The sequence below is a fragment of the Clostridium sp. BIOML-A1 genome (genome assembly GCF_009874105.1).
Classification (GTDB): domain Bacteria; phylum Bacillota; class Clostridia; order Lachnospirales; family Lachnospiraceae; genus Coprococcus.
The window spans coordinates 1-53,326 of record NZ_WWTL01000017.1 but is presented as its reverse complement, the minus strand read 5'-3'; the positions used below and the strand labels follow the sequence as shown (position 1 = coordinate 53,326).

Below are 53,326 nucleotides of genomic sequence, written 5' to 3'. Positions count from 1 at the left end.
TCAAAAGGTTCTGTTGCAACCAGAGGATACAGTAAAAATGGTTATTATTTTTCAAAATCATTATGGTTTACTACATCAAAGGGAAAAGCAACAGAAATCTACAACATGTATAAGGATAAAAATGCATCCAATTATGGAAACATTGAGTATTTTACGTTGCAAGGTGATTACATTGTGTATAAAAAACATGACATATATAGCAATGCCAAGCTGGTTCTTGTAAAAACGAACGGAAAGGGTGAGAGAGTTATATATTCAGCACCTTCAGTAAGCGGCTGGTAAATCAGAGATTATCCTGAAAATGCATAAGAAAGGCTACTCCTTAGAACAGATCATGGATGTAACCGAAATGAGTAAAACTGAAATCAAGGCAATCATAGGATAAGAACATAAGCAGAACAGATAACATGTATATTTTAGTATTAAAGAATAGTTTTATAGTGAAGGCATAAGTAAGCAGGACCGGTATTATATGACGTGGTATAATACCGGTCCTTTTTGCCAGAAAATCATTGACAAAGAACCTTTTCAGGTCCTATAATTTTGCCTAGCATTTTAGTAGGTTATTTAGGAGAGATAGACATGTTAACACAGTTTTCCCGGACAGAATTGTTGCTTGGTAAAGAAGCAATGGACAAATTGGCAAATTCAAAAGTAGCGGTATTCGGCGTTGGAGGCGTTGGCGGTTATGTGTGCGAGGCTCTGGCACGAAGCGGTGTCGGTTCATTTGATCTGATCGACGATGACAAGGTATGCCTGACAAATCTGAACCGCCAGATCATTGCCACCAGAAAGTCTGTGGGGAAATATAAAACAGATGTTATGAAAGAACGGATTCTGGACATAAATCCGGATGCTAAGGTCGAGATGCACAAATGCTTTTTCCTGCCGGAAAATGCAGATGAATTTCCATTTGACTCCTATGATTATGTTGTAGATGCAGTAGATACGGTTACAGCTAAGATTGAGCTGGTGCTCCAGTCACAGAAAAAAGGAGTGCCGATCATCAGCAGTATGGGCGCAGGAAACAAGCTGGATGGCAGTATGTTTCAGGTAGCAGATATTTATAAGACAAAGGTATGTCCGCTTGCAAAGGTTATGCGCCGGGAACTTAAGAAGCGTGGCGTGAAAAAGTTAAAGGTTGTATATTCGGAAGAACAGCCGGTAAGACCACTTGAGGATATGTCGATCAGTTGCAGAACACAGTGTATCTGCCCTCCGGGAGCACAGCACAAATGTACAGAGCGGAGAGATATTCCGGGCAGTGTGGCGTTTGTACCATCTGTAGCAGGACTGATCATTGCAGGTGAAGTGGTAAAAGATTTGTGCAAAGAAGAAAGGCAGCGTGCATATGAGCATTACAATAGCGGAATTAAAGAATCGAGATAAAGACAGTTACCGGTTGATCGATATCCGGGATGCCATTGAGATCTCTCATGGGGCAGTGCCGGATGCGATTGCGGTTCCTGCGGAAGAAATAGAGACAAGCAGCGAGGTGGATAAGGACAAGCTGCTTGTTATTTTCTGTGCGAGAGGCGTAGTCAGCATTGATGTAGCGGAGCATTTGAAAGAAAAAGGATATCAGGCGGAGAGTCTGGAAGGCGGTTATGCTGCATGGCTGTTGGATGTTATGAGCAAGCCGGAGGAGCAGAACAAGGCGAAGGATGTTGAGCTGAGCCTGCGTAAGAAATTCAAGAAAAGCATTTGGTCAAAGTTCACCAAGGCGATCAACACATATGAGCTGGTGAAGCCGGGAGATAAGATCGCAGTATGTATTTCCGGTGGTAAGGATTCCATGCTGATGGCGAAATGTTTTCAGGAATTGAAGCTGCATAACAAATTTGAATTTGAAGTTAAGTTTCTGGTTATGGATCCCGGTTACAGTGAGGCGAACCGGAAGGTTATAGAAGAAAATGCAAAAAGTCTGAATATCCCGATCACGATATTTGAATCGGATATATTTGAATCGGTGTTTACGGTAGAGAAGTCACCATGTTATCTGTGTGCACGAATGAGACGCGGACATTTGTATCATTTTGCACAGGAGCTTGGCTGTAATAAGATTGCACTTGGTCATCACTATGATGATGTAATTGAAACCATATTGATGGGTATGCTGTATGGTGCACAGGTGCAGACGATGATGCCGAAGCTTCACAGCACGAATTTTGAAGGGATGGAACTGATCCGACCGTTATATCTGGTGCGTGAGGATGATATCAAGGCATGGAGGGACTATAATGGTCTGCATTTTATCCAGTGTGCATGCAAATTCACGGACACCTGTACGACTTGTAATAACGAGAACCGTTCGAAGCGTGTTGAGATCAAGGAGCTGATTCAGACTTTGAAGCAGGTAAATCCTTATGTGGAAGGAAATATTTTCAAGAGTGTGGAAAATGTAAATCTGGACACGGTTGTTGCATGGAAGCAGCACGGAGAGAAGCATCATTTTCTGGATGCATATGACAGGAAAAATATCTGTACAGAAAATGATTCAAAGGAATAATGTAACTATTTGACAATAAACAAGATAGGAAGAGGGAATACAAATGAAAAGCAGACAAATCAGAAGTTCACTCCTGTTAGTTCTTACGGCATTTATTTGGGGAACCGCCTTTGTGGCACAGAGTAAAGGCGGACAGGCACTTGGACCATTTTCTTTTAATTGTATACGAAGTCTGGTTGGAAGTGTAGTGTTGCTTCCGGTGATCAGGTTACTTGATAAAATTAATCCAAGTAATAAGAAGCCAAAGACAGCGGCAGAACGGAGACTGTTATGGATCGGTGGTTTGTGCTGCGGAATGGCATTGTTCTTTGCAAGCTCGGCACAGCAGCTTGGTCTGTATTATGGCACTCCGGCAGGTAAGGCCGGTTTTCTAACGGCTTGCTATATTCTGCTGGTTCCGATCCTTGGTTTGTTTTTAAAGAAAAAATATGGTTGGAATATCTGGCTTGGAATGGTGATCACGATTGTAGGACTTTATCTTTTATGTATGACAGCGGGGGCGCTATCATTTCAGAACAGTGATCTCTTTGTATTGCTCTGTGCATTTTTGTTTGCTATACATATTCTGGTGATCGATCATTTTTCACCATTGGTTGATGGTGTACGGATGTCCTGTATCCAGTTCCTGGTTGCCGGGGTACTCAGTGCATTCCCGATGTTCTTTTCAGAGATGGGACATTCGGCAGCAGGAATAGTAGCATGGCTTTCACAGTTACAGTCATGGGATGCATGGGTTGCAATTCTGTATGCCGGTGTGATGTCGAGCGGTGTTGCTTATACCTTGCAGATTATTGCACAGAATGGACTGAATCCGACGCTGGCATCTATGATCATGAGTCTGGAATCTGTATTTTCAGTACTTGCCGGCTGGGTGATCCTCGGTGAGGTGTTGACCGCCCGCCAGCTCCTTGGCTGCCTGTTGATCTTTATTGCGATTATCTTCGCACAGATCCCAGTAGGGGCGAAGAAAGAAGCATAAAACAATTTTAGTAACATTAAAAATATGCGCGCCGGCTTATCACTATATTTTATGGAGCAGACCTATTTGAACGTCGGTCCTTAACGAGTCACCAATAGGTGACGAGTTTAGTACCGCTACGTGAAAATAGAACGAGAGTGTTCTGCGCAATAAAGATATAGTGATAAGCCAGCGCGCATATTTTTTAGATAAAATCAATATATTATTTCTTCTTCTTTTCTTTCAGAATCTTCTTAATGGAATATTTCTCTAACGAATCCTCAAATATCTCACGGAGTGGTCGGGCATTTTTCATAGCAAGGAAGAAATGTGATTTTTCCTTACGGAGCTCAGCTTCCTCTAACAGATGCTGTTTGAGTTCGTCAATCTTAACGACGATTTCATATTCGGCAGCCAGCTTACGTATCTTAACGATAAGGTTGAAGGAGTAAACGATATCAATCAGGAACACGCCGTAGAAGAATCCGATAAAGAATGAAAATGCGAGGTTTCTGGATAACCAGTCAAGTGCTGATAAAACATGTGGATGGATCAGCAGGTAGTAGGTCGCGCCGAGAACTGCCCAGAAGAATGAAAACAGTGGACAGATGATTCCCTGAATATTGCCCCATCGGTCTGTGTAGTCCCATAGTTTTACATTCATTCCCTTAATGAAGATCAATCCGGTGATGTATTCGATCACGGTCATAGCGATCGCCATAAATACAAATAAAACAATCTTCTCAATGATTGGATGTTCATCCAGAAATGACAGGTTAATAGATGCTAACATATACAAGACGCATAGTCCTGATCCATATAGCGGAAGGTAAGGACCGACCAGAAAGCCGGGATTTACCCATTTCTTTGTTGTTCGACCATTTGGAGAACAGAATCTGCGGAAGAACAATTCAATCACCCATCCGATCAGACTTCCGATAAAAAATAAAAACAATAATACAAGAGCTTTATTCATAATATTTCAACCTTTCTGATTTATATTTTTCCATAGAATTATGGCTTTTTTTTCATTGATACAAATTGTGACATATCGCGGTCATAAAGTCAATAAATTAAATGTGCTCAGGCTTTTTGTGCTGAAATAGATGGTAATCTTTCTCAATATGCGGTATACTTACTGTGCATTCTTTAACAAAAAGTGAAAACATAACAGACAAAGGAGAAAATTGTCATGAATATAAAAGAGATGCAGGATGAAATAATGAGAATAAAGAAGGAAAAGGATATTTGTATTCTTGCACATGCCTACCAGAGCCATGATATCTGGGAAGTAGCTGACTATGTAGGAGATTCCTTTGGCCTTGCACAGAGAGCAGCGGAAGCACCTCAAAAGATTATGATCATGTGTGGTGTGCGTTTTATGGCAGAGACTGTAAAACTGTTATCACCGGAAAAGACAGTATACCTGCCGGAGCCGGATGCCGGATGCCCGATGGCAGACCAGATCGACTATGATCTGTTAGCTGCCCTTCGTGAGAGGAATCCGGATTATACAGTTGTAGCATATGTGAATACTACAACAGAAGTAAAGACGTTGAGTGATGTCTGTGTTACATCTTCTTCGGCAGTAAAGATCGTGAAGAATATGCCGGAAAAGGATATCTTATTTATTCCTGACTGTAATCTCGGTTCATGGGTAAAAAAGCAGGTACCGGAAAAGAATATTAAGCTGGTGTCGGGCGGCTGTCCGACACATGTCAGAGTAACCGTAAAAGATGTAGAGAAAGCAAAAGCAGCTCATCCAAATGCATTACTTCTGGTACATCCGGAATGTTTAAAGGAAGTAACGGAGCTTGCAGACTATGCCGGAAGTACAACCGGAATTATGGATTATGCAGCAAAGAGTGATGCAAAAGAATTCATTATCGGTACGGAGAACAGTATCGTGTCACACCTTCAGCTTGCACACCCGGAGAAGCGTTTTTATGCATTGTCTAAGGATTGTGTATGTCACAACATGAAGATGACGACACTTGGTGATGTCTATAACTGCGTGGTAAATGGTGAGGGCGAGAGCATTACCCTTACAGAGGAGACAATGCAGAAAGCCAGAAAGAGCATCGATGCGATGCTGCGCCTTGGCTAGGGCTGACGAATAATATATAACTGAAAGCACGACCGTATCGTATGTAAAACACACGGAGCTACCCTTGTTTCGATTGGTTTTTATATGCACGGGATTTCGGACACGATAAAATCGTTGTGCCCTCCATCCCGGCATAAAAACATCGAAACTCGGTCGCTTCCGTTATGGTTTTATCATACGATACGGTCGTGCTTTATTATATATTATTCTGGTGGTTGGAGGAGCTAAAGATAAATAGCAGGAAAAAATGCGAAACGCAGGCGTTTTCGCAACATTTTCCTGCTATTTTGTTTATTATACAATATGGTGATCTGCCCGAGAGACCAGTTTACATAATCTGATATCTGGTATTTGCATATGTGACATATTAATATGGTCAGTTTGGATATAAAAAAAAGTTTAAAATTGAATATTTTAATATGGTCAGATAATTTTATAATAAATCCTAGCAGGTTTGTAGTGAATCTGTTCGTGATTTTGAGTAGTGATATTCAAGGATGAATATGTTACAGATAAATACACACATCAAATGAAAAAAGGAGTTACGATTATGGCAAACAGACAGTATGAATTAAACAAAGAATTGGCACAGATGTTAAAGGGTGGCGTTATCATGGATGTAACAACACCGGAGCAGGCAAAGATTGCAGAGGCAGCAGGTGCTTGTGCAGTTATGGCACTGGAGCGTATTCCTGCTGACATCAGAGCAGCAGGTGGTGTATCAAGAATGAGTGATCCTAAGATGATCAAAGGTATTCAGGATGCAGTATCTATCCCTGTTATGGCAAAGTGCCGTATCGGACATTTTGTAGAAGCTCAGCTTCTTGAAGCAATCGAGATCGATTACATTGATGAGAGTGAAGTTCTTTCACCTGCTGATGATGTATATCACATCGACAAGACAAAGTTCAAAGTACCATTTGTATGTGGTGCTAAGGATCTCGGCGAGGCACTTCGTAGAATCAATGAAGGTGCATCCATGATCCGTACAAAGGGTGAACCCGGTACAGGTGATGTTGTTCAGGCGGTAAGACATATGAGAATGATGAACAGCGAGATCGCACGTATTTCTTCTATGCGTGAAGATGAATTATATGATGCAGCAAAGGTTCTTCAGGTTCCATATGACCTTGTATTATATGTACATGAGCACAAGCGCCTTCCGGTTGTAAACTTCGCAGCAGGCGGTGTTGCTACACCGGCAGACGCAGCTCTTATGATGCAGCTTGGTGCTGAAGGCGTATTCGTTGGATCCGGTATCTTCAAGTCAGGAAATCCGGAGAAGCGTGCAAATGCCATCGTTAAGGCTGTTACAAACTTCACAGATGCAAAACTGATCGCTGAATTATCAGAGGATCTTGGTGAAGCTATGGTTGGTATCAATGAGAGCGAGATCGAACTCCTTATGGCTGAGCGTGGTAAGTAAAATATCAGACAGACAAATAGATGCGGATATCGTAATGATGGATGATCGACATAAGCGAAAGGATGAACAGACACGATGAAGATAGCAGTATTAGCGGTTCAGGGCGCATTTATCGAACACGAGAAAATGTTAGAGAGCCTTGGAGCAGAAACAATAGAACTCAGACAGAAAAGTGATCTGGAACAGGATTTTGACGGTATCGTTTTGCCGGGTGGCGAAAGCACTGTTCAGGGTAAGCTGTTAAAAGAGCTTGATATGTATGATGCATTAAAAGAAAAGATCGAACAGGGCATGCCGGTTCTTGCAACCTGTGCGGGACTGATCCTTCTTGCAGAGGAACTGTCCAATGATGATAAACGTCATTTTGCGACCCTTCCGGTCTGCGTAAAGAGAAATGCATATGGCAGACAGCTTGGAAGCTTTCATTATGATGGCGAGATCAAAGGTCTTGGAGTATATCCGATGGAATTTATCCGTGCACCATATATCGAGAGTGTAAAGCCGGGTGTTGAGGTATTAGCCGAGGTAGATGGTCACATTGTAGCGGTAAAATATCAGAACCAGATCGCACTGGCATTCCATCCGGAGCTTTCCGATGATACCCGCATTCATCAGATGTTCTTAGACATGATCAAATAAGGACAATAAAAGTAAACAATAAGATAACGGTATTTATTATTGAGCAGGTTGACTGTACGATAATAAATACCGTTTTTTATTGTTCATATATAAGAACTATGTGATATCCCGCCCTGTGCCTGTCCTTATAGAAATGCCGTGCTGCGTTTTCTACTCACTGCACATGTTGAATGCGTAAATACTCCTGTGCTAACTCGCCTTCGGCTCAAACAAGCACCCGTATTTACTAACATGTGCAGTTCATAACGAAATCCTCGCAATGGCATTTCTATAAGGACAGGCACAGGGCGGGATGCCATAGAGTTTTTGTCTATCTATAGAGTGTAAAAAACTTGCATAATGCTTTCTTCCCACATATAATATTTTATAACTATGGTATCGCAAGGTGGGTTGTGATGCCGGCAGGAATAATGTGAAGGGCGGTTTGCTATGCTGACATATGCACTGGAAAATCGAGGAACAGATACGTTATATGAATATCTGTACAAGCAGATCAAAACAGATATTTTGTCTAAGAAGCTTGTAGCAGGGGAACGTTTGCCATCGAAGCGTCTGCTTGCAAAAAATCTGAATGTCAGCACGATCACCGTGGAAAATGCATACAGTCAGTTGGTTGCCGAAGGATATATATATTCGATTCCGAAAAGCGGTTATTATGTTACGGACATTTCGGCAGATCTGATGAAGCCGTTGCCGGAGCGACCGGCGAAGCAATTTGAAAAGCCGAAAGAAAAGAAAACATATTTTGCGGATTTTGCCAGTAACTCAACGGTAGAGGATGCGTTTCCATTCAGCATCTGGTCAAAGCTTTTAAAAGAAGTGATGGCGGAAAACAGCAAAGAGCTGATGTCCAGATCACCGTCCAAGGGTGTCTATGAGCTGCGAAGCGCGGTAGCAGGCTATCTGTATCAGTTCCGTGGTATGGATGTGAAGCCGGAGCAGGTTATCATAGGAGCCGGAACAGAATATCTCTATGGTCTTATCATTCAGCTGCTTGGCTATGACAAATGTTATGCGGTCGAAGATCCGGGGTATCAGAAGATATCGAGGATCTATCAGGCACAGAATGTATGCTGTAAATTTGTGGCAATGGATGAAAATGGGATCAATATGGAGGCTCTGGAAGAATCTGGTGCAGATGTACTTCATATTTCACCGGCGCATCATTTTCCGACCGGACTGGTAACACCTGTCAGCAGGAGATATGAATTGTTATCTTGGGCATCCAGAAAGGACAACCGCTATATCATCGAAGATGAATATGACAGTGAATTTCGACTGGTTGGCAAGCCGGTACCTACACTTGAAAGTATCGATGTGGGCGAAAAGGTCATCTATATCAACACATTTTCCAAGAGCCTTTCCTCTACGATCCGTATCAGTTATATGGTTCTTCCGGAGAGTTTGATGCGGCGATATGATGAGATGCTCAGCTTTTATGCATGTACGGTGTCAAATATCGAGCAATATACACTTGCAAGATTTATCACCGATGGTTGTCTGGAAAAACACATTAACCGCATGCGTAATTATTACAGAGAACAGCGGGATCTGGTGCTTGCATGCATTAAAAAATATATGAATCCGGACAAGATTCGTATTCGCGAAGAGAATTCAGGGCTGCATTTCCTGTTGGAGATTGATACGAATTACAGTGATGAGCGGTTGCGGAATAATGCCGAAGCGAGAGATATTCATATTTCATTTCTCAGCCAGTATTATAGAAATACCGAAAATGCCAGATATCATACACTGGTCATTAATTATTCCGGTATCATGCCGGAGCATATAGAAGAAGCAGTCAGAAGATTGATTGAAAGTATCGAATAAAGAGTGTGCGGATGTTAATATAAGAAACCATATAAGGAGGAATCATATGAAGATATCGTTTGATACAATCGCAGAATCAGCGATCGAGAATTTTAAAGGGGGAGAAGGAACATTCCATGTGCATATGTTTCAGGATATGAATAACAAGATCATGAAGGGCAGACTTGTGCCTGGTTCATCAATCGGAACACATATGCATGAGACAAACAGTGAAATCATTTACGTACTTTCTGGTGTTGGAACGATGGAGTATGAGGACACCAAAGAGAAGCTGTATCCGGGCGACTGCCATTATTGTCCGCAGGGAGCGACCCACAGCCTGTCAAATGAAGGCAGCGAAGACCTCATATTCTTCGCCGTAGTACCTGAACACGAGCACTAGAGTCGTACGCTTCGCATAATCACTAATGCCTGTATATATATCTTTATTCCGCAGAACACTTTCGTTCTATCCTACTCTGTGTAACTTCGAACTAACCTCGGCAAAGCCTTGCTAAGGTCTCAGTTATCACGTAGCGGTACTAAACTCCTCACCTTACGGTGATTCGTTAAGGACCGACGTTCCGGGTAGGTCTGCTGCATAAAATATATATACAGGCATTTATGATTATACGAAACTGTGTGTGGCTATCCAGTATCAATTTTCAGATGGGGCATACTATTATGAAGCAAGCCTGTCCGAATGTCAGTACTTAGGTAGCGTATTTTGCTACCTTATGTACTGATACATGAGGATAGAACGAGAGTGTCTTGCGGAATAATAGGTATGCCCCATCTGAAAATGTCACTGTACAGCCACCACCTCACACACTGTGAGGACGTTGCCGTTGATGTGGAAGCGCACGTCGAAGCCTGCGAAGGCGACGCCATATCTGCGGTCGGGATCGTGCTGGTAGCCGGGACGCGGATCTTCTGCAAGAATGCCGATCAAGGCAGGACGCTTGGCTTCCGGGATCATTGCCAGAAGCTCCGGCGGAAAGATGACATCCAGTTTTTCCGTATGAAGGTGTTCGGTAAAACCGCCGGTGGCATCCGGGTGGCAGTCCGTATATGGAATATAAGGTTTGATATCATATACAGGAGTACCATTTAAAAGATCGACACCGGAGATATGCAGGATCGGACCATAGTCATCGGTATATTCAATTCCTGTCAATTTTACAGAAGACAGACCTATATTATTTGGGCGGAACGGCGATCTGGTCGCGAATACGCCCATTCTTTTATTGCCGCCAAGTTTTGGCGGCTTTACTGTTGCACTCCAGTTCTCCCGTTTGGCTTTATGGAATTCCCACAGGATCCAGATGTGGGAGAAATCCTCCAGCCCCCGGAAGGCTTCCGGTTGCCTGTATTCCGGCAGAAAAACGACCGTTCCGGTCAGTTCATCCACCAGACCGCTCTGTCTGGGAATTCCGAATTTTTCCTGAAAATCTGTATATACATGTCCGATGATATTCATATCGTTCTTTTCTTTATCCTTTCGTAAAACGAAATTGTATCTGCTGTTCATAGTAACATGAATATTTTTTATTTTCCATAGAAACTCATAAAGTGCTTTTCTTCATAATTTTACATTTCTTCCGTTTACACAAAGTTTTTACTTTTCCTTTACTTTGGGATGGTGATGTATTTTACATAGATGCCGTATGATAATCCTGCGATCCGGAAAAGGGCGCGCGATCCGGTTTCGCAATTTACATAATTTTGAATGGATCAGAAAGATGAACGATTCTGAGTCCAGAGAGTCAATTGGAGGAAAATTAAAATGAAAAAAGGAAATAAGATTTTAGCGGTAACATTAAGTGCAGCACTTGTGGCAGGATGCCTTGCAGGATGTGGAAGTAAAGGTGGTTCAGATTCCAAGAGTGGAAGTTTTGATACATCACAGGAGATCTCAGTTGTATCCAGAGAGGAAGGCTCAGGTACAAGAGGCGCATTTGTGGAACTGACCGGTGTAGAAGAAAAGGACGCAGATGGAAATAAAGTTGATAAGACAACTACGAGCGCGATTACAGCAAACAGTACAGAAGTAGTTCTCACCACAGTTGCAGGAGACGATTATTCGATCGGTTATATCTCACTCGGAGCATTAAATGATACAGTAAAGGCAGTTAAGATCGGCGGCGTTGAAGCAACAGCAGATAATATCAACAACGGTACATACACATTATCAAGACCATTCAACATTGTAACAAAGGGTCAGGTAAGTGATGTAGCACAGGATTTTATCAACTATATTATGAGTGAAGATGGACAGAAGATCGTATCAAGCAATGGTTGCATCGAGATTGCAAATTCAGGAGCATTTAAGTCTTCAGGAGCAACTGGTAAAATCGTAATTGCCGGATCATCATCTGTAACTCCTGTTATGGAGAAATTAACAGAGGCATATAAGGCAGTGAACAGTGGTGCGGATATCGAGCTTCAGGAATCTGATTCAACAACAGGTATTACAGCAGCGGCAGATGGTACATGTGATATCGGTATGGCATCCAGAGAACTGAAGGATAGCGAGACAGGTGAAGGACTTACAGCTACTGTAATCGCAATGGATGGTATCGCAGTTATTGTAAATAAGAATAACCCTGCAACTGATTTAACTACCGATCAGGTAAAATCAATCTTTACAGGAGAAGCAGCAACCTGGGCAGATGTCAAATAGTAAGGAGTGTCCTCTATGCAAAAGTTTAAAGAAATATTCATGCATATCGTATTCCTGTTAGCGGCATTTGTATCGATAGCAGCGGTTTTATTGATCTGTGTGTTCTTATTTGCAAGTGGTATTCCTGCCATGAAGGAAATCGGTCTGACTGATTTCCTCTTTGGCAAAGTCTGGAGACCGACCAATGATTATTTTGGAATCCTTCCGTTTATTCTTGGCAGTATCTATGTTACGGCCGGGGCAATCGTGATCGGCGTTCCGATCGGACTTCTGACAGCGATATTTTTATCAAAGTTCTGCCCACCTAAAGCATATAAGGTCATTAAACCATTTATCAATCTGATGGCAGGAATCCCATCGGTTGTATACGGATTTTTTGGAATGTGTGTACTTGTTCCGGCAGTCAGACAGATTTTCGGAGTGAACGGAAATACAATGCTTACCGCATCTGTACTGCTTGGCATCATGATACTTCCGACGATCATCAGTGTATCTGAAACTTCGATCAGTGCTGTCCCGGATAAATATTATCAGGGTGCATTAGCACTTGGAGCGACACATGAAAGAAGTGTATTTCTTACCGTAGTACCGGCTGCAAGATCCGGTATCATGGCAGCGATCATCTTGGGCGTTGGTCGTGCGATCGGTGAGACAATGGCTGTTATCATGGTGGCGGGAAATCAGGTCCATATGCCGAAAGGATTGATGAAGGGTGTTAGAACCATGACTGCAAATATCGTAATGGAAATGGGTTATGCCCAGGATCTTCACAGAGAGGCTCTGATCGCAACAGGTGTTGTATTGTTTGTATTCATTCTGATCATTAACCTGCTGTTTTCAATTTTAAAAAGAAAGACGGTGAACTAAATGGGAAAAAGAAATTTACTTGCAGAATATAAAAGACGTCCCGGCTCACTGATCCTTCGGATACTTGTTTATCTGGCAGCAGCTTTGACGTTGGTGTGTATTGCTTTTATTTTGATCTATATTCTTGCAAAAGGAATTCCGAATCTGACACTGGATCTGTTCAAGCTGGAATATACATCGGATAATTGCTCGATGCTTCCGGCATTGGTTAATACGTTGTTTATGACATTACTGTCACTGCTGATTGCAGGACCGATCGGTATCTTTGCAGCTATTTATCTGGTGGAGTATGCAAAATCAGGAAATAAGCTGGTTGGAATTGTACGTATCACTGCAGAGACACTGACAGGTATTCCATCTATTGTATATGGTTTGTTCGGAATGATCTTATTTATGACAAAGCTTGGATGGGGATTGTCCCTGTTGTCCGGTGCGTTTACACTGGCGATCATGGTGCTTCCGGTTATCATGAGAACAACAGAAGAAGCCTTGCTGGCTGTTCCAAAGTCATACAGAGAAGGAAGCTTTGGACTTGGTGCAGGAAAACTTCGTACAGTATTTAAGGTTGTTTTACCGAGTGCTGTTCCGGGTATTTTATCCGGTGTTATCCTTGCAACCGGGCGAATTGTCGGAGAGACAGCAGCGTTGATCTATACGGCAGGCAGTGTGCCGAGAATAGCGAAGAATTTATTTTCTTCCACACGAACCTTGTCCGTACATATGTATCTTCTTTCCAAAGAGGGACTTCATACGGATCAGGCATATGCAACAGCCGTTGTTCTTCTTGTATTCGTAGTATTGATTAATTTCGCATCCGATGCAATTGCAAAGAAAATGTCGGCGAAAACAGAAAAAGACAGATAACAGATAGATATAAACGGAGATAAATAGATGAGCAATATAAAATTTGATGTAAAAAATCTGAATCTTCACTATGGTAAATTCCATGCGTTGAAAGATGTAAATATGGAAATACCGGAAAAACAGATTACAGCATTTATCGGACCTTCCGGATGCGGTAAATCAACATTCTTAAAATGTTTAAACCGTATGAATGATCTGGTGGAAGGTTGTAACATCACGGGTGATGTGAAGTTAGATGGTGAAGATATATTTGACGGAATGGATGTAAATCTGTTAAGAAAACGGGTTGGAATGGTGTTCCAGAATCCGAATCCTTTCCCAATGAGTGTATATGACAATATAGCATATGGTCCAAGGACACATGGTATTCATAGTAAAGAAAAACTGGATGAGATCGTAGAACGATCTCTCAAACAGGCGGCAATATGGGATGAATTAAAAGACAGACTGAAGAAATCGGCACTGGGTCTTTCCGGCGGACAGCAGCAGAGACTTTGTATCGCCAGAGCACTTGCGGTTGAACCGGAGGTCTTACTGATGGATGAACCGACATCAGCGCTTGATCCGATTTCTACGTCAAAGATCGAAGATCTCGCTATGGAGCTGAAGCATGATTATACGATTATCATGGTTACACATAATATGCAGCAGGCAACTCGTATTGCAGACAAGACAGCATTCTTCTTACTGGGTCAGGTGATCGAATTTGATGATACCGAGAAGATGTTCTCGAAACCACAGGATAAGAGAACTGAGGATTATATCACAGGAAGATTTGGTTAAAAGGAGTAAAGATAATGAGGACAAATTATGACAGACAGTTGAAAAAACTCAATGATGAAATGGTTGAGATGGGATCCATGATCGAGGGTGTGATCGAAAAGGCGATCAAAGCACTTGTAAATCAGGATGTTGATCTGGCACAGGAGGTTATCCGCAGGGATAATCAGATCGATCAGCAGGAAAAGGATATTGAGAGTCTGTGCTTTAAACTTCTTTTAATGGAACAGCCGGTTGCAACAGATCTTCGTCAGGTTTCATCTGCGCTGAAAATGGTAACGGATATGGAACGTATCGGTGATCATGCAGCAGATATTTCCGAACTGACGATCCAGATGGCAGGCAAACCTTATGTAAAAGAATTGGAACATATTAAGGCAATGGCAAAAGAAAGCATGGTCATGTTGGTTGACAGTATAGAAGCATATGTGAATCTTGATCTTACAAAAGCAAGAAAAGTTATTGCCCAGGATGATGTGGTAGATGATCTGTTTATAAAAGTGAAGAGTGAATTGATCAATCTGATCCACAGGAATGCAGATGCAGGGGAACAGGAAACCGATCTTTTGATGGTTGCAAAATATCTGGAGCGGATTGGCGATCATGCAACGAATATTTCAGAATGGGTCATATATTATATAACAGGAGAACACATATCCGGAAATTAAGAGTCTTATGAGATACAGGATCAGGAGGTGATTGTCATGAGATGTATATGGAATATGACAGCAGATGCCGGTAAAGGAAAAAGTAAACAGCACCTGATAAAAATGTTTTTGTTATTGAACAGTATCGTCTGGGGCGTGATCGCTGTGGTTGTAGCTGTCACGTTGAAAGGAATCGGGCTTATGTCATCATGGAGTATGGCAGAGAGCATTTTGGTATCGGCAGGATATGGTATTTGTCTGGTAGGACTGATTGGCGGTACCGTATGTATTTTACAAAACGATGGTCCTGACAGAACGTATCTTGAACAGAGCCAGGAAGAATATTAAACGCATTCAGCGTGAAATGTAAAATAAATTTTAAAATTTTACACAGACTTTACGTAGGAATCCTTTCCTTTTTACATACCTGTTATACGATGATGTGCGAAGGTACAAATGTCTAATTTATGTAAAAAGGAAGGAATTTTTTTATGAGTATTTTTGATGTACTTGCATTGTTTGGCGGACTTGCATTGTTTTTATTTGGTATGAACGTAATGGGAGACGGTCTGACCCGTGCGGCGGGCGGTAAGATGGAACGTATCCTTGAAAAGCTGACTTCAACGCCGATCAAAGGGGTGCTGCTTGGAGCGGCTGTAACAGCGGTTATTCAGTCATCATCGGCTACAACCGTTATGGTTGTTGGCTTTGTAAATTCCGGGATTATGAAACTGCGTCAGGCGGTCGGCATTATCATGGGTGCCAATATCGGTACGACAGTTACTTCCTGGATCTTAAGTTTGTCAGGAATTCAGGGAGACAGTATCTGGATCCAGATGTTAAAGCCATCCTCATTTTCTCCGATCCTAGCGGTTATCGGTATTGCATTTCTGATGTTTTCCAAGAATGAGAAAAAACATGATATTGGCATGATCTTTTTGGGATTTACGATCCTTATGTACGGAATGGATGCAATGAGTGGTGCGGTTGCTCCTCTTGCAGATGTTCCTGAATTTGCAAATGTGCTTTTAATGTTCTCAAATCCTGTACTCGGAATGATCGTAGGAACATTATTTACAGCAATCATCCAGAGCTCATCGGCATCGGTTGGTATCTTACAGGCACTTTGCATGACAGGAGCAGTTACATATGGAACGGCACTTCCTATTATAATGGGACAGAATATTGGTACTTGTGTAACGGCATTATTATCCAGTATCGGAGCAAAGAAAAATGCGAAACGTGCAGCTTTTGTACATCTTTACTTTAATCTGATCGGAACCATTCTCTTTATGATCGTATTCTATTCGATCAATGCATTTGTAAATTTCGGTGTATTACAGGATATGGCAACCCCGGCTGGCATTGCAGTGATCCACAGTATATTTAATATTCTGACAACAATTGTATTACTTCCGTTTGGAAAGGGTCTTGAGAAGCTGGCAACTCTTACGATCCGTGAGAAGGAAGAACCTGTTGAGGAGATTGCGGAGCTTGTATCGTTAAAGCATCTGGATGCCAGATTCCTGGAGCAGCCGGCGTTTGCCGTTACACAGAGCATGGATGTTATGAATCAGATGGCAGGGTATTCAGCTGAAGCGTTATACGATTCATTAGAGTTGATGAAGAATTATTCGGATGAGAAATGGCAACGTGTTGAGGCTTTGGAAGATATCGTAGACAAATACGAAGATGAACTTGGAACGTATCTGGCGAAGGTCAGCGGAAAAGAACTGGCAGAGGAAGACAGCAAACGTGTATCCAATGGGCTTCATTGTATCGGAGATCTGGAGCGTATCTCCGACCATGCATTAGCGATCGCAGAAATTTATGCTAAGATGCACAAGGAAGAAATGGTATTCTCAGATAAAGCAATGGCAGAATTAAATCTGTATTCAAATGCAGTTTATGAGATCATGAGCATGACCTGTAAAGCACTGAATGAAGATGATATGAAAATAGCAAAGAGGATTGAACCATTGGAGGAAGTAATTAATGGGCTGAATGCTACGATTAAAAAGCAGCATATCAAACGTCTGCAGAAGGGAAAATGTACGATCGAGCTTGGTATCGCTCTTGAAAATCTTCTGAATAATTATGAACGTGTGGCAGATCACTGTTCAAATGTGGCTGCATCACTGCTTCAGGTTAAGACAGACAGCTTTGATATGCATGAGTATCTGAACCGGGTCAAACAGGAATCAAATGTAGAGTTTCAGGCGATGTACAGCATGTATAAGGAAAAGTACAGTTTATAGTAAAGCATACGATATCATAAAGTGTAAATTACTTTGACCATATATTAGAAATATATTATTATAGATAAGAAAGAACAGAGACAGGAGGAATGGCAGATGCAGGCATTGATTTATATTGTAGAAGATGATATGAACATTCAGGAAATAGAAATGTTTGCCTTAAAGAACACGGGATATGTAACAGAAGGATTTGCAAATGCAAAGAGCTTCTTTTCCAGGATGACAGAGAAGATTCCGGATCTGATTCTACTGGATATCATGTTATCGGATCAGGATGGACTGGAGATTGTCAGAAAATTAAGAGAACGTCCGGAGACTGTGCGTGTGCCGATCATTCTTGTGACGGCAAAGACAACAGAACTTGATAAGGTAAAGGGATTGGATATCGGAGCAGATGATTATCTGACAAAGCCATTCGGCGTAATGGAGCTTATATCCAGAGTTAAAGCATTGCTTCGCAGAAGCAAGAGTATTCAGGAGGATCAGATTCTTAGACTGAAGAACGTAACCCTTGATTCCGAGAAGCGTATCGTGCATGTGAATGATATTCCGTGTGAGTTGACCTTTAAGGAATTTGAATTGTTAAAGCTGTTAATGATCAACGCCGGAATTGTACTTCGGAGAGAAGTGATCATGATGGATGTGTGGGGAACGGATTACGAAGGTGAATCCAGGACTCTTGATATGCACATCAAGACTCTGCGCCAGAAACTGGGAGATGCAGGGAATATGATCAAGACAGTTCGTAATGTCGGATATAAGATGGAATAAGAAGAAGCAGGAAAATTTTATAAAAGAAGAATCTTATAACAGAAAGAACAGGTTTTTATGGAAGAACAGAAAGATAAAAAGGATAAGAAGGTCAGGAAAGACAAACGATTATCCAGTAAGATCAACAGTCGCTTTATAGCATTGACGCTGATTGCGATATTGTGTACGATGATACTTTCGACAACGGTTTATTATGATCTGTTTAAAAAGGAGATCATGCGCGATCTGGAAAATTACACACAGACCTTGAAGAGTGCAGGATTATTTGATGATATCAGTGAGCTCCGCAATGTAAGGATTAAGAATACAGAATTGCGTATTACATTAGTTGCACCGGATGGAACGGTCAAGTATGATAACATGGCAGATCCGGAGACCATGGGAAAACACAACGACAGACCGGAGATTGAGGAGGCATTTGAGAAAGGAGAAGGCGAGGATACCCGTCTTTCCCAGACGCTCAATATGAGTACATTCTACTATGCGATCCGGCTTTCAAATGGTTGTGTACTTCGTGTATCAAAGGAGACAAGCAGCATTGTCAGTGTTTTTTTGAAGGGACTTCCAAGTATGACGGTTATTATGCTGGTACTTGTGACTATCGTGGTTCTGATATCGCGATATCTGACAAAGAGTATCGTCCGTCCGATCGGACAGATGGCAAAGGATCTGGATCATGTTGACGATATTAACGCCTATAAGGAGATTCGTCCATTGATCGATACAATCCGGGAACAGCATAATGATATTATGGAGAATGCACAGATGCGACAGGAATTTACGGCAAATGTATCTCATGAGTTAAAGACACCTCTGACAGCAATCTCCGGTTATTCTGAGCTGATTGAAAACGGAATGGCGGCAGATGGTGATGTCAGACGATTTGCTACAGAGATCCATCGTAATTCAAATCGGTTGCTTACCCTCATCAATGACATCATTCGTCTGTCAGAACTTGATGTAACAGAGAATGCACCATCTATGGAACGGATCGATCTGTGTGCGGTTGCAAGATCGAATGTGGATATGCTGATGCTATCGGCAGAAAAACATAATGTTACATTGAAGTTCTCCGGTCAGCCAAGCTATATTATGGGTAATAAGATGATGATGGAAGAACTGGTATATAATCTGACCGATAATGCGATCCGATATAATAAACCGGATGGAACTGTAGAAGTAACTGTGTATTCTTATGAGAAAGATCATTCAGTTGTCATGAAGGTGAAGGATACCGGTATCGGAATACCTGAGGAGCATCTGGGGCTGGTGTTCCAGAGATTCTACCGGGTCGATAAGAGTCGGTCGAAGTCAACCGGAGGAACCGGTCTTGGACTTGCGATCGTAAAACACATCGTAGCGCAGCATGATGCGAAGCTTGATATAACAAGTGAACCGAATGTGGGAACAGAGATAACGATTACCTTTCAGAGCAGATAAAAAGACAAGGAAAAGGAGCCTGTAAGAAGTTAGGAAACAGGCTCCTTTGATTTATAAGTATTCACACACACCGATTTAAAATTCAAGATTGTATGTTATTTACTATTCTGATATTATATTAACACACGCTATTTTAAATTTCAAGGTAAAAATGTAAGAAATGCACAATTCATTTTATTAAAAATATACAAAACTTTACCGACATAAGAAATTTTAAGGCGTGAAAAAGATGAAAATACGATTTACCACTGGTAATTTTCGGTTTTTGTTGTATATATATAGTGAACGGAAAAATGATGGGACAATGAGTTAAACAGGTTGATTTAGACACAGATAGGAGGTTTTTAACATGTCATTAAATGATTATGTAAAAGCGCAGAAGCTTGGTGAAAAGAGATATCAGGCTGCACTTTCCAAAAATGAATATCCATATCTGCCGGTACTGGATGAACTGATCACGAATTCCGATATTGCAGGCGAAGTAAATCTTGGTTTACAGCATATTTCTCTCGATCGGGTTGTAGGTACAGCGACAAAAGGCCGTACTACAGCATTTGCAAGTAACTTCATGCCTATATTAGATGCGAATTCTGAATTCGGAAATAAATGGTCATCTCTCTGTGACTCTCATATAGAAGAAGGAATCCATGATCCGATCAAAGTATATGAATATATGAATAAATTCTATGTCATAGAGGGAAATAAGCGTGTCAGCGTACTGAAATATTTCGGTGCGGATTCTGTCCCTGCGATGGTAATCAGAAAGCTGCCGAAGCGGACAGATGAGCCGGAAAACAAGATTTATTATGAATTTGTAGATTTCCATAAGCAGACAGGAATCAACTATATATGGTTCACACAGCTTGGCGGATATGACAAATTAAGAGAATATATAGGATTGGCACCGGATGGTGAATTTACGGATGATGATCGTATGAACCTGAATTCGGCACATCTGGCATTTGATACAGCATACAGGCAGAAAAACGGCAGTGACAGTCTTCCGATCACGGTAGATGATGCTATGCTTGTATTTTTAAATGTATATGGATACAAGGCATTACAGGATATGTCTTATGATGAGGTAAAGGAAAATCTGGAAAAGGTCTGGGACGAGATCGTATTAAGTGCACAGAAGAAGAACATGACGATCGTTCCGAAGCTGGAACCGGTAGAGTCAAAGAAGAAGCTGTTCAGTATCACGCCGGTACCGAAGAAGCTTAAGATTGCATTTGTTTATGATAAAGAGCCTGAGAATTCTGTATGGATTTACAGCCATGATCTTGGAAGAATGGGCGTAGAAGGTAAATTCAAGGATCGGGTTGAGACACATACTTTTTCGAATATGGATGATAATACGAAGCTTGCAGAATGCCTGGAGCAGATCGCACAGGACAAATTCGATGTTGTATTTACAACCGGCCCGGAGATGCTTCCGGAGTCATTAAAGGCTGCGATCAAATATCCGGAATTGAAGATATTAAACTGCTCGTTAAATGTATCGACCAGCCATGTCAGAACGTATTATGCGAGAATGTATGAGGCGAAGTTTATAACCGGTATTATCGCAGGTTCACTCTGTGAGGATGGCAGGATCGGCTATGTAGCTGATTATCCGATCTATGGAACAACGGCGAACATCAACGCATTTGCGATGGGAGCAAAGTTTGTGAATCCAAGAGCGAAAATCTATCTGGAGTGGTCAAAGGTCAAAGGCTCCGATCCGAAGAAACGGTTTAAGGAACTGGGCGTCTCCTATGTATCCGATAAGGATATGATCACACCGCTTACGGCCTCCCGTGAATTCGGTCTGTATTCCTGCGATGGGAACGAGATATCGAATCTTGCGATGCCATTTTACAACTGGCGCGTATTCTATGAGAAGATCGTTCAGTTGATTCTGGACGGTAACTGGAAGCTGGAAGAAAAGAACGAGAAAGTAAAGGTTCTGAATTACTGGTGGGGCATGTCTGCCGGAGTGATCGATGTGATCTGTTCGAACCATCTTCCGGTTGGAACGGCGAGACTGGTAAATCTGATGAAGCGCTTGATCAAGGATGGTACGGTAAGTCCATTCTACGGCAAGCTCTATTCACAGAATGGAGTGGTTCGTGATGATGAAGATGGTGAAATGAGCCCTGAGGAGATCATGAAGATGGATTGGTTGGCAGATATTGTTGTTGGTTCGATCCCGACTCTGGATGAGCTGGTAGAAGATGCCAGAGATGTCGTTGCTTTCCAGGGAGTTAATACGCCGGAAAATCTGGAATTGAAAAAAACTACAGACATAGTATAATAAGGCTATGCGGGTCTTGTGATCCAGAGTACGAATGTAGATGAGCGGGTTTTCTTTATGGAAACAGGCGGGGTACAGTTTCGTAGAAAAGAAAAGAAAACACGGAGATACGGATATGAAGATTCTTGTTCTTGCGGATGCAGAATCAAAATACCTATGGGATTATTTTGATAAGAAAAAATTAGAAGGAATTGACCTGATCATTTCCTGCGGCGACCTGGCACCGCAGTATCTGTCGTTCCTTGCGACATTTACACATGCTCCGGTTCTGTATGTATATGGGAACCACGATACCTGTTATGCAGACACACCACCGGATGGTTGTATCTGCATCGACGATCGAATCTATGTATATAAAGGAATACGGATTCTGGGCCTTGGAGGCTGTATGGAGTATCAGTACAATGGTGCACCGCATCAGTATACCGAGAAAGCAATGGAGAAGCGCATTCGTAAGCTGGGTCGGCAGATAAGAAAACATCGTGGATTTGATATTATGATCACGCATGCCCCTGCGTATCGGATCAATGATTCCGAGGATCTTTGTCATACCGGTTTCAAGTGCTTCCGGACAATGATCGAAGACTATCATCCGCAGTATCTGGTACATGGTCATGTGCATAGTAATTATGGCAGGGATTTTGTACGGGAATCCAGATACCTGGATACCACGATCATAAATGCATTTGAAAAATATATTATAGAAATAGATGAGACTGCCTTACAGGCAGCGAAATAGTCTTGCAAGCCAGGCGAAAGTTTGATAAACTTAAGCTTGGCTTAAATACTATATTCGAAAGGAGATAGAGGTTTGGAAAAGGGAAGTGCAGAGTACGAGAAAATTTTAGATGAACTGGTTGGTTATTGCAATGATTCAGGTACGATCGATCAGAACCTCTATGTTACATATGATGTTAAGAGAGGCCTTCGTGATTCAAATGGAAAAGGTGTCTTAACAGGTCTGACAGAGATTTCAGATGTATCCGGTTTTGCAGTTCAGGATGGTGAGCTGGTGCCGGCAGATGGAAGACTCTATATTCAGGGATATAATATCGAAGATCTGGAACGTGGATTCCACGGAAGCAAGTTCGGCTTTGAGGAGACAATCTATCTGCTTTTATTCGGTGAACTGCCGACCAGAACTCAGTTTAATAAATTTAAGGAATTGATGGAGACGTTCCGGGAGCTCCCAAGAAAGTTTGCTCGTGATGTGATTTTAAAAGCACCAAGTAAGAATATGATGAATGTCTTACAGCGTTGTGTGCTTACTTTATATTCATATGATGACTGCCCGGATGACATCAGCATTCGAAATGTCCTTCGTCAAAGTATGGAACTGATTGCACAGTTTCCGCTGATCGCTGCATATGGCTATCAGGGCTATAAGCATTATTATCAGGATAAGAGTCTTATCATTCACAATCCGAAGCCGGGCCTTTCGACAGCAGAGAATTTCCTTCGCCTGATCCGTGCGGATAAGAAGTATACTGAGCTTGAAGCGCAGGTACTGGATATCTGTCTGGTGCTTCATTCAGAGCATGGTGGTGGTAACAACTCCACATTTACAACACATGTTATATCATCAACCGGAACTGATACCTATTCAACCGTTGCCGGTTCTCTTGGTTCTTTAAAAGGACCGAAGCATGGTGGTGCGAACCTGAAGGTTCAGCAGATGATGGATGACTTGAAGGCTCATGTAAAAGACTGGAGCGATGAAGCGGCGATCCGTGAATATCTTCAGGGACTGCTTGATAAGAAGGGCTTTGATCATAGCGGTCTGATCTATGGTATGGGACATGCTGTTTATACGGTGTCCGATCCAAGAGCCAAGATCCTGAAACGTTATGCTGGAAGACTTGCAGAAGAAAAAGGTATGCAGGAGGAATTCAAGCTGTACACAGATATTGAACGTATCGCCATGGAACTTCTTGCTAAGAAACGAAACTCCGTTATCTCGGCAAATGTCGATTTCTACAGTGGATTTGTATATCGTATGCTTGATATACCGATCGAACTGTTCACTCCGATCTTCGCAATCGCAAGAATTGCAGGCTGGAGTGCACATAGAATAGAAGAGCTGGTAAATGCCGGTAAGATCATCCGTCCGGCCTATAAATATGTCGGAACGCATAAGACATATCTGGATATGGACGAGAGAAACTGGTAGGATTATAGAAAATAAATACGGGGCAGGCATTAACTTTGTGAAGCAAACCTATTCGAACGTTGGTCCTTAACGAGTCACCGTATGGTGAGGAGTTTAGTACCATTACGTGAGAATAGAGTGAAAACGTTTTGCGTAACAAATGTTAATGCCTGTCCCGTATTTGTTTATTTACTCCATCTTCCGGCAGCACCGCATGGCAGTACCAGACCGGAGCCTGTAACCGGAAGTCCTACTTCGTCGGAGATAACATGGCCGCCGAATTTAGACTGTACCTCGGTTGATATCATATAGGTAAGAACGGCTGGTGCAAGCCCGGTCGTATAGGAATTGACCAGGAAGAAAAGCGGATCATCGCAGAGCAGCTCGCTACACAGCTTGATAAACGGATGTATCTTTTCTTCAATCTTCCAGATCTCGCCCTTTGGGCCTCTGCCGTAAGATGGCGGATCCATGATGATCGCATCATAGTGATTGCCACGGCGGATCTCACGTTCTACAAATTTTACGCAGTCATCAACGATCCAGCGGATCGGAGCATCGCCAAGTCCGGATGAGACTGCATTTTCCTTTGCCCATGTAACCATGCCCTTAGAAGCGTCAACATGAGTAACCGCAGCACCTGCTTTTGCTGCCGCACAGGTTGCACCGCCGGTGTAAGCGAAGAGGTTTAATACCTTGATCTCTTTCTTTTTGGATGAACGGATCAGATCAGAGAACCAGTCCCAGTTGGCTGCCTGTTCCGGAAACAGGCCGGTGTGTTTGAAACTGAAAGGTTTCAGGTTAAAGGTCAGATCTTTATAATGAATCGACCATTGCTGCGGAAGGTTAAAGAACTCCCATTCGCCGCCGCCCTTATTGCTGCGGTGGTAGTGACCATTTAACTGCTTCCAGCGTTTATCTGTTTTGGGAGTTGACCACAGAACCTGTGGGTCCGGACGAAGGAGAATATATTTGCCCCATCGTTCCAGTTTTTCTCCATCTGAACAATCTATTACTTCATAATCCTGCCAGTGATCTGCTGTCCACATAATCGATATCCTCGTTTCGTTTGAAATGTTTATATAAAACTACTATATTATAAGGTGCGGTCATTTTCAAGTCAACGATGAAATCTGCATGGAAAGAAAATGAAATTAGGATATAAGGAAAACAAATTGACCGATATCTGCCGGGGTGATAAAATCACAGCAGTAGAGCAAAACAAAAATATATAATTGCAATAGATAATTTTTGATATGATGAATACCAAATTATTTGCTTGCGAGAATGTTGATTTTGTGAAGAACATTGCATGAGCTGTGTTTCATAAAATGATAAGTAGATACAAGACAGAAAACATGGAGAAGCATATGGATATTATAAAAGAGATCGCGGAGACACATCCACATAAGGTCGTACTGAGCAATGGAAAGGGAGAATACAAGAAGATCGTATTTGCCCGGAAGGTATTAAAGGGCAGAAATGCATATCAGCTTGAGAAATATACACAGACGCAGGTCTTTCACGAGAATATCGAAGAAGGAAGGCTGGCAGAGCATATTGCGATGCATTTTCCGGCAGAGTTTAAGCAGATGAATGCATTTTCTTTGACGACAGATTATGATGTAAAAGCAGGCAAAAAAGGAAATCTGGCAGTCAGCCGCAGACAGGCGGAGAATAAGACGATATCGGTTGGCGGTAATAATCGCAAGAAGAAATATATTCTGGATGAGGGGATGGATATTCCTGCATTCCGGGAGCTTGGAATATTTACCAAAGAAGGAAAAGTGGTTTCTTCCATGTATGATAAGTTCCGCCAGATCAACCGCTTTATCGAGATGGTAGATGATGTACTGAAGTCTTATAAAGGTGATGAGATCAATATTATTGATTTTGGATGCGGCAAATCCTATCTGACTTTCTTCTTATACTATTATATAGTAGAGATCCGTCATATGACGGCGCATATTACCGGGCTTGATCTGAAAGAACAGGTAATAAAGAATTGTAATAAGCTGGCAGAAAAATGCGGATATACGGATCTGAAGTTTGAGATCGGTGATATCAATGGATACCGGACAGACCGTAAGGTTGATATGGTAGTGACCTTGCATGCCTGTGATACGGCAACTGACTATGCGCTCTACAATGCGATCTGCTGGAACACGACATACATCTTATCTGTTCCGTGTTGCCAGCATGAGTTAAATAAACAGATCCGGTCGGAGGAGTTGTCGGCACTGACCAAGTACGGAATCATCAAGGAACGGACAGCGGCATTGATGACTGATGCGATCCGTGGATGTGTGCTGGAATATTGCGGATATAAGACGGATTTGTTGGAATTTATTGATATTGAACACTCACCTAAAAATATTTTGATCCGGGCAGTGAAGAAACCAGTATCAGAGGAAAAACGGGAACGGGCAAAAGAAGAAGCGGACCGGTTGTGCCGGACCTTTGGCATTCGCCAGACCCTGATGCAGCTTGTGATGACGGAAGAAAGGAGCCATTCATGAAACGAATTTTGATGTATGATTGTAATACAGTGGATACCGTTTATGCACCGCTTGTATGCAGAGAGATCATGATGCAGGATGATCTGATCGATCGTCTGGCATGCGGCTATGTTTCAAAGACTTCGAAAGAAGAACTGCAGAAGCAGGGATTTCGCATGGTGGGAGCAGAAGAACGAGGAAATCGTGCCAGCTGCACTTTTATAACAGAATTGGTCGCTTGTGCGTTTGATAGACAGATCGAAGGAATCGATATCGTGACCAATGATGATACGATCCTGGCGGCAGTTGTAAAGGCACAGGAGCAGGGCAAGGATATTCGGGTATTGGGCAGTGACGCACACAGCGAAGCATTTATCCGCAGATGTAATCGCTTCTGTTATATAGATATTTTGCAGGGGTATGAACCGGAGCGGTGTCTGACGCCGTTATCGGAAATTATATCCGATGTCTATCGCATTATAATAGAAGAAAGAGCTTCGGGTATATGTACAGAGTTGTCAGGGCTGATACACAAGCTCACGAAGCTGCATACGGAATTTGATACCAGAAATTATGGTTATACCAGCATGGAAGAACTGATTCTGAAAAACGGAAAAGATATTCAGTTCTATAAAGATGGAGAACGGTATTATCTGGAGATGATCGATGATCGGGAAAATGTAGAACACTTTATAACGGCGTATCTGTCAGAACGGAATAACAAGATAGATGATATGCAGGAGCTGTTTGATGCATTATCAGAAGAATTCGAACGGTTTGATACCAGAAATTATGGTTACGCATCGGATATCGCTTTTCTTTTAAGTTTCCCGAAGCTGGAAATTTATAATAACAAGGGCGTGAAGCTGAAGCAGAGCTTTAAGCTGAAATAAGAGATTGCTTTTCATTGTGTATTATAGAATGAAATAAGCGATAGCGGTTCTATTGTGCATTATATATAGAAGAAACAGATAAAATATAACAGTATGACGGATAAAAAATGCAGGGGAATATAATAAAAAATTTCTTGAAAAATATAGAAAAAATGCTTGCATTCCGCAAAAACGTGTTATATAATCAAACGTGCTGTGACATGATAGCGTTGAAACGGAGGTTGCTGTATCGCATAGATACAGGTTTTTCGTGGAGCGAATGTCAATAAAGAATTACTGACGACAAGTCACTGTACCAATAACTGTCTATCAAAAGGATAGAAACGACGTGTTGATTCTGATTTAATTCAGGATACACACGGGAGAGTGTACAGTCACCACTTGTTGTACTATTAAAAAGTGCGAAAAGGAGGCGGCTTTTTTTATGGCAAATCAGATTATGAGAATCACATTGAAGGCGTACGACCACAAACTTATCGATCAGGCTGCTGGACAGATCATCGATACTGTTAAAAAGACAGGAGCTAAAGTCAGCGGACCGGTTCCAATGCCTACAAAGGTTGAGAAGATCACAATCCTCAGAGCTGTTCATAAGTACAAAGATTCAAGAGAACAGTTCGAGCAGAGAACTCATAAGAGATTAATCGACGTAATTGCACCAACACAGAAGACAATTGATGCATTACAGAAGATCGATTTATCAGCTGGCGTATACATCGACGTAAAGATGAAATAATCAGCCACAAAAAAATTAGAAGTGAACTAATCAAATCACAAAAACAAACATAGCACGAAGCAGTGCATAAGCAGTAACCTAATGCATCCGAAGGATGTAATTTAGTATGATTGTTAAAACAATCCGCTGTGAATTAAATTAGGAGGAAAACTTAAAATGAAGAAAGCTATTTTAGCAACAAAAGTCGGAATGACTCAGATTTTCGACGAAAACGGCGTGTTAGTGCCGGTAACAGTTTTACAGGCTGGTCCATGTGTTGTAACCCAGGTAAAAACAGTTGAGAATGACGGTTATGATGCAATTCAGGTAGGATTCGGCGAAAAGAAAGAAAGAATCACAACAAAAGACGTATCAGGAAAGAAAGTAATCAGAAACCCACATGGTGCTGGTAAGGCAGAAGTTGGACATGCAAAGAAAGCAAACACAACACCTAAGACTTTCTACAGAGAGTTCAGACTTGATGACTGTGCTCAGTACGAACTTGGTGCAGAGATCAAAGCCGATGTATTTGCTGAAGGAGACAAGATCGACGTTACAGCAAAGACAAAAGGTAAGGGATATGCAGGTGGTCTTAAGAGACACGGCTTAAAGTCAGGTCCTTCAGGACATGGTTCCAAGTATCACAGACATGCAGGTTCAAACGGTTCAGCTACTACACCGGGTAGAGTATTCAAAGGTAAGAAGATGCCTGGACATATGGGTAGCGTAAGAGTTACAATCCAGAACCTTGAGGTAGTTAAGATAGATGTAGAAAATGATGTTATTTTGGTAAAGGGCGCAGTTCCGGGACCAAAGAAATCATTAGTAATGATTAAGGATACAGTAAAGACTGGCAAGTAGTCTTTAGGAAGGAGGAACGAAAATGGCATCAGTTAAGGTTTATGACATCGAAGGAAAAGAAGTTGAGACATTAGAACTCAATGATTCTGTATTCGGTGTAGAGATAAATGAACATTTAATGCATCTGGCTGTAGTTGGCCAGCAGGCAAATAGCCGTCAGGGTACACAGAGCGCAAAGACTCGTTCTGAAGTATCAGGTGGTGGAAGAAAGCCATGGAGACAGAAAGGAACAGGTCATGCAAGACAGGGTTCAACAAGATCTCCACAGTGGACAGGCGGCGGAGTTGTATTCGCACCAAAGCCAAGAGATTATTCAGTTAAGATGAATAAGAAAGAAAAGCAGCTTGCTATGAAGTCAGCACTTTCAGCAAAGCTTGCAGAAGATAAACTTGTTGTAGTTGACAAGATTGAATTAGAAGAGGTTAAGACAAGCGTATTCGCAAAGATCCTTGCAAATCTTAAAGCTCCTAAGTCATTAGTAGTAACAAAGGATAAGAACGACAAAGTTGTTCTTTCAGCAAACAACATTCCAACAGTTAAGACAACAGCTACAAACTCACTGAGTGTATATGACATTCTTAAGTATGATAAGCTTGTTCTTACAAAGGATGCTGTAGCAGCAATTGAGGAGGTGTACGCATAATGGCAGACATCAAATATTATGACGTTATACTTAAGCCTGTAATCACAGAGAAAAGTATGAATGCAATGGCAGAGAAGAAGTACACATTTCTTGTACACCCGGAAGCAACAAAGGCTCAGATCAAAGAAGCTGTAGAGAAGATGTTCGAAGGAACAGAAGTTGCTAAGGTTAACACCATGAACAATGACGGTAAGGTTAAAAGACGTGGCGTAACACTTGGAAGAACAGACAAGTACAAGAAAGCAATCGTTAAACTTACAGAAGCAAGCAAAGAGATCGAAATTTTCGAAGGACTGTAAAATAACGAAACAGATTTATACGCAAAAAAGCGTGACAATAAATTGAACCGAAAGGAGAACAAAAATGGGAATTAAGACATATAACCCATATACACCTTCCAGAAGAAATATGACCGGTCTTGATTTTTCAGAGATCACAAAATCAACACCTGAGAAATCACTCGTTGTATCAATGAGCAAGACAGCTGGTCGTAATAATCAGGGAAAGATCACAGTTAGACATCACGGCGGTGGTGAGAAACGTAAATACAGAATTATAGATTTCAAGAGAAACGATAAGGATGGAATTCCAGCAACAGTTAATGCAATTGAATATGATCCAAACAGATCAGCAAACATTGCACTTCTGTTCTACGCTGATGGCGAGAAGAGATACATCCTTGCTCCTTATAAGTTAGCAGTAGGAGATGTTCTTATGAGTGGTGCTGAAGCAGAGATCAAAGTTGGTAACTGCCTCCCACTTCAGAATATTCCAGTTGGTACATTGGTACACAACATCGAGTTATACCCAGGTAAGGGCGGACAGCTTGTTCGTTCAGCAGGTAACTCAGCACAGCTTATGGCTAAGGAAGGAAAGTATGCAACATTAAGACTTCCTTCAGGCGAAATGAGAATGGTTCCAATCATCTGCCGTGCAACAATCGGTCAGGTAGGAAACATTGAGCATGGCCTTGTTAACATTGGTAAAGCCGGACGTAAACGTCACATGGGCGTTAGACCAACAGTTCGTGGTTCTGTTATGAACCCTAATGACCATCCACATGGTGGTGGTGAAGGTAGAGCACCAATCGGTCGTTCAGGCCCTTCAACTCCATGGGGTAAGCCAGCAATGGGATTAAAGACAAGAAAGAAGAACAAGCAGTCTAATAAGATGATCGTAAGAAGAAGAGACGGCAAGAGCATTAAATAGTTAATAAGGAGGTATGACAATGGCTCGTTCATTAAAAAAAGGACCATTCGCAGATGAGCATTTACTCAAGAAGATAGATGCTATGAATGCAAGCAATAGCAAAGAAGTTGTTAAGACCTGGTCAAGACGTTCAACAATTTTCCCATCATTCGTAGGTCATACAATCGCAGTTCATGATGGAAGAAAGCATGTACCTGTATATGTTACAGAAGACATGGTTGGACATAAGCTTGGTGAGTTCGTAGTTACCAGAACCTACAGAGGCCATGGTAAAGACGAAAAGAAGGGTAGAAAATAATATTTGGAATATTTGAAAGGAGGACTAAATCATGGCTAAAGGACATAGATCCCATGATAAGAGACTCAGAAATGAGAATAAAGATACCAGACCATCAGCTAAGGTATCATATGCAAGAGTGTCAGTAACAAAGGCTTGTTTCGTATTAGATGCCATCAGAGGTAAGGATGTTCAGACTGCACTTGGTATTCTGGCATACAACCCAAGATATGGTTCAAGTGTTATAGAGAAGCTGTTAAAGTCAGCAATCGCAAATGCTGAAAACAACAATGGACTTAAGGCAGAGGACCTTTATGTAGCAGAGTGCTACGCTAACAAGGGACCTACAATGAAGAGAGTTCATCCAAGAGCCCAGGGTAGAGCATATAGAATCGAGAAGAGAACAAGTCACATCACAATCGTGCTTGACGAGAGATAGGAGGTAAATAATGGGACAGAAAGTTAATCCTCATGGTTTAAGAGTCGGCGTTATCAAAGATTGGGATTCAAGATGGTATGCTGACACAAAGAATGATGAATTTTCTAACAACCTTGTAGAAGATCATAAAATCAGAACTTATTTAAAGAAGACACTTTACAATGCAAACATCTCAAAAATTGAGATCGAGAGAGCTGCAGACAGAGTAAAGGTTGCATTATATACAGCTAAGCCTGGTGTTATCATCGGTAAGGGCGGAGCTGGAATCGAAAAGATCAAAGCAGATGCACAGAAGCTTACAGATAAGAAGCTGTTCATCGATGTAAAAGAAATCAAGAAGCCGGATGCAGACGCACAGTTAGTAGCTGAGAACATTGCAGCACAGCTTGAGAACCGTATCTCATTCAGAAAAGCAATGAAGTCATGCATGAGCAGAACAATGAAAGCCGGAGCACTTGGTATCAAGGCTTCATGTTCAGGACGTCTTGGTGGTGCTGATATGGCTAGAACAGAGTTCTACAGCCAGGGAACAATTCCTCTTCAGACACTTCGTGCTGACATTGATTATGGTTTTGCTGAAGCAGACACAACATTTGGTAAAGTTGGTGTTAAGACATGGGTTTACCATGGTGAAGTACTTCCTGTAAAAGGAAATAAGGAAGGAGCGGATAAATAATGTTAATGCCTAAGAGAGTAAAGCGTCGTAAGCAGTTCAGAGGAACTATGGCTGGTAAGGCACTTAGAGGCAATAAGATTACAAACGGTCAGTATGGTTTAGTAGCACTTGAGCCAGCATGGATCAAGTCAAACCAGATCGAAGCAGCCCGTATTGCGATGACAAGATATATGAAGCGTAGTGGTAAAGTATTTATCAAGATCTTCCCTGATAAGCCAGTTACAGCTAAGCCGGCTGAAACTCGTATGGGTTCAGGTAAGGGAGCACTTGAGTACTGGGTAGCAGTTGTTAAGCCGGGCAGAGTTATGTTTGAGATTGCAGACGTACCTGAAGAAGTAGCAAAAGAAGCTTTAAGACTTGCTATGCACAAGCTTCCACTTAAGTGTAAGATCGTTTCAAAAGAAGATTTAGAGGAGGTAGCAGGCAGTGAAAACTAAGGACTATATGAACGAATTAAATGCTAAATCTGTTGATGAGCTTCAGAACGAATTAGTAGCTGCAAAGAAGGAATTATTTAACTTAAGATTCCAGAATGCTACAAATCAGTTAGAGAACACAAGCAGAATCAAAGATGTAAGAAAGAATATTGCAAGAATACAGACAGTTATAGCCCAGAAGGCTAATGCTTAATTATCTTAGAAGGAGGAATATATTGTGGAAAGAAATCTGAGAAAAACACGTGTAGGTATCGTTACAAGTGACAAGATGGACAAGACAATCGTTGTTTCTATCGTAGATAATGTTAAGCATCCTCTTTATGGAAAGATCGTAAAGAGAACTTACAAGTTAAAGGCTCATGATGAGAAGAATGAGTGCAATATTGGCGATAGAGTAAGAGTTATGGAAACAAGACCTTTATCAAAGGATAAGAGATGGAGACTTGTTGAGATTATAGAGAAGGCTAAATAAGGAGGCAAATAAAATGGTTCAGCAGGAAACAAGACTTAAAGTTGCTGATAATACTGGTGCCAAAGAGCTCCTTTGCATCAGAGTTTTAGGCGGCTCAGTAAGAAGATATGCAAATATCGGCGATATCATCGTTGCCTCTGTTAAAGACGCAACACCAGGCGGAGTTGTTAAAAAAGGTGATGTTGTTAAGGCCGTAGTAGTAAGATCAAAGAAGGGCGCTCGTCGTAAGGATGGTTCATACATCAAGTTTGATGAGAACGCAGCAGTTATTATAAAAGACGATTTAAATCCAAGAGGAACACGTATCTTTGGACCAGTTGCAAGAGAGTTAAGAGACAAGAAGTTCATGAAGATTGTCTCACTTGCACCTGAAGTATTATAAGGAGGTGTAGACCATGGCAACATTAAAGATTAAGAAAGATGATATGGTACAGGTTATTGCCGGCAAGGACAAAGGCAAAGAAGGCAAGGTCCTTCGTGTTGACAAGAAGAACGGTACTGTAGTCGTTGAAGGCGTAAATAAAGTATTTAAGCACAGCAAGCCAAGCATGGCTAACCAGGCAGGCGGAATTATCGAAATGGAAGCTCCAATGGACATCTCCAATGTAATGTATCTTTACAAAGGCAAGCCGGTAAGAGTTGGTTTTGAAGGAACAGGTAAAGATAAAGTCCGTGTTGCTAAAGTAGATGGCAAAACAGAGAAGATAGATTAATTGGAAGGAGGTCGTCTTAGTTGAGTAGACTTAGAGAAAAGTATGACGCTGAAATCAAAAGCGCCATGACTGAAAAATTTGGATATAAAAATGTAATGCAGATCCCAAAGCTTGATAAGATCGTTATTAACATGGGCGTTGGTGAAGCAAGAGAAAATGCTAAAGTTTTAGACGCAGCTATCAAGGATCTTGAAACAATCGCTGGTCAGAAGGCAGTTGTTACACGTGCGAGAAAGTCCGTTGCTAACTTCAAGTTAAGAGAAGGAATGCCTATCGGATGTAAAGTAACACTTCGTGGCGAGAAGATGTATGAGTTCTTAGATCGTCTTGTAAACCTTGCACTTCCTCGTGTACGTGACTTTAGAGGTGTTAATCCTAATGGTTTCGATGGCAGAGGTAACTATGCTTTAGGTATCAAGGAACAGCTTATTTTCCCGGAAATCGAGTACGATAAGATTGATAAAGTCAGAGGTATGGATATCATCTTTGTTACAACAGCAGAGACAGACGAAGAAGGTCGTGAACTGTTAACATTATTTGGTATGCCTTACAGCAAATAATTAAAGGAGGAAGATTCGTTATGGCTAAGACAGCAATGAAAGTTAAACAGCAGCGTAAACAGAAGTTCTCATCAAGAGAATATACACGTTGCAAGATTTGTGGACGTCCACACTCAGTATTAAAGAAATACGGAATCTGTAGAATCTGCTTCCGTGAATTAGCATACAAGGGACAGATCCCTGGCGTTAAGAAATCAAGCTGGTAAGAGATAGAAGGAGGAAGAAATATTATGTCAATGAGCGATCCAATAGCAGATATGCTTACAAGAATTCGTAATGCTAACACAGCAAAGCATGATACAGTAGAGATCCCTGCTTCAAAGATGAAAAAGGCTATTGCTGACATCCTTTTATCAGAAGGATATGTTCAGGCAGTAGACATTATCGAAGATGGTAAGTTTGAGACAATCAAAATTACATTGAAGTATGGTGTAGATAAGAACGAGAAGATCATCACAGGCCTTAAGAGAATCTCTAAGCCGGGTCTTCGTGTATATGCAAGTAAGGATGAGCTTCCAAGAGTACTTGGTGGACTCGGAACTGCAATTATTTCAACAAACAAAGGTGTACTTACTGACAAGGAAGCAAGAAAGCAGAATGTTGGTGGTGAAGTATTAGCATTTGTTTGGTAGGCATTGAGCACTTAGTGAGCACAAGCTGAAAGCGCCGTGCGAAGTTAGTGCGAAAGCCCATCCCGAGACTTAACGAATACGAGTCGAAGACGATGGATGAGTTTAGTTCGAGTGGATGTCATTAGAGCACTTAGTGAGCACAAGCTGAAAGCGCCGTGCGAAGTTAGTGCGAAAGCTGATAAAACATTCCTCCGGCATCATTTCCTGAAAAATACCGGAGGTTAAAGCCTGCATGGATACACTCCATGCAGCACAAATACAAATATTATAAATTTTAAGGAGGAAGGCGAAATGTCACGTATCGGAAGAATGCCTATCGCTGTACCTGCAGGAGTGACTGTAGATATCGCAGAAAATAATAAAGTGACTGTTAAAGGACCAAAGGGAACACTTGAGAGAGTTCTCCCGGCAGAAATGGATATTAAGTTAGAAGCTGATGTAATTACAGTTTCAAGACCTAATGATTTAAAGAAGATGAAGTCTTTACACGGACTTACCAGAACACTTATCCACAACATGATCGTTGGTGTTACAGAGGGTTATGTTAAGGATCTGGAAGTAAACGGTGTAGGTTATAGAGCTCAGAAGCAGGGCAATAAATTAGTTCTTGCTCTTGGTTATTCACATCCAGTTGAGATGGTTGACCCAGAAGGTATCGAAGTAAAGGTTGATGGTAACAAGATTTCAGTTGTTGGTATTGACAAGGAAAAAGTTGGTCAGTATGCAGCAGAGATCAGAGAAAAGAGAGCACCGGAACCTTACAAGGGCAAAGGTATCAAGTATGTTGACGAGACTATCAGACGTAAAGTTGGTAAGACTGGTAAGAAATAATAAAGGAGTGAGATAAGATGGTTAATAAAGAATCAAGAAGCGAAGTTCGTATTAAGAAGCATATGCGTGTTCGTAATCATTTAGCTGGAACAGCAGATAGACCACGTTTAGCAGTTTTCAGAAGTAATAATCATATGTACGCTCAGATTATTGATGATTCAGTTGGAAACACAATTGTAGCAGCATCAACAGTAGAGAAGTCAATCAAGGAAGCACTTGAGCAGACAGATAATGTAGATGCAGCAGCATACGTTGGTAAAGTCGTTGCTGAAAGAGCACTGGAAAAGGGAATCAAGACTGTTGTATTTGACAGAGGAGGATTCATCTACCAGGGTAAGGTTCAGGCATTAGCAGATGCAGCAAGAGAAGCTGGTCTAGAATTCTAAGAAGGAGGAAGAACAACATATGAAGCGTGAAATAATTGATGCTAGTAAATTAGAATTAGAAGATAAAGTAGTAGATATCAAACGTGTAACTAAGGTTGTTAAGGGCGGACGTAATTCTAGATTTGCATGTCTTGTAGTTGTTGGTGACAAAAACGGTCATGTAGGCGTAGGCGTTGGTAAGGCTGTAGAAATTCCAGAAGCTATCCGTAAGGGTAAGGAAGATGCAGCTAAGCACCTTGTTACAGTTCCTGTAAATGAAAACGGAAGTATCCCATATGATTGGAACGGAGAATTCGGTAGCGCAACAGTATTGCTTAAGTCAGCTCCAGAAGGTACCGGTATTATCGCCGGCGGTCCTGCCCGTAACGTACTTGAGCTTGCCGGATACAAGAATATCCGTACAAAATCCTTAGGATCAAACAACAAACAGAACGTAGTTCTTGCAACAATCAAAGGTCTTTCAGAGATCAAGACTCCGGAAGAAATCGCAAGACTTCGTGGAAAATCTGTTGATGAGATACTTAACTAAGGAGGTATTATAAGATGGCAGATAAGTTAAAAGTTACTTTAGTAAAATCACCAATCGGATGCGTACCAAAGCATAAGAGAACTGTAGAAGCATTAGGACTTAAGAAGGTAAACAAGTCAGTTGAACTTCCTAACAATGCTGCAACTCTTGGTATGGTTAAGCAGGTTAGTTATTTAGTAAAGGTAGAAGAGATTTAATTATATTTGAAGGAGGTGCAGGTCGTGAATTTATCAACATTAAAGCCAGCAGAAGGTTCTAAGCATAGTACTAATTTCAGAGTAGGCCGTGGTCATGGTTCAGGAAATGGTAAGACTGCAGGTAAGGGCCATAAGGGTCAGAAGGCACGTTCAGGATCACCTAGACCAGGATTTGAAGGCGGACAGATGCCTTTATATAGAAGAATCCCTAAGAGAGGATTTACATGTATCAATCACAAAGATATCGTTGCAATCAATGTTTCAGTTCTTGATCGTTTCGAGGATGGAGCAGAGGTTACAGTAGATACACTTGTTGAATGCGGTATCGTAAAGAATCCACGTGATGGAGTTAAGATTCTTGGAAATGGAGAGTTAACAAAGAAGCTTACAGTTAAGGCAAATGCTTTTTCAAAGTCAGCAGTCGAGAAGATTGAAGCTCTTGGCGGAAAAGCAGAGGTGATCTAATAATGTTTAAAACCTTTATCAATGCATTCAAAGTAAAGGAATTAAGACAGAAATTATTATACACATTCTTTGTTCTTATAGTAGTCAGGCTGGGAAGCCTGATTACTGTACCGGGAATCCGTGCTGATGCAATTAAAGAGTATCTGAGCAATGCACTTGGAGATTCTTTTAATCTGTTCAGCTCATTTACCGGAGGATCGTTCGATCAGATGTCAATATTTGCATTGAACGTAACACCATATATTACAGCTTCCATTATCATTCAGCTTCTTACCATAGCAATTCCTGCTCTGGAAGAGATGCAGAAAGATGGTGAAGACGGAAGAAAGAAAATTACAGCAATTACCCGTTTTTTAACGATCGGTCTCGCAATTCTGGAAAGTGCAGGTCTTGCGATCAATTTCGGAAGAAAAGGATTCATGGACAGCTACAATTTTTGGACAGTATTGACAATGATCGTTATCCTTACCGGTGGTAGTGCGTTTGTAATGTGGCTTGGCGAGCGTGTAACAGATCGTGGTGTGGGAAATGGTATTTCCATTATCCTGTTGATCAACATCGTATCAACCATGCCAAATGATTTCAAGAATATTTACACACAGTTCATCAAAGACAAAGATCCGGTCAGAATGTGTCTAATTGCACTTTTGGTTGTTGCAATTGTTGTATGTGTAACCATTCTTGTATGTATGCTTCAGGGAGCTGAAAGAAAGATTCCTGTACAGTATGCAAAGAAAGTTCAGGGTAGAAAGCAGATGGGAGGTCAGTCCTCCAACATTCCGCTTAAGGTAAATACAGCAGGCGTTATTCCTGTAATCTTCGCTTCTTCACTGATGGCGATTCCTTCTATTATAACAAGTTTATTTGGAAAGAGTCCATCCGGTGTCGGTGCTAAGATCCTTCAGGGAATGAGCCAGTCATACTGGTTTAATGCGAACTATCCTTGGGGATTCCTTGGATTGGCAGTATATATCTTACTTGTGTTCTTCTTCGCTTATTTCTATACAGCAATTACCTTCAATCCGATGGAGATTGCAAATAACATGAAGAAGAGCGGTGGTTTTGTACCGGGTATCCGACCGGGTAAGCCAACCCAGGACTATTTAAATAAAATACTGAACTATATTATATTTATCGGAGCAGTTGGTCTTTTGATCGTTGCGATGATTCCAATGTTCTTTAACGGATTTTTCAGTGTAAATGTTTCATTCGGTGGAACATCCATCATCATCGTAGTTGGTGTTGTAATTGAAACCATGAAGAGTCTGGAATCACAGATGTTAGTAAGACATTATCAGGGATTCTTATTAGATTAATTGTAAGATAAAGATATAAAAAACACGAAAAATGGGAGTGTACACTTGTGCACTTCCTATTCGTGTATTATAGTATAAGTATCTATGGCTTGTTCATTTGGAGGACGGGCTGATAACAGGAGGGATTGCAATGAATGTATCCCGCAGGAAAATAAAAAATGGAGGTTATATATGAAGATAATTATGTTAGGTGCACCAGGCGCAGGCAAAGGTACACAGGCTAAAATGATCGCTGAGAAGTACGGAGTACCTCATATCTCAACAGGAGATATTTTCAGAGCAAACATCAAGAACGGAACAGAACTCGGAGCAAAGGCAAAAGAATATATGGATAAGGGACTTCTTGTTCCGGATGAATTAGTTGTAGATCTTGTAATCGACAGATTCAAAGTAGACGACTGCGCAAAGGGATATATCCTTGATGGATTTCCAAGAACAATTCCACAGGCAGAGGCACTTGACAAAGCATTATCAGCAATCGGTGATTCTGTAGACTATGCTATCAATGTAGAAGTACCGGATGAGAACATCGTTCGCAGAATGTCCGGAAGACGTGCATGTGTTGGCTGTGGTGCAACATATCATATTGTATATAACCCTACAAAAGTAGAAGGCAAATGTGATGTATGTTCATCCGATCTTATCTTAAGAGATGATGATCAGCCGGAAACAGTATTAAACAGACTGAAAGTATATCATGAGCAGACACAGCCATTGATCGATTTCTATGCTAAGAAGGGTATCTTAAAAGAAGTTGACGGAACAATGGATATGAATGATGTATTTGCAGCAATCGTTAAGATTTTAGGTGAATAAAATGGCAATATCTATAAAATCTGAGAGAGAAATTGAATTGATGAAAGAAGCCGGCAGAATTCTTGCTCTCACACATGAGGAGCTGAAGAAGGCGATCAAACCGGGAATCACAACCTATGCAATTGATAAACTTGGTGAAGAAGTGATCAGAAGTTATGGCTGTATTCCTTCTTTTCTGAATTATAATGGTTATCCGGCATCTATCTGTGTATCAGTGAATGAAGAAGTTGTTCATGGTATACCATCAAAGACAAGATTTCTGAAAGAGGGCGACATAGTAAGTCTTGATGCAGGAGTTATCTATAAAGGATATCACTCCGATGCAGCAAGAACTTACGGAGTAGGAAAGATTTCACCGGAAAATGAGCATCTGATTGCAGTAACTAAGCAGAGCTTTTTCGAAGCAATGAAGGTTGCTGTTCCGGGAAATCATATTCGAGATATCGGAAGGGCTGTAGAGCGGTATGTTTTAAAATTTGGATATGGAATCGTAGAAGACCTGGTTGGACATGGTGTTGGAGCAAATCTTCACGAGGATCCGGAAATACCGAATTTTGAAACAATCAAAAAAGGACCGAAGCTGAAACCGGGAATGACGATTGCGATCGAACCGATGATAACAGCAGGTGATTATGAAGTAGACTGGCTGGATGATGACTGGACGGTTGTAACCGTGGACGGGTCCAATGCAGCACACTATGAGAATACGATCCTTATTACAGAGGACAGACCGATCATCTTGTCGCAGGCAGAAGGATTGGAATTATAGAAATAAAAAATGAATTCAAAATCTCAAGGATTTTAAGGAGGATTAAAAATGTCAAAGGCAGACGTAATTGAAGTAGAAGGAACAGTAATCGAGAAGTTACCAAATGCAATGTTTCAAGTAGAGATCGAGAATGGTCATAAGGTTTTAGCACACATTAGTGGTAAGCTCAGAATGAATTATATCAAGATCCTTCCGGGTGATAAGGTAACAATTGAATTATCACCATACGACCTGACAAAGGGAAGAATTGTTTGGAGAGATAAATAAATTCTTCTATATAAAGAGGTATGTAATGAACATCCTGTAAAGATATTCCCTTTATGGGATGTGATTTATCATAATAAACCCATTAATATGAAAAAAACAGAAAATGGGACTTGCATTCTATTGTGAAAAATGATAGAATGCCTATTTGTAGCGGACTTTTTTTGAAAGGAGATTTTCTAATGAAGGTTAGAGCATCAGTAAAACCTATGTGCGATAAGTGCAAAGTTATCAAGAGAAAGGGAATCGTTAGAGTTATCTGCGAGAATCCAAAGCACAAACAGCGTCAGGGTTAATCAAAAAAAGAAACTGGGTATCCGGATGATAGCCCATCCATATGATATCTTGTTTTTTATGTATCAACACACACGGATGTGTTGTAAATTTTAAAAGCGGCTGTAGCATAATCATTATATGCTAGTAAAAATAAAAAAATAGGCAGCGAGATGGAAACATATGCATTTCACCTCAGCATTTTCATGTTGAGATATGTCGAGATCCGATATGCCGGACAGAAGAATTTTTACGGAGGTTAATTAGAATGGCTCGTATTTCAGGTGTTGATTTACCAAGAGACAAGCGTGTTGAGATTGGTCTTACTTATGTATATGGTATAGGTTTGGCATCTTCACAGCGTATCCTTAAGGAAGCAAATGTTAATCCTGACACACGTTGTAATGATTTGACTGATGATGAAGTAAGAAGAATCAGCGAAGTAATCAATGCAACACAGACTGTTGAAGGAGATTTACGTAGAGAAGTAGCACTTAACATCAAGCGTTTACAGGAAATTGCATGCTACCGTGGTAAGCGTCATAGACAGGGACTTCCTGTTCGTGGACAGAAGACAAAGACAAACGCAAGAACACGTAAGGGACCTAAGAAGACAGTAGCAAACAAGAAGAAATAATACTGTTTTCATTTGTTCTTATATATAGTAGAAGATAAGAGATCTTCTGCACCGGGCAGAAGATAAAGTACATTTGTATAAATTTGGAAAACCATAGGAGGTTTAAGAGTTAATGGCTAAGCAAGTTACTAAAAAAGTGGCTAAGAAGCGTGTCAGAAAGAGTGTTCAGCACGGACAGGCTCATATTCAGTCATCTTTCAATAATACAATCGTTACATTAACAGACGCTGAAGGTAATGCACTTTCATGGGCAAGTGCTGGCGGTTTAGGATTCAAGGGTTCTAAGAAGTCAACACCATATGCTGCTCAGATGGCTGCTGAGACAGCTGCAAAGGCTGCTGCTCCTTACGGATTAAAGACTGTTGATGTTATGGTAAAAGGCCCAGGCTCAGGTAGAGAAGCAGCTATCCGTGCTCTCGCAGCTTGCGGTATCGATGTTGTAAGTATCAAAGACGTTACACCAGTTCCACATAATGGTTGTCGTCCACCAAAGAGAAGAAGAGTCTAATTAGGAGGTACAGAGTAAGATGGCAGTAGATAGAACCCCAGTTCTTAAGAGATGCAGATCTTTAGGCATGGAGCCAATGTATCTCGGAATTGACAAGAAATCAAATAGAAAATCAACAAGAGCAAACAGAAAAGTAAGTGAGTATGGTTTACAGCTTCGTGAAAAGCAGAAGGCTAAGTTCATTTACGGTGTATTAGAGAAGCCTTTCCGTAACCTTTACGCTAAGGCAGAGCAGCAGAAGGGCTTAACAGGTCCTAACCTTATGACATTACTTGAGTTAAGACTTGATAATGTTATCTTCAGATTAGGTTTTGCAAGAACAAGAAGAGAAGCAAGACAGATCGTAGATCACAAGCATGTACTTGTTAATGGAAAGAGTGTTAACATTCCTTCATACCAGGTAAAGGCCGGAGACAAGATCGAGATCAGAGAGAAGAGCAAATCCTTACAGAGATATAAGGATATCATTGCTGCAACAGAAGGACATTTAGTTCCAGGTTGGTTAACCGCTGACAGAGAAAACCTTTGTGGAGAAGTAGTTGAGAAGCCAAACAGAGAGCAGATCGATGTTCCTGTAAACGAGACCCTTATTGTCGAGTTATATTCCAAGTAATAAGAATAAATATGATCATCCGTACATCCATCCGGGATTTACCCGTGTGGATGTCTGGATGCAGAATATATTTATGATATTTGCAAAGTTGGAGTATACCAGTTAATTACCCATAAAGGAGGGGCTTAAATGTTTGAGTTTGAGAAACCAAAAATTGAGATAGTTGAGATTTCAGATGATAACAAGTATGGTAAGTTTGTAGTAGAGCCTTTAGAGAGAGGCTATGGTACAACCCTTGGTAATTCATTAAGAAGAATTATGCTTTCTTCATTACCTGGTACAGCAGTAACACACGTTAAGATTAAAGGTGTTTTACATGAGTTCAGTTCTATTCCCGGAGTAAAGGAAGATGTAACTGAGATCGTTATGAATATCAAGTCTTTAGTAATAAAGAACAATTCATTAACAAATGAGCCGAAGCAGGCTTATATCGATGTAGCTGGTGACTGTGTTGTCAGAGCATCTGATATTCATGTAGACGGCGATATCGAGATCATCAATCCTGATCTTGTAATTGCAAATCTTAGTGGCCCGGATGCAAGACTTGAGATGGAACTCACCATCGGCAACGGCAGAGGCTACGTTGGTTCTGATAAGAATAAAGAAGCAGATGCACCGATTGATGTCATCGCTATTGATTCTATATATACACCGGTTGAGAGAGTTAATCTTACAGTTCAGAATACTCGTGTTGGTCAGGTTACAGATTATGATAAGCTGACACTTGATGTATTTACAAATGGTGCTATCGCACCGGATGAGGCTGTCAGCCTCGCTGCAAGAGTCCTTGTAGAACATTTGAACCTGTTCGTTGATCTGTCTGAGAACGCAAAATCCGTTGATGTAATGGTTGAGAGCGTAACAGATGAGAAGGAAAAGGTTCTGGAAATGAATATTGATGAGCTTGAATTATCAGTTCGTTCATACAACTGCTTAAAGAGAGCCGGTATCAATACAGTTGAAGAATTGATCAATAAGACCCCGGAGGATATGATGAAAGTTCGTAACCTCGGTCGTAAGTCATTAGATGAAGTATTAGCTAAGCTGAAAGAATTAGGCTTATCACTGAATGACAGTGAGGAATAATACTTTTTACCACTCAAGCCGAATAATAGTAAGCACAGTGAAGACCCGCAAGGGTAAGGAGGATAAATAAAAATGGCAATGTATAGAAAACTTGGAAAAGCAAGCGCACAGAGAAATGCATTACTTCGTAACCAGGTAACACAGTTATTATACCATGGTAAGATCAGAACAACAGAAGCTAGAGCTAAGGAAGTTGTTAAGATTGCAGAGAAGCTTATCACATTAGCAGTTAAGGAAAAGGATAACTATGATGAAGTTACCGTTACCGCTAAGGTTGCTAAGAAAGATAAAGATGGTAAGAGAGTGAAGGAAGTTGTTGATGGTAAGAAAGTCACTGTATATGATGAAGTAGAAAAGACCATCAAGAAGGATCAGCCTTCAAGACTTCATGCAAGAAGAGAAATGCTTAAGGTATTATATCCGGTTGTTGAAGTTCCTACAGATGCTGCCGGAAAGAAAGCCGGTACAAAGAAAGTTGATTTAACAAGCAAGTTATTCGATGAGTACGGTACAAAGTACGCAGGACGTAAGGGTGGTTACACAAGAATCATCAAGATCGGTCAGCGTAAGGGCGATGCTGCAATGGAAGTTATTCTTGAGTTAGTATAATTATAAACATAAGGGCTGTCAGGTACATGTATGTGTATTTGGCAGCTTTTTTATTATACTAAGATGCAGACTTTATATTTGCAAAGATGTTGATTCGATGGAATTATCGTATTTGTTTAGAAACATAGGAGAGTGTACATGAGTTTTATTCAGGTGAAAAAGCTTGGACATAAATTTAATATCAAGGACAAGGATGGAAATGTTACAGGTGAAAAATGGGCTGTGAAGGATATGGATTTTGTTGCCCATAAGGGACAGATCATTGCCGTTCTTGGACGTAACGGTTCGGGAAAGTCAACATTTGCCAGACACCTGAATGGCTTATATGCACCAAATCAGGGAACGGTATGGATACAGGGAGATTCTGATGTATTAGATACGAGCCGGGAAGATGATCTGCTGGCCATCCGTCGTGCAGTCGGGATGATCTTTCAGAATCCGGACAACCAAATGGTAGGAAATACGGTTGCGGAAGATGTAGGATTTGGTTTGGAAAATCTGGGCTTTGAAGCAGAGAAGATATGGGAGCGAATCAACGAAGTACTTCGATTGACAGGGATGGAGGCATATCTGGAACGAAATGTATCACATCTAAGCGGTGGACAGAAGCAAAGACTGGCAATCGCATCTGTGATGGCCATGTCACCGGAATGTATCGTTATGGATGAAGCAACTGCCATGCTCGATCCTGTGGGAAGTAGACAGATACTTGATACCTTATATCATTTGAACCGGGAGTTTGGCATTGCGATCATTATGATCACACATCGGATGGAGGAAACGGTTCGGGCAGATCAGATCTATGTAATGGATGATGGAAATGTAGAGTTGATTGGCGCACCATATGAGATTTATCCACAGGTAGAGAAGTTAGAGCAGCTTGGTCTTGACAGTTTATTGCCATATAAGCTGTTGCATGAGTTGAAAGTAGATTATTCCGATGATAAGAAATTTGTCAAAAATTTGGATGAAGACGCAAAAAGTGCGTTGGTTGATAGAAAAGAGGGGATCTTGTCGGTAAAGGATGCTGCGGACAGGATAAAGGCATGTTTGCGTGATGAAAAATCTTTTGTAAACAGACAAGAATCAGCAGAACATTTTAATTCGGCGCAGAAAGATATACCATCAAGTAAAAATGAGGATGGAATACATGAGGATATCCTTGATAATAGAAATAACATAGATAGAGAAGAACACAATGGTATGTTATTGGATGCCGGGATAAAAAAAGATATCTTGGTCGAGGCTGATAATCTGGAGTATTCTTATAAGGATGGTGCGGTACTGGTTCCTGCGGTAGAGCAGGTGTCATTTCAGATCAGAAAAGGAGAGATCCTTGCGGTGGCAGGACAGACCGGTTCCGGGAAAAGTACGCTGTTATATATGTTAAATGGTATTTATCGTCCGATGGGGGGAACGCTTAAGGTTGATGGAATTGATGTAGGAAAGACGAAGAATCTGAAAGAATTGCGGAAGAAGATTGGATTTGTGTTTCAGTATCCGGAGTATCAGTTATTTGAAAGTACGGTGTTAGCGGATGTAATGTATGGCGCATTGAACTTCGGGATGTCGAAAGCAGAAGCAGAACAGGCGGCAAGGGAAGCATTGGCACTTGTGAATATATCAGAGGAATATTTTGAATATTCTCCGTTTGACCTTTCAGGCGGACAGAAGAAGCGTGTAGCACTTGCTGGAATCCTTGCATATATGCCGGAGATCCTTATTCTCGATGAGCCGGTTGCCGGCATGGATCCGAAATCCAAACGGGAATTATTTGCACTGATCCGCAGATTACATGAAGAACGGAATATAACTGTAATCTTTGTATCACACGACATGAAGGATGTGTATGAGATTGCAGATCGTATACTGGTTATGGGACAGGGAAAGCTGGTCTATGATGGAGCAGTAGAGCAGGCATTTGGAACGCCGGAGATTGTAGAAAAACTGGGCTTAGAGATGCCGGAAATGGCGAAGCTCAGGGAGGCATTACTGCCGGAGATCAAACTTACAGCAAGAAGCGTGGCGGGCGTGATTGAGGAACTTAGTGGGCTAAAGAATATATAAGAAGAGATATAAAATTAATGAAGCTATAGAGATTGATGGTGACATTTCAAAAACATGAACACAGCATGAGAAAGTGGATAGTTATCAGATAATATAGAGGAAAGAAGCATGGTAAGAGACATTACGATCGGACAATATTATAATACCAGATCACCGATTCACGAGCTGGATGCCAGAACAAAACTGGTGCTCACGATCGTATATGCGGTTACGATCTTCTGGTGCAAGGATTTGTGGACTTTTCTTGCTGCAACAGCATTTCTTATTGTGTATGTAGCATTAAGCCGTGTCCCGTTATCTTTTATCTGCCGGGGACTTAAGGCTGTCTTGGCATTTATATTATTTACAGCATTTTTCAGTCTGTTTAATGGTGATGGAAGGGTTCTGGTCAGTATCTGGAGATTTCATATCACGACCGGCAGCTTAAAGACAACCGGAATTGTAGTATTTCGTTTCGTATATCTGATTATTGGCTCATCGGTCATGACATATACAACACTTCCGCTGGCACTTACAGCAGGTTTGGAGAAGCTGTTTGGATTCCTGAAGATCTTCCGTGTTCCGGTATCAGATATGGCCTTGATGCTTTCAATTACGCTTCGTTTTATTCCGATTCTGATGGAAGAATTGGACAAAATTATGAAAGCGCAGCTTTCGCGTGGAGCAGATTTTGAAAATGGAAATGTTTTCAAACGGATACGAAGCTATACCCAGATATTTATTCCGTTATTTGCATCTGCGATCCGACGTGCAACCGATCTGGCATATGCGATGGACGCCAGATGTTATCACGGAAGTGAATGCCGTACCAGCATGAAACCGTTGAGATATAGTAAAAAAGATGCATTTGCATATGGTCTGCTGGTGGTTTATGTGGTAGGATTGATCTTGATGAAGATATATTTATAACAGGGAACCGGGAAAATGAAACGAGTAAAATTGGTGGTAGCCTATGATGGTACAAATTATCATGGCTGGCAGGTACAGGACAATGGAATAACGATAGAGGAAGTGCTGAACCGGACGATCAGCGAACTGGTGCAGGAGGATATCAAGGTGATCGGAGCCAGCAGAACGGATGCAGGCGTACATGCCTGTGGAAATGTGGCAGTATTTGACACTGAATCCCGGATACCGGGGGATAAGTTTTCCTTTGCGTTAAATCAGCGGCTTCCGGACGATATCCGGATTCAGGAATCCTGCGAGGTGGATGCAGACTTTCATCCGAGATATGCAGATACAGTGAAAACTTATGAATATAATATATTGAATCGGCGGTTTGAGCTGCCATCAAAACGGTTATATGCGGCATTTTGCTATTATCCGATGGATATAGAGCGGATGAATCAGGCGGCTGCTTATCTGGTTGGTGAGCATGATTTTAAGAGCTTCTGTTCGGCAGGCGCACAAGTACAGACGACGGTTCGGACGATATATGCAGTAAATGTGACGAAAGAGGATGACATGGTTCATATCAGGATCACGGGAAATGGTTTCTTATATAATATGGTAAGGATCATTGCAGGAACTCTGATGCAGGTCGGAACCGGGCTGATGGAGCCTGAACAGGTGAAGGAGATCCTGGAAGCGAGAGACCGGAGCAAGGCAGGACCGACCGCAGTTGCGAAAGGCTTGACACTGGTGGAGATCCGATATGAATAAAAGAATCGTTTGTATATGTATGAGTGTGCTTTTATGTCTGACTATTATATGTACGGACACAGGCACAGATGTACATGCCAGATATTATGAAGATAATGACAAATATATAGAACAACGTGTAGCTGACAGGATGAAGAAAATGAGCTGGGAGGAGAAGATAGCCCAGATGATCCTTGTGAAGGCTCCTGCTAAAAATGCAGTTAATATCCAGAAGCAATATCAGTTTGGCGGATATGTTTTGTTTGGGGAAGATTTTGCAAACAGTACTCCTGATACATTACGAAACAGAATTTATGGAATTCAAAAGGCGTCAAAGATTCCGATGTTGATCGCAGTGGATGAAGAAGGCGGAACTGTTGTAAGGGCATCCAGATATCGCCAGTTCCGATCCACGTCATATGCATCACCGAGAGCGGTTTTTTCTGCAGGTGGATGGAATGGCATTGTAAAAGACACGAAGAATAAAGCAAAATTTCTGAAAAAGCTTGGAATCAATACAAATCTTGCACCGGTTGCCGATGTTGCATATGATTCAAGTAACTTTATTTACAATAGAAGTTTTTCTACAAATGCAACGGATACTTCCAGATATATTAATCTTGTGGTGAATAACATGAAACAGGAGGATATGATCAGCTCATTAAAACATTTTCCGGGCTATGGAAATAATGGAGATACGCATACGAATCTGATTCATGATTACCGAAGTTATAACAGTTTTAAAAAACGTGATCTGAAGCCATTTCAGGCGGGAATCCGGTCGGGATGTGATATGATTATGGTAAGCCATAATATTGTACATTGTTTTGATTCTAAAAATCCGGCATCTATATCACCGAAGGTAAACAAATACATTAGAAATACAATGGGATTTAAAGGTGTGATCGTTACGGATTCGTTGTCGATGGCAGGAGTACGGAGCTTTACCGGAAGTGAGGGTGAGAGTGCTGTCAGAGCAGTTCAGGCAGGAGACGATCTTCTCTGCACGGAGCATTATAAAGAAACATATCAGGCATTGCTTCGGGCTTACAAGACAAAGCGGATATCGAAAAAACGGATCAATGCATCTGTCAAAAGAATTCTCATGATGAAATACCGCCGTGGTCTGAACGGAAGATTTGCGGTCAGACGCAGATAGCATATTTGAATGCGAAATGGTAGATGAATGCTGAAAAATAAAGAAAAACGCCTGAAAAAATAAAGAAAGTTTATTGACACACACGGATGAGTATTGTATAATGTCCAAATGTGTGAAGTTTAAAGATACGGTGTGAACCAATGCCCCGGTAAACAACGTATTTGAGGATATACCATATTAATATTTTAGAAAATAATTTAGGAGGTACCACGATGAAGAGCTTTATGGCAAGCCCATCAACAATAGAAAGAAAGTGGTATGTAGTTGACGCTACAGGACATACTTTAGGACGCTTATCATCAGAGATAGCAAGCATTTTAAGAGGAAAGAATAAGCCAACATTTACACCACATATCGATACAGGTGATTATGTAATAGTAGTAAACGCAGACAAGATTAAGGTTACCGGTAAGAAGATGGATCAGAAGATCTACTACAACCACTCAGATTATGTAGGCGGAATGAAAGAGACTACATTAAAAGAGAAGATGGCTAAGAAGCCAGAGGATGTTATCCGTTTAGCAGTTAAGGGAATGCTTCCAAAGGGACCACTTGGAAGAGACATGATTACAAAGCTTTATGTATACGCTGGACCTGATCATAAGCAGCAGGCTCAGAAGCCAGAAGTTTTAGAGATTAAGTACTAAGAAGGAGGATATCATCAATGGCTAAAACAACTAAGTTCTATGGAACAGGAAGAAGAAAAAGCAGTATCGCCAGAGTTTATATCGCTCCAGGTACTGGTAAGATCACAATCAACAAGAAAGATATGGACGAGTACTTCGGACTTGATACACTGAAAGTTATCGTTAAGCAGCCATTAGTTGCTACAGGTACAGATGGTAAGTTCGACGTTATGGTTAACGTAAAGGGCGGCGGCTTCACAGGTCAGGCCGGTGCTATCAGACATGGTATTTCAAGAGCATTACTTGAGGCTGATTCAGAAGAATACAGACCAATCCTCAAGAAGGCCGGATACCTTACAAGAGATCCTCGTATGAAGGAAAGAAAGAAGTACGGCTTAAAGGCAGCTCGTCGTGCTCCACAGTTCTCAAAGAGATAATTTTTCGGAAAAGAGAATATCAAGAGTATATTACACCTCAGAACTTCGGTTCTGGGGTGTTTTTTTATTTGAACTGTGGTATTATTATAATATAATGATAAGAAAAATTATTTGAAGGGAGTGAATTAAATGAAAGATTATGCGGTTCTAACTAATGATGGAAAGTACACAATTTTTGAATTTAATAATCAAAGGGTTCGTTTTATCACTTCTGATAAATTGGAGAGATATACAAAAGTAGTTGAATGGGATAATGGATATCTAGTTGTTATGGCAAAGTACAAAGAAATGCCCGAAGTTGAAGAATATATAGATTTAATTCCAATACTAAACATGTTATATTATGATACTGAAACATTTTTGAAACCAATTAAGGAGGTTAAGATTAATGCAGCTTAGTGTAAAAGATATAGCTGATCATGCAAATATGATTATCAATGGATATGCCTATACAAAAGATGGTGATTATATCAGAGTGCTTAATCTTAATTGCTTGAATAATGCAGCGGTTATTTATAAAGATGAAATAGTAGAAACGAATATGGATGATATTGAAATTCAGATTGTGTTAGATTATTACAATAAAAATAAAGAATTTATGGAGGAAGCCGATGCCGAAGTATTATGAATTTAAGGTGTGTGGTTATTATTTATATTATACTGCAAGCTGCGTTATTGAGGCTATGCATGTCCATGCGAGTGACAGAAAATTAACAGAGGCCGGTTCAGCAAAATTCTTTGTAAAAAGTGATGGAGATACAACCATTGAGAAACAAGGTCAATTAAATGAGCGAGAAATAAGAGAAATTAGAAAATTTATTAAAAAGAACTATAAAGAAATGTATTTAAAATGGCAGCAGTTGTCGAATAATGGATATTATGGAGAGTAAATTTTAATGAGTAGTTCTCATACACAAATCCCCTATTTATGCAATGTCATTAACTTAACGTTTGGAGCATACCCTTATTTGTAAGAGTATGCTCCAAACGTTAAGTTAATGACATTGTATATTTACTGGCTTAAAGATTCCGAGAGATTATTTATTACGGTGGGAGAAACGATTATGAATTGTTGTATTTGTAAAAAAGAGTTTATAGAGTCAGAGAAAAAGGTAAATTTTATTCCTAATAATGATGAAAGTAAAATTTGTGAAAATTGTTATAATAGAATCTCTTACTTAAAACAATATGGAGGAGATGCAAAAAATAATATATCAGAAAGGTCTTATGAATTTTTACATAATAAGCGAGATGAGATTAATAACCCAGAGGTGTTAAATAGACTTGATGAGATTCTTGGATTATATTCAGACGAAGAGACATATAATAGAATGAAACAAGAAAAAGTCGAACAACAACAGCGGGATAGAAGCGAATTTCAAAGGGAATTAGAAAAGCAACATAAACAAATGTTTAACGGCGCAGGTGCTGTGTATTATGATGTATTGATGTCTACAACTCATTTTTTAGAAGGATATGAAATAGACGAATATGTTGATATTGTAAATAGTGAATACATTATTGGAACAGGTATTTTTTCAGAGTGGGGAGCTTCATTTAGCGATTTGTTTGGAACGCAGGCTACCGGATATCAAGGAAAATTGTCTAAAGCAAAGCAAATGGCATTATATATTTTGAAAGCAAAAGCACATCAATTGAAATGCAATGCGGTTCTTGGCATAGATATAGATATATCGACTATAGGGAATAATATGATTATGGTTTCTTCTAACGGAACAGCAGTAAGAGCAAAGAAAATTACAAAAACAGAATAAAGCTAGAGTGTGTGGGTTTGTCACCACATATATATTATGTACATTATGAGTGCAAATTGTGAAAGCATTCAGATCAGCAGAAAAGGACTGAGTATTCTCAGCTACAAATGGGAAGTTGATGAAACGATTATATCCACCATTCGGGTGTTAAATCTTCGAGAGTTACTATCCTCTCATTTTCATAATCCATCATTATTTCAATCTTCCTATATTCTTTTGGCATTAACTGTGTCATAAATTCCCGACACGCTCCACATGGGGGAATGGATTTACCATCTCTATCAATAGCAATAACTCGCTTTATAGCATCTTCCCCATTAGTAATCATGTTAAAAATAGCATTACGTTCAGCACAAATCCCCAATGTACACGCTGTATCTACACAAACTCCAACATATATTTTGCCTGATACTGATTCTACTGCTGCGGAAACTCCGCCTGCCTCAATGATTTTAGAGACATCTCGTGGTCTTAATACTTGTTTTGCTGCTTTATACAATTCTTCCCATTTACTATCCATGGATTTAATCTCCTTTTCAAATTACCGTTTATCGCTCTGTTTAGCATAACTATAGCACACAAAGAAAATCGCTTACTGGTTTACAATGCTGTTACTGTATCCATTCAGTTCATCATCTCTCGACAGTCGCTCATAGAGTGCTGCTATTTTGTTATTGTCCGGTCTCTTCATAAAATCTCCTTTCCGAGGTATCCATACCTCTGTGACCGGGCATCTATGGATGAATTTATCTATCATAGATACAGGGTCACTGCTATATAATCTTGTGATTCGGGAACAGATTTTCTAAAAATGACCATAAAAATGACAGGGCATGTAACCCTGTCATAAAGTCAGAAATTGTTCCTTCACTTATAGGAGAAATTTGAGGGAATAAGCGGAACTGTTTTTTTCTAAACAATAGTATGTAAATGTTTACGACAAATGTAATTTGACGCTCTATTAATGCTATTAAACCCAATCAATAGCATTCTTTACAAGTTTGACAAATGGTTCATAGGTCAGATTTTGGGTAGTGTGTGCAGGAACGATACAGCAGATTTTTCCTTTGCCATAGGTGTGAATCCATACAGCA

Annotated in this window: 67 protein-coding genes and 1 pseudogene; 64 read left to right on the top strand and 4 right to left on the bottom strand. The window is 40.8% G+C overall.

Translation table 11 applies throughout. The features are described from left to right. From GT641_RS12210 to GT641_RS12195, 4 genes and pseudogenes are all read left to right on the top strand, one after another. A pseudogene (locus GT641_RS12210) lies at positions 1 to 282 on the top strand (hypothetical protein); the annotation flags it as partial. A 300-nt stretch (positions 283 to 582) separates the two neighbouring features. Beyond that, positions 583 to 1,389: a tRNA threonylcarbamoyladenosine dehydratase gene (locus tag GT641_RS12205; protein ID WP_117785637.1), complete on the top strand. Its 807-nt coding sequence runs from the start codon at positions 583 to 585 to the stop codon at positions 1,387 to 1,389. Further along, entirely contained in the window at positions 1,352 to 2,509 is a 1,158-nt protein-coding gene (locus tag GT641_RS12200; RefSeq protein ID WP_117807435.1) for an ATP-binding protein, read from the top strand. The genes GT641_RS12205 and GT641_RS12200 overlap by 38 nt, the downstream gene beginning before the upstream one ends. Before the next feature lie 43 nt (positions 2,510 to 2,552). Next, the gene (locus tag GT641_RS12195) at positions 2,553 to 3,488 is read left to right on the top strand and encodes a DMT family transporter (protein ID WP_161117682.1); all 936 of its coding nucleotides are present in this window, start codon (positions 2,553 to 2,555) and stop codon (positions 3,486 to 3,488) included. A 202-nt stretch (positions 3,489 to 3,690) separates the two neighbouring features. On the opposite strand, the gene GT641_RS12190 is transcribed toward GT641_RS12195, so the two are convergent. After that, positions 3,691 to 4,443, bottom strand: coding sequence for a putative ABC transporter permease (locus GT641_RS12190; RefSeq protein WP_008402776.1), 753 nt, complete (start codon positions 4,441 to 4,443; stop codon positions 3,691 to 3,693). Between the two features lie 216 nt (positions 4,444 to 4,659). Between GT641_RS12190 and nadA the strand changes: the two genes are divergently transcribed. From nadA to GT641_RS12165, 5 genes are all read left to right on the top strand, one after another. Continuing rightward, the gene (nadA, locus tag GT641_RS12185; protein WP_161117681.1) at positions 4,660 to 5,574 is read left to right on the top strand and encodes a quinolinate synthase NadA; all 915 of its coding nucleotides are present in this window, start codon (positions 4,660 to 4,662) and stop codon (positions 5,572 to 5,574) included. Positions 5,575 to 6,124: 550 nt separating this feature from the next. Beyond that, entirely contained in the window at positions 6,125 to 7,000 is an 876-nt protein-coding gene (gene pdxS / locus GT641_RS12180) for a pyridoxal 5'-phosphate synthase lyase subunit PdxS (RefSeq protein ID WP_021944999.1), read from the top strand. A 75-nt stretch (positions 7,001 to 7,075) separates the two neighbouring features. After that, positions 7,076 to 7,639, top strand: coding sequence for a pyridoxal 5'-phosphate synthase glutaminase subunit PdxT (gene pdxT, locus GT641_RS12175; RefSeq protein WP_008402772.1), 564 nt, complete (start codon positions 7,076 to 7,078; stop codon positions 7,637 to 7,639). A 429-nt stretch (positions 7,640 to 8,068) separates the two neighbouring features. Then, positions 8,069 to 9,469 carry a PLP-dependent aminotransferase family protein gene (locus GT641_RS12170; RefSeq protein ID WP_008402771.1) on the top strand — a complete coding sequence of 467 codons (1,401 nt, stop codon included), beginning with the start codon at positions 8,069 to 8,071 and terminating at the stop codon, positions 9,467 to 9,469. 46 nt (positions 9,470 to 9,515) lie between these two features. Further along, complete coding sequence (locus GT641_RS12165) at positions 9,516 to 9,851, top strand: cupin domain-containing protein (RefSeq protein WP_161117680.1); 336 nt, start codon at positions 9,516 to 9,518, stop codon at positions 9,849 to 9,851. A 402-nt stretch (positions 9,852 to 10,253) separates the two neighbouring features. Here the strand turns inward: GT641_RS12165 and tsaA are convergent, their stop codons facing one another. After that, a complete protein-coding gene (tsaA, locus tag GT641_RS12160) occupies positions 10,254 to 10,928 on the bottom strand; it encodes a tRNA (N6-threonylcarbamoyladenosine(37)-N6)-methyltransferase TrmO (protein ID WP_243143766.1) in 675 nt (224 codons plus the stop codon). A 306-nt stretch (positions 10,929 to 11,234) separates the two neighbouring features. Here tsaA and GT641_RS12155 point away from each other — a divergent pair, with 306 nt between their 5' ends. From GT641_RS12155 to GT641_RS12100, 12 genes are all read left to right on the top strand, one after another. Further along, positions 11,235 to 12,131, top strand: a complete 897-nt coding sequence (locus GT641_RS12155) for a substrate-binding domain-containing protein (protein WP_161117678.1) — start codon at positions 11,235 to 11,237, stop codon at positions 12,129 to 12,131. A 15-nt stretch (positions 12,132 to 12,146) separates the two neighbouring features. Further along, a complete protein-coding gene (gene pstC / locus GT641_RS12150) occupies positions 12,147 to 12,998 on the top strand; it encodes a phosphate ABC transporter permease subunit PstC (RefSeq protein WP_021944993.1) in 852 nt (283 codons plus the stop codon). After that, a complete protein-coding gene (gene pstA / locus GT641_RS12145; RefSeq protein WP_161117677.1) occupies positions 12,999 to 13,862 on the top strand; it encodes a phosphate ABC transporter permease PstA in 864 nt (287 codons plus the stop codon). Between the two features lie 27 nt (positions 13,863 to 13,889). After that, entirely contained in the window at positions 13,890 to 14,645 is a 756-nt protein-coding gene (gene pstB, locus GT641_RS12140) for a phosphate ABC transporter ATP-binding protein PstB (protein WP_117785649.1), read from the top strand. A 14-nt stretch (positions 14,646 to 14,659) separates the two neighbouring features. Further along, entirely contained in the window at positions 14,660 to 15,310 is a 651-nt protein-coding gene (gene phoU, locus GT641_RS12135; RefSeq protein WP_161117676.1) for a phosphate signaling complex protein PhoU, read from the top strand. Between the two features lie 36 nt (positions 15,311 to 15,346). Next, positions 15,347 to 15,637, top strand: coding sequence for a hypothetical protein (locus tag GT641_RS12130; protein WP_161117675.1), 291 nt, complete (start codon positions 15,347 to 15,349; stop codon positions 15,635 to 15,637). 143 nt (positions 15,638 to 15,780) lie between these two features. Beyond that, on the top strand, positions 15,781 to 17,547 hold the full coding sequence (locus GT641_RS12125) for a Na/Pi cotransporter family protein (protein WP_161117674.1): 1,767 nt from the start codon (positions 15,781 to 15,783) through the stop codon (positions 17,545 to 17,547). A 96-nt stretch (positions 17,548 to 17,643) separates the two neighbouring features. Then, on the top strand, positions 17,644 to 18,318 hold the full coding sequence (locus tag GT641_RS12120; protein ID WP_161117673.1) for a response regulator transcription factor: 675 nt from the start codon (positions 17,644 to 17,646) through the stop codon (positions 18,316 to 18,318). 57 nt (positions 18,319 to 18,375) lie between these two features. Beyond that, positions 18,376 to 19,758 carry an ATP-binding protein gene (locus GT641_RS12115; protein WP_008402759.1) on the top strand — a complete coding sequence of 461 codons (1,383 nt, stop codon included), beginning with the start codon at positions 18,376 to 18,378 and terminating at the stop codon, positions 19,756 to 19,758. A 349-nt stretch (positions 19,759 to 20,107) separates the two neighbouring features. Further along, entirely contained in the window at positions 20,108 to 22,054 is a 1,947-nt protein-coding gene (locus GT641_RS12110; RefSeq protein WP_161117672.1) for a BMP family ABC transporter substrate-binding protein, read from the top strand. Between the two features lie 115 nt (positions 22,055 to 22,169). Beyond that, a complete protein-coding gene (locus GT641_RS12105) occupies positions 22,170 to 22,793 on the top strand; it encodes a metallophosphoesterase (protein WP_044946130.1) in 624 nt (207 codons plus the stop codon). A gap of 102 nt (positions 22,794 to 22,895) precedes the next feature. Further along, positions 22,896 to 24,224 carry a citrate/2-methylcitrate synthase gene (locus tag GT641_RS12100; RefSeq protein ID WP_342413225.1) on the top strand — a complete coding sequence of 443 codons (1,329 nt, stop codon included), beginning with the start codon at positions 22,896 to 22,898 and terminating at the stop codon, positions 24,222 to 24,224. A 164-nt stretch (positions 24,225 to 24,388) separates the two neighbouring features. Here GT641_RS12100 and GT641_RS12095 read toward each other — a convergent pair whose 3' ends face one another. Further along, positions 24,389 to 25,252 carry a class I SAM-dependent methyltransferase gene (locus GT641_RS12095; protein WP_008402755.1) on the bottom strand — a complete coding sequence of 288 codons (864 nt, stop codon included), beginning with the start codon at positions 25,250 to 25,252 and terminating at the stop codon, positions 24,389 to 24,391. Between the two features lie 321 nt (positions 25,253 to 25,573). On the opposite strand from GT641_RS12095, the gene GT641_RS12090 reads away from it, so the two are divergent. The 43 genes from GT641_RS12090 to GT641_RS11880 all read left to right on the top strand — a co-directional run bounded on the left by GT641_RS12090 (position 25,574) and on the right by GT641_RS11880 (position 52,232). After that, on the top strand, positions 25,574 to 26,722 hold the full coding sequence (locus GT641_RS12090; RefSeq protein WP_243143765.1) for an SAM-dependent methyltransferase: 1,149 nt from the start codon (positions 25,574 to 25,576) through the stop codon (positions 26,720 to 26,722). Then, complete coding sequence (locus GT641_RS12085; RefSeq protein ID WP_008402753.1) at positions 26,719 to 27,594, top strand: OST-HTH/LOTUS domain-containing protein; 876 nt, start codon at positions 26,719 to 26,721, stop codon at positions 27,592 to 27,594. The genes GT641_RS12090 and GT641_RS12085 overlap by 4 nt, the downstream gene beginning before the upstream one ends. A 424-nt stretch (positions 27,595 to 28,018) precedes the next feature. Next, positions 28,019 to 28,330 carry a 30S ribosomal protein S10 gene (gene rpsJ / locus GT641_RS12080; RefSeq protein WP_008402752.1) on the top strand — a complete coding sequence of 104 codons (312 nt, stop codon included), beginning with the start codon at positions 28,019 to 28,021 and terminating at the stop codon, positions 28,328 to 28,330. 156 nt (positions 28,331 to 28,486) lie between these two features. Next, entirely contained in the window at positions 28,487 to 29,170 is a 684-nt protein-coding gene (gene rplC, locus GT641_RS12075) for a 50S ribosomal protein L3 (RefSeq protein WP_008402751.1), read from the top strand. Between the two features lie 22 nt (positions 29,171 to 29,192). Next, positions 29,193 to 29,813, top strand: coding sequence for a 50S ribosomal protein L4 (rplD, locus tag GT641_RS12070; protein ID WP_008402750.1), 621 nt, complete (start codon positions 29,193 to 29,195; stop codon positions 29,811 to 29,813). Next, positions 29,813 to 30,112 carry a 50S ribosomal protein L23 gene (gene rplW, locus GT641_RS12065; RefSeq protein WP_008402748.1) on the top strand — a complete coding sequence of 100 codons (300 nt, stop codon included), beginning with the start codon at positions 29,813 to 29,815 and terminating at the stop codon, positions 30,110 to 30,112. Before rplD ends, rplW begins: the two co-directional genes overlap by 1 nt. 64 nt (positions 30,113 to 30,176) lie before the next feature. Further along, the gene (rplB, locus tag GT641_RS12060) at positions 30,177 to 31,022 is read left to right on the top strand and encodes a 50S ribosomal protein L2 (protein ID WP_044946097.1); all 846 of its coding nucleotides are present in this window, start codon (positions 30,177 to 30,179) and stop codon (positions 31,020 to 31,022) included. A gap of 19 nt (positions 31,023 to 31,041) precedes the next feature. Further along, a complete protein-coding gene (rpsS, locus tag GT641_RS12055; protein WP_044946096.1) occupies positions 31,042 to 31,320 on the top strand; it encodes a 30S ribosomal protein S19 in 279 nt (92 codons plus the stop codon). Between the two features lie 31 nt (positions 31,321 to 31,351). Beyond that, positions 31,352 to 31,738, top strand: a complete 387-nt coding sequence (gene rplV, locus GT641_RS12050; RefSeq protein ID WP_008402744.1) for a 50S ribosomal protein L22 — start codon at positions 31,352 to 31,354, stop codon at positions 31,736 to 31,738. 10 nt (positions 31,739 to 31,748) lie between these two features. Continuing rightward, the gene (rpsC, locus tag GT641_RS12045) at positions 31,749 to 32,414 is read left to right on the top strand and encodes a 30S ribosomal protein S3 (RefSeq protein WP_117807167.1); all 666 of its coding nucleotides are present in this window, start codon (positions 31,749 to 31,751) and stop codon (positions 32,412 to 32,414) included. Beyond that, a complete protein-coding gene (gene rplP, locus GT641_RS12040) occupies positions 32,414 to 32,851 on the top strand; it encodes a 50S ribosomal protein L16 (RefSeq protein ID WP_117807168.1) in 438 nt (145 codons plus the stop codon). The genes rpsC and rplP overlap by 1 nt, the downstream gene beginning before the upstream one ends. Next, positions 32,841 to 33,044, top strand: a complete 204-nt coding sequence (gene rpmC, locus GT641_RS12035) for a 50S ribosomal protein L29 (RefSeq protein ID WP_008402741.1) — start codon at positions 32,841 to 32,843, stop codon at positions 33,042 to 33,044. The genes rplP and rpmC overlap by 11 nt, the downstream gene beginning before the upstream one ends. Positions 33,045 to 33,065: 21 nt before the next feature. Beyond that, positions 33,066 to 33,323: a 30S ribosomal protein S17 gene (rpsQ, locus tag GT641_RS12030; RefSeq protein WP_173783815.1), complete on the top strand. Its 258-nt coding sequence runs from the start codon at positions 33,066 to 33,068 to the stop codon at positions 33,321 to 33,323. Positions 33,324 to 33,336: 13 nt separating this feature from the next. Next, the gene (rplN, locus tag GT641_RS12025; protein ID WP_008402739.1) at positions 33,337 to 33,705 is read left to right on the top strand and encodes a 50S ribosomal protein L14; all 369 of its coding nucleotides are present in this window, start codon (positions 33,337 to 33,339) and stop codon (positions 33,703 to 33,705) included. A 13-nt stretch (positions 33,706 to 33,718) separates the two neighbouring features. Continuing rightward, on the top strand, positions 33,719 to 34,036 hold the full coding sequence (gene rplX, locus GT641_RS12020; RefSeq protein ID WP_008402738.1) for a 50S ribosomal protein L24: 318 nt from the start codon (positions 33,719 to 33,721) through the stop codon (positions 34,034 to 34,036). Positions 34,037 to 34,056: 20 nt separating this feature from the next. Next, a complete protein-coding gene (gene rplE, locus GT641_RS12015) occupies positions 34,057 to 34,596 on the top strand; it encodes a 50S ribosomal protein L5 (RefSeq protein ID WP_008402736.1) in 540 nt (179 codons plus the stop codon). A gap of 20 nt (positions 34,597 to 34,616) precedes the next feature. Then, positions 34,617 to 34,802 (top strand): type Z 30S ribosomal protein S14, encoded by a 186-nt coding sequence (locus tag GT641_RS12010; protein ID WP_008402734.1) that lies wholly within the window; start codon positions 34,617 to 34,619, stop codon positions 34,800 to 34,802. A 24-nt stretch (positions 34,803 to 34,826) separates the two neighbouring features. Continuing rightward, positions 34,827 to 35,228, top strand: a complete 402-nt coding sequence (gene rpsH / locus GT641_RS12005) for a 30S ribosomal protein S8 (protein ID WP_044946095.1) — start codon at positions 34,827 to 34,829, stop codon at positions 35,226 to 35,228. Positions 35,229 to 35,519: 291 nt separating this feature from the next. Further along, on the top strand, positions 35,520 to 36,059 hold the full coding sequence (rplF, locus tag GT641_RS12000; RefSeq protein ID WP_044946090.1) for a 50S ribosomal protein L6: 540 nt from the start codon (positions 35,520 to 35,522) through the stop codon (positions 36,057 to 36,059). Between the two features lie 17 nt (positions 36,060 to 36,076). Then, positions 36,077 to 36,445 carry a 50S ribosomal protein L18 gene (gene rplR, locus GT641_RS11995; protein WP_008402729.1) on the top strand — a complete coding sequence of 123 codons (369 nt, stop codon included), beginning with the start codon at positions 36,077 to 36,079 and terminating at the stop codon, positions 36,443 to 36,445. A gap of 19 nt (positions 36,446 to 36,464) precedes the next feature. Beyond that, positions 36,465 to 36,974, top strand: a complete 510-nt coding sequence (gene rpsE, locus GT641_RS11990) for a 30S ribosomal protein S5 (RefSeq protein WP_008402728.1) — start codon at positions 36,465 to 36,467, stop codon at positions 36,972 to 36,974. A 14-nt stretch (positions 36,975 to 36,988) separates the two neighbouring features. Further along, entirely contained in the window at positions 36,989 to 37,171 is a 183-nt protein-coding gene (gene rpmD, locus GT641_RS11985; protein ID WP_008402727.1) for a 50S ribosomal protein L30, read from the top strand. Positions 37,172 to 37,195: 24 nt separating this feature from the next. Next, a complete protein-coding gene (rplO, locus tag GT641_RS11980; protein WP_021944970.1) occupies positions 37,196 to 37,636 on the top strand; it encodes a 50S ribosomal protein L15 in 441 nt (146 codons plus the stop codon). A 2-nt stretch (positions 37,637 to 37,638) separates the two neighbouring features. Further along, complete coding sequence (gene secY / locus GT641_RS11975; RefSeq protein ID WP_008402725.1) at positions 37,639 to 38,952, top strand: preprotein translocase subunit SecY; 1,314 nt, start codon at positions 37,639 to 37,641, stop codon at positions 38,950 to 38,952. A gap of 171 nt (positions 38,953 to 39,123) precedes the next feature. Continuing rightward, the gene (locus tag GT641_RS11970; RefSeq protein WP_161117671.1) at positions 39,124 to 39,768 is read left to right on the top strand and encodes an adenylate kinase; all 645 of its coding nucleotides are present in this window, start codon (positions 39,124 to 39,126) and stop codon (positions 39,766 to 39,768) included. A 1-nt stretch (position 39,769) separates the two neighbouring features. Further along, entirely contained in the window at positions 39,770 to 40,537 is a 768-nt protein-coding gene (gene map, locus GT641_RS11965) for a type I methionyl aminopeptidase (protein ID WP_044946089.1), read from the top strand. Between the two features lie 48 nt (positions 40,538 to 40,585). Beyond that, positions 40,586 to 40,804 (top strand): translation initiation factor IF-1, encoded by a 219-nt coding sequence (gene infA, locus GT641_RS11960; RefSeq protein ID WP_008402721.1) that lies wholly within the window; start codon positions 40,586 to 40,588, stop codon positions 40,802 to 40,804. A gap of 179 nt (positions 40,805 to 40,983) precedes the next feature. Next, complete coding sequence (gene rpmJ, locus GT641_RS11955) at positions 40,984 to 41,097, top strand: 50S ribosomal protein L36 (protein WP_044946087.1); 114 nt, start codon at positions 40,984 to 40,986, stop codon at positions 41,095 to 41,097. A 245-nt stretch (positions 41,098 to 41,342) separates the two neighbouring features. After that, on the top strand, positions 41,343 to 41,711 hold the full coding sequence (gene rpsM, locus GT641_RS11950; protein ID WP_008402720.1) for a 30S ribosomal protein S13: 369 nt from the start codon (positions 41,343 to 41,345) through the stop codon (positions 41,709 to 41,711). A 112-nt stretch (positions 41,712 to 41,823) separates the two neighbouring features. Continuing rightward, the gene (gene rpsK, locus GT641_RS11945) at positions 41,824 to 42,219 is read left to right on the top strand and encodes a 30S ribosomal protein S11 (RefSeq protein ID WP_008402719.1); all 396 of its coding nucleotides are present in this window, start codon (positions 41,824 to 41,826) and stop codon (positions 42,217 to 42,219) included. Positions 42,220 to 42,238: 19 nt separating this feature from the next. After that, the gene (rpsD, locus tag GT641_RS11940; RefSeq protein WP_008402717.1) at positions 42,239 to 42,832 is read left to right on the top strand and encodes a 30S ribosomal protein S4; all 594 of its coding nucleotides are present in this window, start codon (positions 42,239 to 42,241) and stop codon (positions 42,830 to 42,832) included. Positions 42,833 to 42,961: 129 nt separating this feature from the next. After that, complete coding sequence (locus tag GT641_RS11935) at positions 42,962 to 43,918, top strand: DNA-directed RNA polymerase subunit alpha (protein ID WP_008402715.1); 957 nt, start codon at positions 42,962 to 42,964, stop codon at positions 43,916 to 43,918. Between the two features lie 72 nt (positions 43,919 to 43,990). Continuing rightward, on the top strand, positions 43,991 to 44,527 hold the full coding sequence (locus GT641_RS11930; protein WP_008402714.1) for a bL17 family ribosomal protein: 537 nt from the start codon (positions 43,991 to 43,993) through the stop codon (positions 44,525 to 44,527). 138 nt (positions 44,528 to 44,665) lie between these two features. Further along, positions 44,666 to 46,594, top strand: coding sequence for an energy-coupling factor transporter ATPase (locus GT641_RS11925; RefSeq protein WP_161117670.1), 1,929 nt, complete (start codon positions 44,666 to 44,668; stop codon positions 46,592 to 46,594). A 108-nt stretch (positions 46,595 to 46,702) separates the two neighbouring features. Continuing rightward, positions 46,703 to 47,503 (top strand): energy-coupling factor transporter transmembrane component T, encoded by an 801-nt coding sequence (locus tag GT641_RS11920; RefSeq protein WP_161117669.1) that lies wholly within the window; start codon positions 46,703 to 46,705, stop codon positions 47,501 to 47,503. Positions 47,504 to 47,518: 15 nt separating this feature from the next. After that, positions 47,519 to 48,256, top strand: a complete 738-nt coding sequence (truA, locus tag GT641_RS11915; RefSeq protein WP_161117668.1) for a tRNA pseudouridine(38-40) synthase TruA — start codon at positions 47,519 to 47,521, stop codon at positions 48,254 to 48,256. Then, the gene (locus GT641_RS11910; protein WP_161117667.1) at positions 48,249 to 49,394 is read left to right on the top strand and encodes a glycoside hydrolase family 3 N-terminal domain-containing protein; all 1,146 of its coding nucleotides are present in this window, start codon (positions 48,249 to 48,251) and stop codon (positions 49,392 to 49,394) included. Before truA ends, GT641_RS11910 begins: the two co-directional genes overlap by 8 nt. A gap of 212 nt (positions 49,395 to 49,606) precedes the next feature. After that, positions 49,607 to 50,041, top strand: a complete 435-nt coding sequence (gene rplM / locus GT641_RS11905; RefSeq protein WP_008402709.1) for a 50S ribosomal protein L13 — start codon at positions 49,607 to 49,609, stop codon at positions 50,039 to 50,041. A gap of 17 nt (positions 50,042 to 50,058) precedes the next feature. After that, positions 50,059 to 50,457 (top strand): 30S ribosomal protein S9, encoded by a 399-nt coding sequence (rpsI, locus tag GT641_RS11900; protein ID WP_008402708.1) that lies wholly within the window; start codon positions 50,059 to 50,061, stop codon positions 50,455 to 50,457. 129 nt (positions 50,458 to 50,586) lie between these two features. Further along, positions 50,587 to 50,856, top strand: a complete 270-nt coding sequence (locus tag GT641_RS11895; RefSeq protein WP_161117666.1) for a hypothetical protein — start codon at positions 50,587 to 50,589, stop codon at positions 50,854 to 50,856. Continuing rightward, positions 50,846 to 51,085, top strand: a complete 240-nt coding sequence (locus tag GT641_RS11890; protein WP_161117665.1) for a hypothetical protein — start codon at positions 50,846 to 50,848, stop codon at positions 51,083 to 51,085. Before GT641_RS11895 ends, GT641_RS11890 begins: the two co-directional genes overlap by 11 nt. Continuing rightward, a complete protein-coding gene (locus tag GT641_RS11885) occupies positions 51,069 to 51,347 on the top strand; it encodes a DUF4160 domain-containing protein (protein ID WP_161117664.1) in 279 nt (92 codons plus the stop codon). The genes GT641_RS11890 and GT641_RS11885 overlap by 17 nt, the downstream gene beginning before the upstream one ends. 174 nt (positions 51,348 to 51,521) lie before the next feature. Next, a complete protein-coding gene (locus GT641_RS11880; RefSeq protein ID WP_161117663.1) occupies positions 51,522 to 52,232 on the top strand; it encodes a YbjQ family protein in 711 nt (236 codons plus the stop codon). A gap of 127 nt (positions 52,233 to 52,359) precedes the next feature. On the opposite strand, the gene GT641_RS11875 is transcribed toward GT641_RS11880, so the two are convergent. Next, on the bottom strand, positions 52,360 to 52,752 hold the full coding sequence (locus GT641_RS11875) for a cytidine deaminase (RefSeq protein ID WP_161117662.1): 393 nt from the start codon (positions 52,750 to 52,752) through the stop codon (positions 52,360 to 52,362). Positions 52,753 to 53,326 lie beyond the last annotated feature (574 nt).

Coding starts and splice junctions, on each gene's coding strand:
- GT641_RS11895 (WP_161117666.1), top strand. CDS start 50,587: ATGAAAGATTATGCGGTTCTAACTAATGATGGAAAGTACACAATTTTT.
- GT641_RS11970 (WP_161117671.1), top strand. CDS start 39,124: ATGAAGATAATTATGTTAGGTGCACCAGGCGCAGGCAAAGGTACACAG.
- GT641_RS11920 (WP_161117669.1), top strand. CDS start 46,703: ATGGTAAGAGACATTACGATCGGACAATATTATAATACCAGATCACCG.
- rplF (WP_044946090.1), top strand. CDS start 35,520: ATGTCACGTATCGGAAGAATGCCTATCGCTGTACCTGCAGGAGTGACT.
- rplC (WP_008402751.1), top strand. CDS start 28,487: ATGAAGAAAGCTATTTTAGCAACAAAAGTCGGAATGACTCAGATTTTC.
- pstB (WP_117785649.1), top strand. CDS start 13,890: ATGAGCAATATAAAATTTGATGTAAAAAATCTGAATCTTCACTATGGT.
- GT641_RS12195 (WP_161117682.1), top strand. CDS start 2,553: ATGAAAAGCAGACAAATCAGAAGTTCACTCCTGTTAGTTCTTACGGCA.
- GT641_RS12115 (WP_008402759.1), top strand. CDS start 18,376: ATGGAAGAACAGAAAGATAAAAAGGATAAGAAGGTCAGGAAAGACAAA.
- rplB (WP_044946097.1), top strand. CDS start 30,177: ATGGGAATTAAGACATATAACCCATATACACCTTCCAGAAGAAATATG.
- GT641_RS12105 (WP_044946130.1), top strand. CDS start 22,170: ATGAAGATTCTTGTTCTTGCGGATGCAGAATCAAAATACCTATGGGAT.
- rpsK (WP_008402719.1), top strand. CDS start 41,824: ATGGCTAAGCAAGTTACTAAAAAAGTGGCTAAGAAGCGTGTCAGAAAG.
- GT641_RS12155 (WP_161117678.1), top strand. CDS start 11,235: ATGAAAAAAGGAAATAAGATTTTAGCGGTAACATTAAGTGCAGCACTT.
- GT641_RS12130 (WP_161117675.1), top strand. CDS start 15,347: ATGAGATGTATATGGAATATGACAGCAGATGCCGGTAAAGGAAAAAGT.
- GT641_RS12095 (WP_008402755.1), bottom strand. CDS start 25,252: ATGTGGACAGCAGATCACTGGCAGGATTATGAAGTAATAGATTGTTCA.
- infA (WP_008402721.1), top strand. CDS start 40,586: ATGTCAAAGGCAGACGTAATTGAAGTAGAAGGAACAGTAATCGAGAAG.
- GT641_RS11910 (WP_161117667.1), top strand. CDS start 48,249: ATGAATAAAAGAATCGTTTGTATATGTATGAGTGTGCTTTTATGTCTG.
- GT641_RS12090 (WP_243143765.1), top strand. CDS start 25,574: ATGGATATTATAAAAGAGATCGCGGAGACACATCCACATAAGGTCGTA.
- GT641_RS12165 (WP_161117680.1), top strand. CDS start 9,516: ATGAAGATATCGTTTGATACAATCGCAGAATCAGCGATCGAGAATTTT.
- GT641_RS12085 (WP_008402753.1), top strand. CDS start 26,719: ATGAAACGAATTTTGATGTATGATTGTAATACAGTGGATACCGTTTAT.
- secY (WP_008402725.1), top strand. CDS start 37,639: ATGTTTAAAACCTTTATCAATGCATTCAAAGTAAAGGAATTAAGACAG.
- nadA (WP_161117681.1), top strand. CDS start 4,660: ATGAATATAAAAGAGATGCAGGATGAAATAATGAGAATAAAGAAGGAA.
- truA (WP_161117668.1), top strand. CDS start 47,519: ATGAAACGAGTAAAATTGGTGGTAGCCTATGATGGTACAAATTATCAT.
- GT641_RS12120 (WP_161117673.1), top strand. CDS start 17,644: ATGCAGGCATTGATTTATATTGTAGAAGATGATATGAACATTCAGGAA.
- GT641_RS11880 (WP_161117663.1), top strand. CDS start 51,522: ATGAATTGTTGTATTTGTAAAAAAGAGTTTATAGAGTCAGAGAAAAAG.
- rplR (WP_008402729.1), top strand. CDS start 36,077: ATGGTTAATAAAGAATCAAGAAGCGAAGTTCGTATTAAGAAGCATATG.
- rpsE (WP_008402728.1), top strand. CDS start 36,465: ATGAAGCGTGAAATAATTGATGCTAGTAAATTAGAATTAGAAGATAAA.
- GT641_RS11935 (WP_008402715.1), top strand. CDS start 42,962: ATGTTTGAGTTTGAGAAACCAAAAATTGAGATAGTTGAGATTTCAGAT.
- tsaA (WP_243143766.1), bottom strand. CDS start 10,928: ATGAATATCATCGGACATGTATATACAGATTTTCAGGAAAAATTCGGA.
- rplD (WP_008402750.1), top strand. CDS start 29,193: ATGGCATCAGTTAAGGTTTATGACATCGAAGGAAAAGAAGTTGAGACA.
- GT641_RS12200 (WP_117807435.1), top strand. CDS start 1,352: ATGAGCATTACAATAGCGGAATTAAAGAATCGAGATAAAGACAGTTAC.
- GT641_RS12125 (WP_161117674.1), top strand. CDS start 15,781: ATGAGTATTTTTGATGTACTTGCATTGTTTGGCGGACTTGCATTGTTT.
- GT641_RS11925 (WP_161117670.1), top strand. CDS start 44,666: ATGAGTTTTATTCAGGTGAAAAAGCTTGGACATAAATTTAATATCAAG.
- rpsD (WP_008402717.1), top strand. CDS start 42,239: ATGGCAGTAGATAGAACCCCAGTTCTTAAGAGATGCAGATCTTTAGGC.
- GT641_RS11875 (WP_161117662.1), bottom strand. CDS start 52,752: ATGGATAGTAAATGGGAAGAATTGTATAAAGCAGCAAAACAAGTATTA.
- rplP (WP_117807168.1), top strand. CDS start 32,414: ATGTTAATGCCTAAGAGAGTAAAGCGTCGTAAGCAGTTCAGAGGAACT.
- rplM (WP_008402709.1), top strand. CDS start 49,607: ATGAAGAGCTTTATGGCAAGCCCATCAACAATAGAAAGAAAGTGGTAT.
- GT641_RS12190 (WP_008402776.1), bottom strand. CDS start 4,443: ATGAATAAAGCTCTTGTATTATTGTTTTTATTTTTTATCGGAAGTCTG.
- GT641_RS11890 (WP_161117665.1), top strand. CDS start 50,846: ATGCAGCTTAGTGTAAAAGATATAGCTGATCATGCAAATATGATTATC.
- rpsC (WP_117807167.1), top strand. CDS start 31,749: ATGGGACAGAAAGTTAATCCTCATGGTTTAAGAGTCGGCGTTATCAAA.
- GT641_RS11885 (WP_161117664.1), top strand. CDS start 51,069: ATGCCGAAGTATTATGAATTTAAGGTGTGTGGTTATTATTTATATTAT.
- GT641_RS11930 (WP_008402714.1), top strand. CDS start 43,991: ATGGCAATGTATAGAAAACTTGGAAAAGCAAGCGCACAGAGAAATGCA.
- rplN (WP_008402739.1), top strand. CDS start 33,337: ATGGTTCAGCAGGAAACAAGACTTAAAGTTGCTGATAATACTGGTGCC.
- rplV (WP_008402744.1), top strand. CDS start 31,352: ATGGCTAAAGGACATAGATCCCATGATAAGAGACTCAGAAATGAGAAT.
- GT641_RS12010 (WP_008402734.1), top strand. CDS start 34,617: ATGGCTAAGACAGCAATGAAAGTTAAACAGCAGCGTAAACAGAAGTTC.
- rpmD (WP_008402727.1), top strand. CDS start 36,989: ATGGCAGATAAGTTAAAAGTTACTTTAGTAAAATCACCAATCGGATGC.
- rpsH (WP_044946095.1), top strand. CDS start 34,827: ATGTCAATGAGCGATCCAATAGCAGATATGCTTACAAGAATTCGTAAT.
- rplX (WP_008402738.1), top strand. CDS start 33,719: ATGGCAACATTAAAGATTAAGAAAGATGATATGGTACAGGTTATTGCC.
- pdxS (WP_021944999.1), top strand. CDS start 6,125: ATGGCAAACAGACAGTATGAATTAAACAAAGAATTGGCACAGATGTTA.
- rpsI (WP_008402708.1), top strand. CDS start 50,059: ATGGCTAAAACAACTAAGTTCTATGGAACAGGAAGAAGAAAAAGCAGT.
- pdxT (WP_008402772.1), top strand. CDS start 7,076: ATGAAGATAGCAGTATTAGCGGTTCAGGGCGCATTTATCGAACACGAG.
- pstA (WP_161117677.1), top strand. CDS start 12,999: ATGGGAAAAAGAAATTTACTTGCAGAATATAAAAGACGTCCCGGCTCA.
- pstC (WP_021944993.1), top strand. CDS start 12,147: ATGCAAAAGTTTAAAGAAATATTCATGCATATCGTATTCCTGTTAGCG.
- map (WP_044946089.1), top strand. CDS start 39,770: ATGGCAATATCTATAAAATCTGAGAGAGAAATTGAATTGATGAAAGAA.
- rpsM (WP_008402720.1), top strand. CDS start 41,343: ATGGCTCGTATTTCAGGTGTTGATTTACCAAGAGACAAGCGTGTTGAG.
- GT641_RS12170 (WP_008402771.1), top strand. CDS start 8,069: ATGCTGACATATGCACTGGAAAATCGAGGAACAGATACGTTATATGAA.
- phoU (WP_161117676.1), top strand. CDS start 14,660: ATGAGGACAAATTATGACAGACAGTTGAAAAAACTCAATGATGAAATG.
- rpsS (WP_044946096.1), top strand. CDS start 31,042: ATGGCTCGTTCATTAAAAAAAGGACCATTCGCAGATGAGCATTTACTC.
- GT641_RS12110 (WP_161117672.1), top strand. CDS start 20,108: ATGTCATTAAATGATTATGTAAAAGCGCAGAAGCTTGGTGAAAAGAGA.
- rpmJ (WP_044946087.1), top strand. CDS start 40,984: ATGAAGGTTAGAGCATCAGTAAAACCTATGTGCGATAAGTGCAAAGTT.
- GT641_RS12205 (WP_117785637.1), top strand. CDS start 583: ATGTTAACACAGTTTTCCCGGACAGAATTGTTGCTTGGTAAAGAAGCA.
- rpsJ (WP_008402752.1), top strand. CDS start 28,019: ATGGCAAATCAGATTATGAGAATCACATTGAAGGCGTACGACCACAAA.
- rplW (WP_008402748.1), top strand. CDS start 29,813: ATGGCAGACATCAAATATTATGACGTTATACTTAAGCCTGTAATCACA.